This is a genomic window from Actinopolyspora alba (assembly GCF_900112765.1).
In the GTDB taxonomy this organism is placed as follows: Bacteria; Actinomycetota; Actinomycetes; order Mycobacteriales; family Pseudonocardiaceae; genus Actinopolyspora; species Actinopolyspora alba.
The window spans coordinates 1-56,896 of sequence record NZ_FOMZ01000015.1 but is presented as its reverse complement, the minus strand read 5'-3'; the positions used below and the strand labels follow the sequence as shown (position 1 = coordinate 56,896).

Sequence of the window (56,896 nt, the reverse complement as noted above, 5' to 3'; positions counted from 1 at the left end):
ACGATCCCGCAAGCAGCCGCGCGGGAGATCACCGAGGAAACGGGGCTGAACTGCGTACTGTCCCGTCACCTGCGCAGGATCCGTTACGAGGTTCCCCACGGACGGGACGGCCGTGCCTCCAAGTCCGTGGACTACTTCGCCGCGCGTGCGCTTCCCGGGGAATTCGTCGCCAACGAGGAGGTCGACGAACTGCGCTGGGTTCCCGCCGCACGGGCTCACGAGTGGTTGACCTACGCGGACGACCACGACGTGGTGGACTCGTTCCTGAGCCTGCCCACCACGATGAGCACCGTACTGCTGGTACGGCACGCCGAGGCGGGCAAGCGCACGGAATTCCACGGTGACGACAACCTGCGACCGCTCAGCGAAGCAGGATGGCGGCAACGGAATCAGCTGCACAACCTGCTGTCGCTGTTCGGCCCCGAACGCGTCCACTCCGCGCCGAGACTGCGCTGCGAGCAGACGGTGGATTCCGTCGCCGAGAGTCTACGGACGAACATCGAATCCGAGCCCGCGCTTTCCGAGGAGGCATATCGAGCCGATCCGGAAGCCGGGAGGCGACGACTGCTGCGCATCGCCGCCGAGCCGGGGACCGCGGTGGTGTGCAGCCAGGGCGGTGTCATTCCGGATCTGGTGGGCTCACTGGCTCGCTCGGACGGGCTGTCACTCGGTGAGATCAACAGCCGCAAGGCCAGTGTCTGGGTTCTCTCCTTCCTCACCACGACGCATTCCGGTGACGGGGATTCCGGTGACGGGTCGCGTCCGGCACCGCTGTTGGCAGCCGCCGACTACTTCTCCGCCCCGACGCCGGAAAACGCGTGAAAGGTACGGTCGGCGGCGTCACTTCCTGCTGTTACGTCCGGAAGTGGACTTCTTGGTCGACGTCGTGGAGGTCTTGGCCTGTTGAGTCCTGCCGGTGCCGGACTTGGAGCTCGTCGTCCTGGCGGTACCAGCCGACTTCGTGGTCCCCGACTTGGCGGTACCGGTGGACTTCGCCGAGCCGGTCCCGGTCGAAGATTTCGTAGTGCCCGCCTTGGCCGTGCCCGCCTTGGCCGTGCCCGCCTTGGTGGTGCCCGCCTTGGTGGTGCTCGCCTTGGTGGTGCTCGCCTTCGCCGCCGTCCCGCTCTTGGCGGTGCCGGTCTTGGCGGCGCCCGACTTGGCCGCCGTTCCACTCTTGGCCGCCGTTCCCGTCTTCGCGGTGCTGGCCTTCGCGGTACTCGCCCTGGTGGCGGTGGCAGCGCTCGTCCGACTCGTCGCCGTCTTCGCGCGGGTTCCACCCGTGGCACCACTCTTGGTCGCCGTCGAACGAGCGGTGGTGGACTTGGAGCTCGTCGTCCTGGCGGTACCAGCCGACTTCGTGGTCCCCGACTTGGCGGTGCTCGCCTTCGTCGCCGTTCCCGTCTTGGCGGCGGCTCCGGTCTTGCTCGCCGTTCCGGTCTTCGTGGCCGTTCCGGTCTTGGCGGTGCCGGCCTTGGCAGTACCCGTCTTCGCCGTGGAGGTACGGCTGCTCGTCCCACTCGTGGTGGCAGCGGCGGTGCGGGATCCCGTCCTACCGGCACGGGTCGTAGTTCCGGTACGGGTGGCACCGGAAGTGCTCGTGGCGGTGGTACGACTCGCCGTACCGGTCTTGGCCGCCGCCGCACGGGGAAGTTTTCGTTGGCCGCCCACTACTTCCTTGAACTGTGTACCGGCCCGGAAAGCGGGCACGTTGGTCTTGCGGACCTTCACCGCCTCACCGGTACGCGGATTGCGGGCGGTGCGGGCGGCACGAGCTCGTTTCTCGAAAACGCCGAAACCGGTGATATTCACCTTCTCGCCTTTGTTGACGTTGCGGACGATGAGATCCACGACGTTGTCCACTGCCTGACTCGCGGTTTGTTTGTCACCGAGGCGTTCGGCCAATGCCTCGATTAGTTGCGCCTTGTTCACGTCAGTCCCTCCCAGGACAACTACGGCCCGTCCGGGCCGACTCAGGGGCCACGGTAAATCTCCGCGGGAGTGGATGCCATTCGCCACGCCCGCTTTTCGCGTGGTGGCGCGCCATTGGCAGCCGGAGAAAAACCGATGTCGTCCCGGCAGGCTTTGTAGCCCGGTTTTCCGTGGGGAGCCGACGGACGGAAACCCACAACCCGCTACCGGTCGCGGTGAACCGACATCGAGCGTGCGTCCGGACCACGTAGCGGTGAGTCCCAGGAGGGGCACGATGCGGGGGAATGCGTCGGATCGGCGCCCCGCGGACCCGGGGCGCATCGAGCACCGATTCCCGGATGTGCCTCGTGGCCTCGCGGTGCGTCCGAACCGCGAGGCCACTGACGAGTCCGCCCGTCGCCCGGAGCCGAACGGCCGAGTTACGACGGAACTCGAACGGACAACCTCAAACGGTGGGAGCGGGCTGCGTGGTCGGCAGAAAGCCCGGCCTGGTTCGTTCGAAAGCGTCGATGCTGTCCTCTGAACGCATCGTCAGGCCGATGTCGTCGAAGCCCTCCAGCAGTCGCCAGCGCGTGTACTCGTCGACCTCGAAACCGATGGTGAGTTCCTTGGCGCTGACGGTGCGGGCCTCGAGATCCACCGTGACCTCGGTTCCGGGCTCGGACTCGAGCAACTTCCAGAGCAGCTCCACATCGGACTGCTCGCACCGCGCGGCGAGAAGTCCCTGCTTCCCCGCGTTGCCTCGGAAGATGTCGGCGAACCGGGAGGATATGACGACCCGGAAACCGTAGTCCTTCAGCGCCCAGACGGCGTGCTCCCTGGAGGAACCGGTCCCGAAATCGGGGCCGGCCACCAGCACGCTCCCCCGATTGAACGGTTCGACGTTGAGGATGAAGTCCTCGTCGGCACGCCAGGCCGCGAACAGGGCGTCCTCGAAACCTGTTCGCGCCACACGCTTGAGGTAGACGGCGGGGATGATCTGGTCGGTGTCTACGTTGGACCGCCGAAGTGGCACTCCGATGCCGGTGTGCGTGGTGAACGGCTCCATGAGGTACTCCGTATCTCGGGTTGGTTGGGTGGCTGCCCGCCTGGTCCGGACTCCCGCGAACGCGCCGGGCCGAGCGCACCGGTGTCGCGACGCGGCTCGGTTACAGGTCCTCCGGGGAGGAGAGCGTGCCGCGCACCGCCGTCGCCGCCGCGACGACGGGCGAGACGAGATGGGTGCGCCCGCCCTTGCCCTGCCTGCCTTCGAAGTTGCGGTTGGAGGTCGAGGCCGAGCGCTCCCCAGGGGTGAGCTGATCGGGGTTCATTCCCAGGCACATCGAGCACCCCGCCTGGCGCCATTCGGCACCCGCCGCCTCGAACACCTCGTGCAGCCCTTCCTCCTCGGCCTGCTCGCGGACTCGCATGGACCCGGGAACGACCAACATCCGCACGTCGTCGGCGACCCTGCGATCGCGTAGTATCCCCGCGGCGCTGCGCAGATCCTCGATCCGCCCGTTGGTGCAGGAGCCGAGGAACACGGTGTCCACCGCGACGTCGCGGAGCGGAGTACCGGCGCGCAGCCCCATGTACTCCAGCGCCTTCTCGGTGGCGGCCCTGCTCTCCTCGTCGGCGATCGACTCCGGATCGGGAACCCGCTCCCCGAGCGGCAGCCCCTGCCCTGGATTGGTTCCCCACGTCACGAACGGCGTGAGCGAGTCCGCGTCGATCGTCACCTCGGCGTCGTAGACCGCGTCGGAGTCCGTGCGCAACGATTTCCAGTGCTCCACGGCGGCGTCCCAGTCCGCTCCGGAGGGCGCGTGCGAACGTCCCTTGAGGTACTCGAAGGTGGTCTCGTCGGGGGCGATCATGCCGGCCCTCGCACCGGCTTCGATGGACATGTTGCACATGGTCATGCGTGCTTCCATCGTCATGGACTCCACGGCCGAGCCGCGGTACTCCAGCACGTAGCCCTGACCACCACCGGTTCCGATCTTGGAGATCACGGCGAGGATGACGTCCTTGCTCGTGACTCCCGGACGCAGCGTCCCCTCGATGTTGACGGCCATGGTGCGGAAGGGGCGCAGCGGCAGTGTCTGCGTGGCCAGTACGTGCTCGACCTCGGAAGTACCGATGCCGAACGCGAGCGCGCCGAAGGCGCCGTGAGTAGAGGTGTGGCTGTCGCCGCACACCACGGTGGTTCCGGGCTGGGTCAGCCCCAACTGCGGTCCGACCACGTGGACGATCCCCTGCTCGGCGTCGCCCATCGGATGGAGCCGCACCCCGAAGTCGGCGCAGTTCTTGCGCAGTGTCTCGACCTGCGTGCGCGACACCGGATCGGCGATCGGCAACTCCACGCCCTCGGTGGGCACGTTGTGGTCCTCCGTCGCCAGCGTCAGATCCGGACGGCGTACGGCACGGTCGGCCAGCCGCAGACCCTCGAAAGCCTGCGGGCTGGTCACCTCATGCACGAGATGGAGGTCGATGTAGAGCAGATCCGGTTCATCGCCCTCACCGCGACGTACCAGATGCTCGTTCCAAACCTTCTCGGCGAGCGTGCTACCCATCGCTCCTCCCCATCGAAGCCGTGGGATCCGAGTGGTACGGCTCCCACGTTGTGGACTTCCCAGATAACGAGACGTTAGTATCGCCCCGTGGGAGAGCATAGCGGTATCGGAGTTCTGGACAAAGCGGTGGCCGTGCTACAGGCCGCCGCCGAGGATCCGTGCGGGTTGGCGGAGCTGTGCGAGCGTACGGGATTGCCCAGGGCAACGGCACACAGACTCGCGGTCGGTTTGGAAACGCACCGGATGCTGCGACGCGGCTCGGACGGACGCTGGCGTTCCGGTCCGGCGCTGGGAGAGCTGGCGGGTGGCGCGGTGGATCCCCTGCTGGAGGCGGCGGCCGCGGTGCTGCCCAAACTTCGCGACATCACCGGCGAGAGCGTGCAGCTCTACCGCCGCGACGGGATGCAACGTACCTGCGTGGCCACGGCGGAACCGCCGAGCGGACTGCGTGACACGGTCCCGGTCAACACCGCGCTGCCGATGACGGCCGGATCCGGCGCCAAGGTGTTGGCCGCGTGGTCCGATCCCGCCACCCAGCGAGCCGTGCTGGCGGAGGCCGTCTTCGGGGAACGCACTCTCATGGAGGTTCGCCGCCGGGGATGGGCGCAGAGCGTCGCCGAGCGGGAATCCGGAGTCGCCAGCGTCTCGGCCCCGGTGCGGGACTCGGCGGGCACCGTGGTGGCCGCCATCTCGGTATCCGGACCGATCGATCGGATGGGACGCCGCCCCGGAAGTCGTTGGGCCGCCGATCTGCTCGCGGCTGCCGACGGGCTGCAGAACAGGCTCTGACACCGGGCGAATACGTGGGCGACGGCGGTGCGGTCCCGCTGAGTCGGGGAAGCCGTACCGCCCGGCGCCCTTCCGCACCGAAGGCGAGACGATTCGGCGCTCATCGGAGCTGACAGAACCGCGTGAACACGAATAAAGCCGGTGTGCGAGCACACCGGCTTCGTAACTCTCGTGTAGTCCCGATGGGATTCGAACCCACGTTACCGCCTTGAGAGGGCGGCGTCCTAGACCACTAGACGACGGGACCGCGTAAGCTATCGAACGCTTTCGAGCGGACCATAACCCACGAACGTGCCGATTGATAACCCGACGAGACACCAAACACGGCCTCCGAGGGGCGCACAACGCTGTCGAAACCAGCGTCAGCCACAACCGGGCACCACCGGAAAGCGGGAACTCTCCGGTTATCGTAGTCCCGATGGGATTCGAACCCACGTTACCGCCTTGAGAGGGCGGCGTCCTAGGCCACTAGACGACGGGACCGCACGAGAAGCATCGAACGCTTCTTCAGCTGGGGTACCAGGATTCGAACCTAGACTAACTGAACCAGAATCAGTCGTGCTGCCGATTACACCATACCCCACCGGCACCGATGAACATCGTATCATTCGGCGGTTTTCGCTTTTCCGCTTCGATGACCTCTGTTCATCGCGTTGGTGAATATACTAGACCATGCCCGTGAACGGCTTCGCACCACCCCCCTGTTCGAGGCGATTCAGCAGGTGAGCGGGCCTTCCGCCGAAGACATCGGGCCGTTGCCCCGATCCCGCCCCGGCGGGGACCGAACAGTCGACGGAAACTCCCCCACCACGTTCGTGGGAGTTCCCGCTGGAGCCCCACGCGAGGAGGACGACCCGCGGCGAAGCACCACGGGATTCCAGCCGGGGAACGGCCTGTCGAAGCGAACGAGCCCGCTCCGAACGGTTCCGTTCCCCGAACGGACAGCATCGATCAGGCCGAACCGGCCATGCTCGCTTGGCAGGCGGGCAGTTCGTCGTCCGCGCCGCCGAAGGGAAGATCACACACCAGAACTTCGGGCAACTCGTACAGACTCGTGATCACCGACACCCCGTCGGCGGGAACCCCAGCACTCGTCGAACCGCCGCTGTCCCGGTCCAGCCAGATGCCGTGCATGCCCGCGCAAGCGGCCCCGTTGGCGTCGATCTCCAGGTTGTTGCCGACATGGGCCACTTCCGCGGGCGAGAGCCCCAGCGCGTCGCAGGCGGCCGCGAAGATTCCGGAGGACGGCTTGGCCACACCGCACTCGCCCGATATCACCGTCGCGTCGAAGGTCGCGGCCAACCCGGTGACGGCGAGCTTGTGTCGCTGATAGCCGCCGGGGGCGTTGGTTATGGCCGCGACGCGCAATCCACTGGCGCGCAACCACTCCAGGCAGCCGGTGGCGTCCTCGAAGAGTTCCCAGGAATCGCGCAGCGCCACCATTCGCCGGTGCTCCCTGGCCAGTACCTCGTCCTCGCTGAGCCGCTCACCGAAGGCGGCGAAGAAGTCACGGGTGCGGCTGCGACACATCGTCTCGAAATCGATCTCACCCGCCATCATGCGCGCGTTGTACTCGTCGGTTATCCGCCGCCACACCGGCCATGCCGCATCGTTGCCGGTCAATGAGGCGAAAGCCCGTCGAGCCGATCCCCGACTGTCCAGCAGCGTGTCGTCGATATCCAGGCAGACCGCTCTGATGCCGCGAGGCCGTTCCGAGTCGGATACTTCAAGTGCGGATTTCACTCCGTGAGGCTAGGACTCCACCCGGAGTGGCCGACTCGTCCAACATGGTGATACTTACATCACTGACACGGTTTAGCTCGCCGCGTGCAACAGCACATGAACACACGGCCGTGCCGGTCGCCCGACTCCCGTCGCGGCGACCGGCACGGCCGTGGTGCTCACTCCTCGGGTGCGTTCCGCAGCGCCGTGCGCAACCGATCGAGGCAGGGCTGCCTGTCGAGCAGTTCCATCGACTCGAACAACGGCGGTGAGACCGTACGCCCCGTGATGGCCACACGGACCGGTGTGAACGCCTTGCGGGGCTTGATGCCCAGTCCCTCGACGATCGCCTGTTTCAGGGCGTTCTCGATGTCGGCGGCGCGCCACTCGGGCAACGGTTCGAGAACTTCGAGGGCGGCCGAAAGCACCGGCCGCGCGTCACTGCCCAGCGCCTTGGTCGCGGCCGCTGGTTCGGGTTCGAAGGCCTCACCCGCGAACAGGAAGCCCATCATCCCGACCGCGTCCGACAGCACGGTCAATCGCTCCTGCACCAGCGGAGCGGCCGCTCGCACCGTCTCCAGCTGCCGCTCGCTCGGATCGGCGGGCAGTACATCACCGGCGACCAGGTACGGCACTACCCTGTCGACGAAATCGTCGAGCTCCAACGCACGCAGGTGTGCGGCGTTGATGGCGTCGGCCTTCTTCTGGTCGAACCGCGCCGGATTGGCACTGACCCGGCGAATGTCGAACGCACTGACCATCTCGTCGAGGTCGAACACGTCGCGGTCGTCGGAGATGGACCAGCCGAGCAGCGCCAGATAGTTGAGCAGCCCCTCGGGGAGGAAGCCACGCTCGCGGTGGTGGAAGACATCGGACTGCGGGTCCCGTTTGGAGAGCTTCTTGTTTCCCTCCCCCATCACGAACGGCAGGTGTCCGAACTCGGGCGTGAAGTCCGTCGTGCCGATTCGCCGCAGCGCCTCGTAGAGCGCGATCTGGCGCGGCGTGGAGGACAGCAGGTCCTCACCGCGCAGCACGTGAGTGATCCCCATGAGGGCGTCGTCGACGGGATTCGTCAGCGGGTACAGCGCGTCCCCGTTGCCACGCACCAGGACGGGGTCGGGCACGCTGCCCGCCGGGAAGGTGACTTCGCCGCGGATCAGGTCGGTGAATCCGATGTCACGGTCCGGCATCCGCAACCGCAGGACCGGACTGCGCCCCTCGGCGCGCAGCTCCGACTTGCGCTGCTCGGTCAGCTCGCGGTCGGCGTTGTCGTACCCCAGTTTGGGGTCCCGGCCGGCATCTCGGTGGCGCTGTTCGACTTCCTGCGGCGTGGAGAAGGACTCGTAGAGTTCACCGGCCTCCAGCAGTCTGGCGGCCACGTCCGCGTAGATCTCACGCCGTTGGCTCTGCCGGTAGGGACCGTACTCACCTCCCACGTCCGGCCCTTCGTCCCAGTCGAGGCGCAACCAGCGAAGAGCCTCCAGCAGTGCCTGGTAGGACTCCTCGCTGTCCCTGCTCGCGTCGGTGTCCTCGATGCGGAACAGCAACGATCCGTTGTTGTGCCGGGCGAACGCCCAGTTGAACAGCGCGGTGCGGATCAGTCCGACGTGTGGCGTGCCGGTGGGTGAGGGGCAGAACCTGGCTCGTACCGGACGGTCGGACTCGGCGGTGGTGACATCTGACGTGCTCATGACTGACTCAGCTTATCCCGCGCGCCGCCCCTCTTGACCGGCGCGTCCCCCAGGCGCATGCTGGCATTATTCAACGCTTGTTGAATTCTTCTGCGGCATTGCTCCTCGGTTCGCGAGGTGCCCGTTCCGAGTTCCGGAGCGGGAAACCGTTCGGCGCGGCTCGCGCCGAGTGGCCACCCACGCGAGCGACAGGGCGGCCGAGCCGAAGAGTTCCTACTTGGGAGGGATCGCGATGAAGCGGACCACCTGCTGCGTCGTCGGTGGAGGCCCCGCGGGGATGGTGCTGGGGCTGTTGCTCGCCCGCTCCGGAGTACACGTGACGGTGCTGGAAAAGCACGCGGACTTCCTGCGGGACTTCCGCGGTGACACGGTGCACCCCACGACGTTGGCGTTGCTGGACGAGCTCGGCCTCGCCGAGCGGTTCGCCGAACTGCCGCAGCGAAGGGTCAGCACGGTGATGTTGCCGATCGGGCCGGACGGCGAGTTCTACACGCTGGGTGATTTCGGTCGGCTACCGATCAAGTACAACTACATCGCCATGGTCCCGCAGTGGGACCTGCTCAATCTGCTGGCGGCGGAAGCGGCGAAGGAGCCGAACTTCGAGCTGCGCATGAACACCGAGGTGACCGGACTGGTGCGGGAACACGGCCGGGTGACGGGGGTCGACTACCGCACCGCCGACGGGGAGCACGGCCGGCTCCGGGCCAGCATCACGGTGGCCTGTGACGGCAGGGACTCCCTGGTCCGGCGTGAACTGGCCGACCAGCTCCGGATCCGGGACTTTCCGACTCCGATGGACGTGCAGTGGTTCCGGATTCCACGGCGGGAGGAGGACCCCGCCGGAGCGGTGGGCAACATCGGGAACGGCGCGTTCACCGTACTGCTGGACCGGGGGGACTACTTCCAGGTCGCCTCGGTCATAGCCAAGGGCTCCGACGCCGCCGAACGCGCCAACGACATCGGGAAGTTCAACGAATCGCTGCGGGCACGACTCGGCTGGCTCGACGACGGACGGGAACTCGTCCGGAGCTGGGAGGAGGTGAAGCTGCTGCACGTCACCCTGGACCGGCTGCGCCGCTGGCACGTTCCGGGACTGCTGTGCATCGGGGACGCGGCACACGCGATGTCACCGGTCGGCGGGATCGGTATCAACCTGGCGGTGCAGGACGCGGTGGCGGCCGCTCGTCACCTCGCGAAACCGCTGCGGCGGGGCGGACCGCGACGCAGGCACGTCGCGGCGATCCAACACACCCGCCAGCCCACGACCGCGCTCATCCAGGGACTGCAACGCACCATCCACGCCAACGTGGTCGAGCCCGCGCTGCGAGGGGAGATCGACTTCGGTCGACGCGCCAGACTGCCCTGGGCGCTCAAGCTGCTGCCGAGGCTTCCCTGGCTGCGCGCCGTTCCGCCGTACATCCTCGCCTACGGTGCCCGGCGGGAGCGCCCGCCGAAGGAGGCACTCCGCTGATTCCCGGAGAAGCTCGTTTCACCCGCGGTTCGGTCGGCTCACGGGTGAAACGAGCGCACTGCCGGTGGCGCCGTCGACCGGCCCGAAACGCGCGGATCGTGCCGCGGCTCGACAGCGGGGGTCAGGCCTGCTGCACCGGGTTGGTGAGTGTGCCGAGGCCGTCGATGGAAACCGAGACCTTCTGGCCGGCCCGCATCGGCCCCACCCCGGACGGCGTTCCGGTCAGGATCACGTCACCGGGCAACAGGGTCATGACCCGGGAGACGAACGAGATCAGCCCGGCCACATCGTGCGTCAACAGCGAGGTGCGGGACTCCTGGCACAACTCGCGGTCGAGCTCGGTGCGCAACCCCAGGTCGGAGGGGTCAACGGTGGTGTCGATCCACGGCCCCAGCGGGCAGAAGGTGTCGTAGCCCTTCGCCCTGGTCCACTGCCCGTCGGCCCGTTGCTGGTCCCTGGCCGTGACGTCGTTGGCGATCGTGTATCCGAGCACCACGTCGGTTCCCCTGGCCTCGGGCACGTCCTTGCAGGGCTGGCCGATCACCGCGGCCAGCTCGCCCTCGTAGTCGACCCGTTCGGAGTTCGGCGGCATCTTGATCGGGGCGCTCGGGCCGATCACGGATGTCGAAGGCTTCATGAACAGCACCGGATTCTCCGGCACCTCTCCACCCATCTCCCGCGCGTGCTCGGCGTAGTTCTTACCCACGCAGATCACCTTGGTCGGCAGGATGGGCGCCAACAGCCGCACATCGGCCATCGGCCACTTACGACCGGTGAACGTCGGCTCCCCGAACGGATGCTGGTCGATCTCGACGGCGAGCACCTTCTCACCGGGGGATTTGGGGTCCGGCTCCAATGCCACGAACGAGACCCCTTCGGGCTGAGCAACACGTGCCAGGCGCAAACGAAACCTCCGTCATCAACTGTCCGCCGAACAGCTTACGTGCGGGGGGACTACGCCCCAGTTCCTGGTCACCTCGTGTTGGGGGTACCGACCTCCGCCGCCTCACGCCGGTGGATCGCCTTGTGGGCGAACGCGTCGCACAGCGCGTACCAGCTCGCTTCCACGATGTTGCCGTGCACGCCCACGGTGCTCCACTCGCGGTGTTCGTCCCGCGACTCGACGAGCACCCTGGTGACGGCATCGGTGCCGGAGGCGTCGGTGAGAATCCGCACCTTGTAGTCCACCAGCTCGACCTCGTCCAACCACGGCAGTCGAGGCACCAGTGCCTTGCGCAGCGCGGCGTCCAGCGCGTTGACGGGACCGTTTCCCTCGGCGGTGGCGATGACGCGTTCCCGCAGCACGTGCAACTTGACCGTCGCCTCCGAGACCACCTGGCCGTCGGGACGGTGGTCGAGCGAGACCCGGTAGGACTCCAGTTCGAAGGGAGCGCCGAACGACACGTCTTCCGAGGCGTCGACGTCCGCTTCCGCCGCGGTGCCGTCGGCCAGCTCCATCTCACGACGCAGCAGCAGCTCCAGCGAGGCGTCGGCCCCTTCGAAGGACCACCCTCGTGCTTCCAGTTCCTTGACCCGCCGCACCGCGCCGGTGATGGCGTCCGGAGCCGCGCTCAGGTCCAGTCCCAGTTCGGCTGCCTTGAGCTCCAGGCTGGCGCGCCCGGACATCTCGGTGACGAGCACGCGCATTCCGTTGCCGACGCGCTCGGGGTCGATGTGGTTGTACAGTTCGGGGTCCACTTTGATCGCGCTGGCGTGCAGCCCGGCCTTGTGGGCGAAGGTGGAGCCTCCCACGTACGCCTGGTGGGTGTCCGGCGCGATGTTGGCGATCTCGGCGAGCGCGTGCGAGACCCGGCTGAGCTCGGACAGGTTGCCCTCGGGCAGCACGGGCAGTCCCAGTTTCGTCTCCAGATTGCCGATGACGGGGAACAGGTCGGCGTTGCCGGCCCGCTCTCCGTAACCGTTGGCGGTGCACTGCACGTGCGTAACCCCCGCCTGCACCGCGGCGAGCGTGTTGGCGACGGCGCAGCCGGTGTCGTCCTGGCAGTGGATGCCCAACCGGAAACCGGTACGACGGCCGATCTCCTCCACCGTTTCGGCCAGCGCTGTCGGCAGCTGTCCACCGTTGGTGTCGCACAGGCACACCAGATCGGCCCCCGCGTGCACGGCCGCGTCGAGCATCCGCAGGGCGGTGTCCGGATCGTGGGCGTACCCGTCGAAGAAGTGCTCGGCGTCCAGGAACACGCGTCTGTCGTGCTCGGTCAGGTACCGGACCGTGTCGGCGATCATGGCACCGTTCTCGGCCACGTCGGTACGCAACGCGCGTTCGATGTGCCTGCTGTCGGACTTGGCGACCAACGTGACCGCGGGAGCGCCCGATTCGAGCAGCGCGGCCACCTGGTCGTCCTGCTGTACGGGAACACCGGGGCGGCGTGTGGAGCCGAACGCGGTGAGCACGGCGTGCCGAAGGTCGAGCTCGCCGGCGGTGGCCCGGCGAAAGAACTCGGTGTCCTTCGGCAACGCACCGGGCCAACCGCCTTCGATGAAGCCCACGCCGAGACTGTCCAGGATGCGGGCGACCGCGAGCTTGTCGGCCACCGAGTAGGAGATGCCTTCGCGCTGCGCGCCGTCGCGAAGCGTCGTGTCGTAGACGTGAAACGTGTCCGCCTGTGGGGTCCCTGCCGGGCTGGTACGGGTCACTGTCCCTCCAGAAGGGCGGTGATGATCGGGCCGGTCGGGGCTGGAACGGCCCGTTGTGGCTGTCGTGGACACAAAAAAGACCCCCCGCGAATGCGAGAGGTCTGCGCGCCGGGTCCGCGGAGTCGAGTCACCCGGCGCGCTTGCCAATAATGCCCGTCGTGTACTGGAGCATGCCGCAATGCTCGCACATCGCGGACACGCTCCAAGCAGTGGGCCTTTCTTCCCACGATACGGACAACCGGGGTGTCCGTGCCACGCCCCGTCAGCGACGCGGCCGATCCGGCCGGACGCGGCGGGGAATCACACCTGCTGCACGACTTCCCGCGCCGAAACCAGCGCGGCGAGCCGATCACCGATGGCGTGCGTGGCCCCCGGTGCGGAGTGATCGCGCGTGGCCAGATCGAAGGCGACCGAGGCCTGCACCCTCCTCGCCGCCTCGGCGTAACCGACGTGGTCGAGCAGCAGCGCGACGGACAGCACCGCCGCCGTGGGGTCCGCGATGGCCTGACCGGCGATGTCGGGCGCACTGCCGTGCACCGGTTCGAACATGCTCGGATTGCGCCGCGTGGCGTCGATGTTCCCGCTGGCGGCCCTGCCGATACCGCCGGTCACCGCACCGGCCAGATCGGTGATGATGTCACCGAAGAGGTTGTCGGTGACGATCACGTCGAACCGGGCGGGATCCTGTACCAGATGGATCGTGGTGGCGTCGACGTGCTCGTAGTTCACCGTGACGTCCGAGTACTGCAACGACAGCTCCTCGACCACTCGGGACCACAGTGATCCGGCGTGGCTGAGCACGTTGGTCTTGTGCACCAGGGTCAGATGCTTGCGCGGACGCGCGGCGGCCCTCGCGAACGCGTCGCGGACCACACGCTCCACGCCGAAGGCGGTGTTGAGACTCACCTCGGTCGCCACTTCCTGTGGCGTGTCCTTGCGGAGCAGCCCCCCGTTGCCCGCGTAGGGGCCTTCGGTGCCTTCCCGGACGACGACCATGTCGACCTCACCGGGATCGGCGATCGGACTCTGCACTCCCGGATAAAGCCGCGCCGGACGCAGATTCACGTGGTGGTCGAGTTCGAAACGCAGCCGCAACAGCAATCCGCGTTCCAGAATCCCGCTCGGCACCGACGGATCACCCACCGCACCGAGCAGAATCCCGTCGTGCTCGCGCAACTCACCCAACACGGACTCCGGAAGTAGCTCCCCGGTGTTGTGCCAGCGAGCGGCGCCCAGATCGTAGCGAGTGATCTCGGTTTCGGGGACCACTTCCCCGAGCACCTTCAGCGCCTCGGCCACCACTTCCGGCCCGATCCCGTCACCTGGGATCACAGCGAGCCGCATGCACACCTCCCGAGTCCTACCCCCAATTTGGGGCTGAAACGTTGTGCCGCAGGCTACCGTGCTTCGATGTCGCTCAGGCACGCCGGACCCCAATACTGGACGTCACCTCCCGAACAGTGGGACACCCGATCGGGGGAATGTCACCCGCACAGGGGGTGTTCGGAGGTCGAAAACGTGCCGCTGAACAGCGGGTACACCCTTCGGACACCGTGCCGAGAACTCGTTCCGGGCGGCTGTCCGCGCTCCGCGCGGACAGCTTCAGCACCCCGGAGAACGAGAAACGGGGGCCGCCGCGTGCAGCGGCGACCCCCGAAGGATCCGGCGGAAGTACCCACCGGTCACACGAGGTGATCCGGTACGGGCCCCGGGTGATACGCGGTCCGAGCGGGACCGCTGAATCGGCTCACTCGAAACTGACGGTACGCACGGTCTTGGCTCCGACGGCGGCACCGATCGGCTCGAGCACACCAGCGTCGACCGGACGGTCCACGCGCAGCAGCATGATCGCGTCCGAACCGTCCGAGGTCTGGCTGATCTGCGCGGCCTCGATGTTCGTCCCGACCTCGCCGAGCAGCGTCCCGACCTTGCCCATGACACCGGGGCGGTCCGGGTACTCCAGCAGCAGGACGCTGCCCTCGGCACGCAGGTCGAAGTGCCTGCCGTTGACCTCGACGAGCTTCTCCACCTGGTTCGGACCGTCCAGAGCACCCGAGACGACGCCCGTACGGCCGTCGGACAGCACGGCGCGCACCGAGACCACGCTGCGGTGGCTCGCGCTCTCCGGAGCGGTCTTGACGTCGATGTCCACCCCGAGGTCCTCGGCGAGTTGCGGGGCGTTGACGAAGGTGACCTGACTCTCCACCGCACCGGAGAAGACACCGCGCAGCGCGGCCAGCGGCAGCACGGAGACGTCCTCGTCGGCGAGCTCGCCCCTGGCCTCGACCGTGACGGAGGTCGGCGTGCTGCCGAGCACAGCGGCCAGCAACGATCCCAGCTTCTGGGTCAGCGGCAGGTAGGGACGGACCTCCTCGCCGACGGCACCGCCCTGCACGTTGACCGCGTCGGGAACGAAGTCACCACGCAGCGCCTGCAGCGTGGAATGGGCCACGTCAGTACCGGCACGGTCCTGGGCCTCGGCGGTGGAAGCACCCAGGTGCGGGGTCGCGACCACGTTGGACAGCTCGAACAGCGGGCTGGAGGTCGTGGGCTCGGTGCTGTAGACGTCGATACCCGCACCACCGAGGTGTCCGCTGCGCAGGGACTCGGCGAGCGCGTCCTCGTCGATGAGCCCACCGCGCGAGGCGTTGACGATGATCGCGCCCTGCTTGGTCTTCTTGAGTTCCTCCGCACCGATGAGGCCGAGCGTCTCGGCGGTCTTCGGCAGGTGGATCGACATGGCGTCGGCGCGCTGCAGCAGCTCCTCGAGGCTGACCAGCTCGATGCCGAGCTGGGCGGCACGCGCGGCCGAGACGTAGGGATCGTAGGCGATCAGCTTGGCGCCGAAGGCCTCCAGCCGCTGCGCGACGAGCTGGCCGATCTTGCCGAGACCGATGACACCGACGGTCTTGTCGTTGATCTCCACGCCGCTGAGCGCACTGCGCTTCCACTCACCGGCACGCAGGCTGGCATCGGCCACGGCCACGTTGCGGGAGACCGCCAGCAGCAGCGCGATCGCGTGCTCGGCGGCCGAGACGATGTTGGAGGTGGGGGCGTTGACGACCATGATGCCGCGTTCGGTGGCGGCGGGAACCTCGACGTTGTCCAGTCCCACCCCCGCACGGGCGACGACCTTCAGCCGCGTGCTGGCCGAGTAGACCTCGGCATCGACTTTCGTCGCCGAACGGACCAGCAGCGCGTCGGCGTCGGCAACGGCTTCGAGCAGTGCCGGGCGGTCGGTGCCGTCGACGTGACGGATCTCGACCTCGTCTCCGAATGCTTCCAGCACCGAAGGGGCCAGCTTCTCGGCGATCAGGACGACAGGACGGCTTGCGTTGGTCACGGGCGCGCTCCAGTAACAGAGATCAGGGTCGAAGCAAGGCACGCCATTGTGCCGGGCTGGTGCAGCAGTTTAACGCTGATATGAGAATCCGTTCACACAAGTGTTGGACGTATCACCGTAACGCTACGGCATCCCAACACGACCGTGTAGCGGAAACAAGACCGAAACAGCCGCACACGGGCTCCGTGGACGGTTCGGGAGTTCACCCGCCTCGCGGCGGAGCGAGCCGGCGGCTCACGGTTCGTCGAACTCGCCGTCCTTGGCGCCCGCCACGAAGGCGTCCCACTCCTCCGGGGTGAACACCAGCACGGGCCCCTCCGGATCGGCTCCGTTGCGCATGCCGATGTAACCGTCCACGAAGGCGATCTCCACGCCCGGTTCGTCATCGTCGTCGGTACTGGTGATCCACTCGGCGTTGGTGAAGTCGAGCTCGTCCCTGATGTGGGCTTTGTCGTCGACCGGTTGCGTTTCCTCACTCACGGTGTGGATATTAGCGCGCCGCGCGAGTCCCCCGTGACGCCCGGGATCCCTCCGAAAAAACCGTGGGGCGGCCCCGAGTCACTTCGGGGCCGCCCCACGAGGCGGCGAATCGCCCGAACGGCCCCTCGGCGGGGTCTCCGGTCGGGTTTGTCGAGCTACTCGCTCGGCGGAACCTCCCGCAGGCTCTGGACCTCCCGCAGGCTCTGGCCGCGAGGGGCCGGCATCGGGTGGGTGGTCAGCCCTTGGTCCAGGACATCAGGGAGCGAAGCCGCTTGCCGACCTCTTCGATCTGGTGCTCGTTGCCCGCTGCCTGCAGCTTGTTGAACTCGGGCCTGCCCGCTTCGTCCTCGGCCACCCACTCCTTCGCGAAGGAGCCGTCCCGGATCTCGGCGAGGACCTGCCGCATCGAGTCCTTGACGTGCTCGTCGATGACCCGGGGACCGCGGGTGAGGTCACCGTACTCGGCGGTGTCACTGCAGGAGTACCGCTGCCCGGCGATACCGCCCTCCCACATCAGGTCCACGATCAGCTTCAGCTCGTGCAGCACCTCGAAGTAGGCGATCTCCGGCTGGTAACCGGCCTCGACCAGAACCTCGAAACCGGACTGCACCAGCGCGCTCGTTCCACCGCAGAGCACGGCCTGCTCACCGAAGAGGTCGGTCTCGGTCTCCTCGGTGAAGGTGGTCCTGATGACCCCGGCGCGCGCGCCGCCGATACCGGCGGCGTAGGCGAGTGCCAGCTGCTGCGCCCCGCCGCTGGGGTCCTGCTCCACCGCGATCAGGCACGGCACTCCCTTGCCGTCCACGAACTGACGGCGCACCAGGTGGCCGGGTCCCTTGGGGGCGACCATGGCGACATCCACGTCGGAGGGCGGCTGGATCAGCCCGTAGCGGATGTTGAACCCGTGTCCGAAGAACAGCGCGTCTCCGCTGTTGAGATTGGGCGCGATGTCGTCGGCGTAGATCCGACGCTGCTTGGTGTCCGGCGCGAGGATCATGATCAGATCCGCCTCGGCGGCCGCCTCCGAGGGAGTGACCACCCGCAGCCCCTCCTCGGCGACCTTCTCGCGCGACTTGGAGTTCTCCGGCAGGCCGATCCGGACGTCGACACCGCTGTCCCGCAGGCTGAGCGCGTGCGCGTGCCCCTGGCTGCCGTAGCCGATGATGGCGACCTTGCGCGACTGCACCCGGCCGAGGTCGGCATCCGCCTCGTAGAAGATCTCAGTTGCCATTACCGTTAGTGTTCCTTTCTGTAGCGAATCCGCGCCGTACGCGGGTCAACGCACCGCGGTTGCCGTGATGGAGCGCGCTCCCCTACCGATGGCGACCATGCCGGACTGGACCATCTCGCGGACGCCGTAGGGCTCGAGCATGCGCAGCAGGGCGTCGAGTTTGTCGGTGTCCCCGGTGGCCTCGATGGTCAGCGCCTCCGGGGAGGCGTCGACGACCTTGGCCCGGAACAACTGCACGGTCTCCAGGACCTGACTGCGCACCGAGGCATCGGCCCGCACCTTGACCAGCAGCAGTTCGCGCTGCACCGAGGACTCGGGCTCCAACTCGACGATCTTGATGACGTTGATCAGCTTGTTGAGCTGCTTGGTGACCTGTTCCAGCGGTTGCTCCTCCACCGAGACCACGATGGTCATCCGGGAGATCTCCGGGTGCTCGGTGGGGCCGACGGCCAGGGATTCGATGTTGAAGCTGCGCCGGGAGAACAGTCCGGAGACTCGGGAGAGCACACCGGGGACGTTTTCCACCAGCACGCTGAGTGTGTGTCGACTCATCGGTGTGTTCACCCCTCGTCGTCGAACAGTGGGCGGATTCCGCGAGCGGCCATGATCTCGTCGTTGCCGGTGCCGGACGCGACCATCGGCCAGACCTGGGCGTCCTTGCCCACAACGAAGTCGATGACCACGGGTCGGTCGTCGACGGCCATGGCCCGCTCGATGACGCTGTCCACGTCGGAGGCGGCCTCACACCGCATTCCCACACCGCCGAGCGCCTCGGCCAGCATCGCGAAATCGGGAATCCGGTGGTTGTGGGTGCCGAGGTCACTGTGTGAGTAGCGCTCGGCGTAGAACAGGTTCTGCCACTGCCGAACCATACCGAGATTGCCGTTGTTGATGACGGCGACCTTGATCGGCAACTGTTCGATGGCGCAGGTGGCCAGTTCCTGGTTGGTCATCTGGAAACAGCCGTCGCCGTCGATGGCCCACACCTGCCGACCGGGGCTACCGGCCTTCGCGCCCATGGCAGCGGGCACCGCGTAGCCCATCGTTCCCAGACCGCCGGAGTTGAGCCAGCTGCGGGGCCGCTGGTAGCCGATGAACTGGGCGGCCCACATCTGGTGCTGTCCCACCCCCGCGGTGTAGACGGCCTCGGGACCCGCCAGAGCACCGATGCGTTCGATCACGTACTCCGGCGACAGCGTGCCGTCCTCCGGCCAGTCGTAGCCCAGCGGGAAGCGGTCCCGCCAGTCGCCGAGCTGGCTCCACCACTGCGCGAGGTCCGGGGCGCCGTGCTCCGCTTCGGCGGTGTCCACGGCGTCGATGAGTTCGGAGATGACCTCCTTGCAGTCCCCGACGATGGGCACGTCGGCGACCCGGTTCTTGGAGATCTCCGCCGGATCGATGTCGGCGTGCACGACCTTGGCCTCCGGAGCGAAATCCGACAGCCGACCGGTCACCCTGTCGTCGAACCGGGTTCCCAGCGCGAGCAGCAGGTCGGAACGCTGCATCGCGGCGACCGCCGAGACGGTGCCGTGCATGCCGGGCATGCCGAGGTGCAACGGGTGCGTGTCCGGGAAGACCCCGCGCGCCATCAGTGTGGTCACCACCGGAATGCCGGTGCGCTCGGCGAGCTTGGTCAACTCCTCGGCGGCGTCGGCCTTGACCACACCGCCCCCCACGTACAGCACCGGCCGCTGCGCCGAGGCCATCAGCCGGGCCGCTTCCCTGACCTGCTTGCCGTGCGGTTTACCGACCGGGCGGTAACCGGGCAGCCGCTGTTCGGGGGGCCAGGCGAAGGAGGTGGCGAGTTGTTGCACGTCCTTGGGGACGTCGACCACGACGGGGCCGGGACGGCCGCTGGAGGCGATGTAGAACGCCTCCGCGATGGTCCGCGGGATCTCGTCGGGATCGGTGACCAGGAAGTTGTGCTTGGTGACCGGCAGCGTGATGCCGCAGATGTCGGCTTCCTGGAACGCGTCGGTACCGATCTGTCCGGTGGACTGCTGCCCGGTGATCGCCACCAGCGGCACCGAGTCCATGTGCGCGTCGGCCAGCGCGGTGACCAGGTTGGTCGCCCCGGGCCCGGAGGTCGCCATGCAGACCCCGGTCTTGCCGGTGGCCTGGGCGTATCCGGTAGCGGCGTGTCCGGCCGCCTGCTCGTGCCGAACCAGTACGTGACGAACCTTCGTCGAGTCCAGCAGCGGATCGTAAGTGGGCAGGATCGTACCGCCCGGGATACCGAACACCACTTCGCAACCCACCGCTTCCAGCGAGCGGACGAGGGACTGCGCACCGGTGGCTCTTACCGGCGCCCCGTTGGGCGGAGCTGGTTTCGGACGCTGCCCCGGTGATGCCTCCGGGGCCGGATTCTGCCTGGTGTTGGCGCTGGTCATCGATTCTGCCTCGTGGTCGATGAATGGGGCCGGGCACGAAAAAACCCCCGCCGGCACAGGGCCGAACGAGGGTTGGCGCGTCGACGTTTCGTACTCCTCAGGCGTCGACGCGCCCGGGAAGTACGAGAATGTCGTTACTGCGCTGCATGGCTCGAACATTAGACCCGGCACGACAGCCAAGTCAAACCTACGGGAAGAAGTTCCCGCATGGTGGACACCAACGGGTGACAGGGCGCACGAAGCGGGCAGTCCCGGCGCACGGACGGAAGGACTCCCCCGGTAGCACCCACTCCCCGGAAAGGCGAACTGCGCAGCTGAGACCATCGAACGGTGAACGACTCCCAGGAAAACGACCGACCTTCCGAGCCGGAGGCACGGGAGGAACCGCCCCGGCCGGAAACCACCGGGACGGAGGAGCAGCGAGCGGACTCCGCGAACGAGTCCGGGACCGAGTCCGACTCCGGACACGAGGCCACCTCCGAGACGGGGGACACCGGCGAGACCACGGCAGGGGCACCGGACGCCACGACCGAGCGGGAACCGGAACACCCCCCGGAGGGCGACTCCGAGCAGGCGGAGCCTCCCGAACTGCCCTCCCGCCTGGTTTTCCGGATCACGCGGGTGGGCCTGCTGGTGATCCTCGTGGTCGCGTTCTGCATCAGCCCGATCGCGGCGTCGTTGCCCCCGCTGTCCGTGCTGTACCTGATACCGCTGGGCCTGATCGTCTGGTTGGTCCGGACGCGCACCGTCGTCGACGAGTCCGGCATCACGGCGCGGACCCTCACCGGAAGGACCCGGATGGACTGGTCCGACATCAGGGCGCTGCGACTCGACGAACGGCACTGGGTGCGCGCGGTGACCACTTCGGACCGCGAGGTTCGGCTGCCCGCGATCCGGGTCCGGGACGTCCCCCGGTTGGCCGTGATGAGCCGCGGCCGGATACAGGACCCGAGCCGCCCCAAGGACGCCGACGCGGATTGACGCCGTGCGGCTCTCTCACTGTGTGGACACCACCAGGGCACTCACGAGCACGAGCGACACCGGAGTAGTGTCGTGCTCACCGCGAACTCCCGGCGCCCACAAGGCGTGACCGCGTCCGCCCGCGCGGCGGTATTCCCACGAAGTGAGAGCTTTCCATCATGCCCGAGTTGCGTTCCCGAACGACGACACACGGTCGAAACGCCGCAGGCGCCCGCTCGCTGTGGCGTGCCACCGGAATGACCGACAACGACTTCGGCAAACCGATCGTGGCGATCGCCAACTCCTTCACCCAGTTCGTACCGGGCCACGTCCACCTCCGCGACCTGGGCGAGGTGATCGCCGGAGCGGTTCGCGAGGCGGGCGGTGTCCCCCGGGAGTTCCACACCATCGCGATCGACGACGGCATCGCCATGGGACACAGCGGAATGCTGTACTCACTGCCTTCCCGCGAGATCATCGCGGACTCGGTGGAGTACATGGTCAACGGGCACCAGGCGGACGCGCTCGTCTGCCTGTCGAACTGCGACAAGATCACCCCGGGGATGCTCAACGCCGCCATGCGGCTGAACATCCCCACGGTCTTCGTCTCGGGCGGGCCGATGGAGGCGGGCAAGGCGGTCGTGGTCGACGGTGTCGCCCACGCTCCGACCGACCTGATCACCACGATCGCCGCGTCGGCGAACTCGCGGGTGGACGAGGAAGGACTGAGCGAGGTGGAGCGCTCGGCCTGCCCCACCTGCGGTTCCTGCTCGGGCATGTTCACGGCCAACTCGATGAACTGCCTGACCGAGGCGCTGGGGCTGGCGCTGCCCGGCAACGGTTCGACGCTGGCCACCCACCGGTTCAGGCGCGACCTGTTCGAGCGCGCGGGCCGCACGGTGGTCGAGATCGCCGAGCGGTGGTACCGGCACGACGACGAATCCGTGCTGCCGCGTTCGATCGCGAACGAGCGGGCGTTCGAGAACGCGTTGGCACTGGACATGGCCATGGGCGGCTCGACCAACACGGTGCTGCACACCCTCGCCGCCGCACGCGAGGGCGAGATCGACTTCACGCTCTCCGACATCGAGCGGATCAGCCGCGACGTCCCCTGCCTGGCCAAGGTCAGCCCGAACTCCAACTACCACATGGAGGACGTGCACCGGGCGGGCGGCATCACGGCGATCCTGGGTGAGCTCGACCGCGGCGGGCTGTTCAACCGGGAGGTCCGTTCGGTGCACAGCCCGAGCCTGCAGTCCTGGTTGTCCGAGTGGGACGTGCGCGGCGAGAGCCCCGCCGAGCACGCCTCGGAGCTCTTCCACGCCGCTCCCGGCGGAGTCCGCACCACGGAGGCGTTCTCCACGGACAACCGCTGGTCCGCGCTGGACACCGACGCGGTGGAGGGGTGCATCCGCGACGTCGCGCACGCCTATACCGCCGACGGCGGGCTGGCCGTGCTGCGGGGCAATCTGGCCGAGGACGGTGCGGTGGTCAAAACGGCCGGTGTCGACGAGGAACTCTGGGTCTTCCAGGGGACAGCCCGGGTTCTGGAGAGCCAGGAGCAGGCCGTCTCGGCGATCCTGAACAGGGAGATCGAAGCGGGCGACGTGCTGGTGATCCGCTACGAGGGCCCGTCGGGTGGCCCCGGTATGCAGGAAATGCTGCACCCGACCGCTTTTCTCAAGGGCGCCCGGATGGACCGCGAGTGCGCACTGATCACGGACGGGAGGTTCTCCGGGGGGACCTCGGGCCTGTCCATCGGGCACATCTCCCCGGAAGCGGGCAACGGCGGCACGATCGGGCTGGTCCAGGACGGTGACGAGATCCGCATCGACGTGGGCGAGCGGAAACTCGAACTGCTGGTGGACGAGCGCACCCTGGCCGAGCGCCGGGCCAAGATGGAAAGCTCCGAACACCCCTGGCAACCGGTGGACCGACAGCGCCGGGTCAGTACGGCGCTGCGTGCCTACGCGAGCCTGGCCACCTCCGCCTCCTACGGAGCCGTTCGGAGCGTCGGCGGCTGAACCGGACGTGGGCGGCGGGGTTCCGGCCCCGCCGACCAGGGTTCACCGGAACACGAAGAACACCACCGCGGCGGCCGCCACCGCCAGCAGCAGTCCCACGAAACCACTGGCGACCGGACGTCGGAACCAGAAGCGTCCGTTGTCCGCCGCCACTCGTCCAGGCCCCGCGAACAGCAGCGCCAGGGCCACGACACCGAGCAACGCCGGATACTCGACACCGCCGTTTTCCAGGAAGAACCCGCTGGAACGCTGGACGACCACCACGTTGAGCATCACACCGAGCAACCCCGCCGCGGCCAGCGGTGTGAACAGCCCGAGCAGCAGCAGGATCCCCGCGCCGAACTCCACCCCACCCGTGACGGTGGCGAGCAGTTGCGGTTCTCGGAAGCCCATGCCGGCCAGCATGTCCGCGGTTCCCTCCGGACCCCGCCCACCGAGCACGCCGAAGAGTTTCCGCGCGCCGCGGCTGATGAACACGACCCCCAGCGCCAATCGCAACACCAGCAGCGCGAAGTCCGCACCGCCGTTCCAGCGACGCCGGTTCACCGAGTCGGCGAACTCGTCGTAGAGGTCGAGGTCGCGCTGCGAGGCGGGGTCTCCCACGTCGGTGTAGGCATCGTCGTCGTAGTAGTCGAGTTCGACGGATCCGGTACCGGTGGAACTGCCGTACGTGCGTGTCGAGACCTGTTCCCGCTCCGGAACGGTCCAGCCACCCTGCGGTTCCCGGACATCACGGTGATACTGATCATCGGGATACCCGCCCGCGGAATCGGGGCGGTCATCGTGGATTCGCACGGCGAAAGGCTAGGACATTCTCCACGAAATGTGCGAGCTTTTCGGAAAAATCGACGGCGGGAGCGCAGGGAGTGCTCGCGGCACTCACTCCGGGTTAACCGGTGACGCGATATGGTCTGCGACCGTGGCAGTCCGAACCGGCGACCGACACCAGCGCTTCCGTGCGCCGCGCCGATACGCGGCGGTCGGGACGGCGTTGGTCGCAGCCGTCCTGACCGGTGGTTGTGCGGAGTTCCCCGACCAGCACCCGAAGCAGTGGCGGGAACAGCCCTCGTTGCGGCCGCAGGCCGGTCCACAACCGCGCGCCGAAGGACCTCAACAACCTCCCGGAGCGGAGGACACCGAGAGCTCGCCCTCCGAACAGGCCGAGCCGGACGGCTGCGACGACCCCGACCCCGCCGTCGTGGCTACCTGTCTCGGGGCGGTGGGAGACGTGGCCGTACTGCCCGGTGGCCGGGGTGCTCTCGTCGGTGAGCGCAAGACGGGCAGGATCATGCTGGTCGAACGGGACTCCGACCCTCGGCAGCTGGCCAGTGTCGACGTCGACGCCACCGGCGATGGCGGACTCACCGGCCTGACTCTCTCGCCGAGCTATGCCGAGGACGGCCTCGCCTACGCCTATGTCACCACCCCCACCGACAACCGGGTGATCCGCATCGCGCCGGATGATCCTCCGGAACCCATCCTGACCGGTATTCCGCGCGGCCCCAGCGGCAACGCGGGCGCCATCACGACGAGCGGCTCGGACGCGCTGCTCGTCGCCACGGGCAACGCGGGGTCCCCGGACAAGACGGACGAACGCTCCGTGCTGACCGGCAAGGTGCTGCGGATCGACACTTTCGGCGATCCCGCCCAGGACAACCCCGATCCGGGTTCACCGGTGATCGCGGAAGGGCTGAGTTCGCCCGGCGGCGTGTGCAGCCCACCGAACAGTTCCACTTTCTGGGTGACGGATCGGCGTGCCGAGCGGGACGTGCTGCTGCGCGGCTCACCCGACGAGGAACTGAGCGGCCCCAAGTGGTCCTGGCGGACGAGCCCCGGCGTGGCGGGCTGCGCCGCCGGCGGTGGGCTGATCGTGGTGGCACTGACCGACGCCTCGGCCGTCTACACCATGCGTCCCGGGCCGGAGGGAACGTTCACCGGCGAACCGGAACGAGCACTGGAGGACACCTACGGTCGGCTGCGCGCGGCCAGCAGCGGACCGAACGGGCTGCTGTGGCTCGGCACCGCGAACAAGGCGGGCGGTGATCCCGTCTCCAGCGACGACAGGGTGATCCGCATCGAACCGCCCAACGGGGGGACAGCGGGCAAGGAGTGACCGTCTCCCCGCGCCACCGCACGTGGCTCGGGGAGACGGTCACGCCGGTGTGCGCGTCACACCGGCCCGGTCCTCACTGCTGGCCGCAGGCGGCCAGCACCAGTTCGCGGACCCGCTTGGCGTCCGCCTGTCCCTGGGTGGCCTTCATGACGGCCCCCACGATCGCGCCCGCGGCCTGCACCTTGCCGCCGCGGATCTTCTCCGCCGCGTCGGGCTGGGCCGCCAAGGCCTCGTCCACCGCGGCCTGCAACGAGGAGTCGTCGGAGACGACCTCGATGCCGTCGGCGGCGATCACCTCGTCCGGCTCGCCCCGGTCCTCGAGCACCCCGTCGATCACCTGACGGGCCAGTTTGTGCGTGAGCTTGCCCTCACCGACCAGCTCGATCACCCGGGCCACCTGGGCTGGTGTGACCGAGAGCTCCGCGAGCTCCACGCCGCGCTCGTTGGCGCGCTGGCTCAGGTAGGCGACCCACCACGAGCGCGCCTCCGAGGGCGAGGCACCGGCGTCCACGGTGGCCGCGACGAGGTCCAGCGCCGAGGCGTTGACCAGATCGCGCAGCTCCTCGTCAGACAGGCCCCACTGCTCCTGGACCCGCCTGCGCCGTTCCCAGGGCATCTCGGGAAGCGTGCCGCGCAGCTGCTCCACCCACTCCCGCGAGGGGGCGATCGGAACGAGATCGGGTTCGGGGAAGTAGCGGTAGTCCTCGGCCTCCTCCTTGCGCCTCCCCGATGAGGTCTCACCGGTGGACTCGTCGAAGTGCCTGGTCTCCTGAACGATCTCGGAACCGTTCTCCAGCAGGGACGCCTGCCTGCGCATCTCGAAACGCACCGCCCGCTCGATGCTGCGGAACGAGTTGACGTTCTTCGTCTCGGTGCGGGTGCCGAACCCGCTCTCCCCCTTCGGGGTCAACGAGACGTTGGCGTCGCAACGCAACGAGCCCTGATCCATTCGAACGTCCGAAACGCCCATCGAACGCAGCAGATCCCGCAGCGCGGTCACGTAGGCACGAGCGATCTCGGGAGCACGTTCCCCGGCACCGGTGATCGGCTTGGTGACGATCTCGATGAGCGGCACACCCGCACGGTTGTAGTCCAGCAGCGAGTGCTCGGCACCGTGGATCCTGCCGGAGGCACCGCCGACGTGCGACGACTTGCCGGTGTCCTCCTCCATGTGGGCCCGTTCGATGCCCACGCGGAAGGTCTCACCGTCGTCGAGCACGACGTCGAGACCACCGTCGAACACGATCGGCTCGTCGTACTGCGAGGTCTGGAAGTTCTTGGGCATGTCCGGATAGAAGTAGTTCTTCCGCGCGAACCTGCACCACTCCGCCACCTGGCAGTCCAGGGCCAGACCGATCCTGATGGCCGATTCCACGGCCGAGCCGTTGACGACCGGCAGCGCGCCCGGCATGCCCAGGCACACCGGGCAGACCCGCGTGTTCGGCTCGGCGCCGAACTCGTTGGCGCAACCGCAGAACATCTTGGTGGCCGTGGAGAGCTCGACGTGCACCTCGAGCCCGAGCACCGGGTCGAAACGTCGCAGAACCTCGTCGTAGTCCATGATCTCGGCGACAGCTGTCATTCCCGTTCCGCCTTACGTACCTCGCGAACGGCCAACGCCACTCCGGTGATCAACCCGAGAACGGTGACGATCGCGTCCGCCATCACCAGTCGATCGTTGTCCTCGCGCGCCTGGCGGATCTTGCCACGCAGACCGATGCCGCGGGACAGCTCCGCGCCGACGGCGAGCAGGGCTCGCAACTTGGGATTCATCAGGCGACCTCCAACCGTGGAACACGGTCGAGCAGGGAAACTTCCGAAGCCGCGTCGCGTGCCGCCTCGTAGGCGGCACCCACGCGGTAGAGCCGGTCATCGGCCATGGCGGGCGCCATGATCTGCAGACCGACGGGCATACCGTCCTCGGCGGAGAGCCCCGACGGCACGCTCATGGCGGCGTTGCCGGCGAGATTGCTCGGAATGGTGCACAGGTCCGCGCGGTACATGGCCATCGGGTCGTCGACACGTTCCCCGATGCGGAAGGCGGTGGTGGGGGTCGTGGGTGAGACCAACACGTCCACCTGCCCGAAAGCCGCCTCGAAATCCCTGGTGATCAGGGTGCGAACCTTCTGCGCCTGGCCGTAGTAGGCGTCGTAGTAGCCGGACGAGAGCGCGTAGGTGCCGAGCATGATACGACGCTTGACCTCGGGACCGAAGCCCTGCTCCCGAGTCAGCGACATGACCTCCTCGGTGCTGCGGGTGCCGTCGTCGCCGACCCGCAGCCCGTAGCGCATCGCGTCGAACCGCGCGAGGTTCGAGGAGCACTCGCTGGGCGCGATCAGGTAGTAGGCCCCGAGGGCGTACTCGAAGTGCGGGCAGGAGACCTCGACGACCTCGGCACCGAGCGAGGTGAGCGTGTCCACGGCGGTGCGGAACGAGTCCCGCACACCCTGCTGGTAGCCCTCGCCGCCGAACTCGCGGACGACTCCCACGCGCACCCCGCGCAGATCTCCGTCCGCTCCTTCCCGTGCGGCCGCGGTCACCTTCGGAACCGGCGCGTTCACCGAGGTGGAGTCCATCGGATCGTGCCCGGCGATGACCTCGTGCAGCATCGCGGCGTCCAGCACCGTACGCCCGCACGGTCCCGCCTGGTCCAGCGAGGAGGAGAACGCGACCAGGCCGTAGCGGGACACCCCGCCGTAGGTGGGCTTGACGCCCACGGTCCCGGTGACCGCGGCGGGCTGCCGGATGGAGCCCCCCGTGTCGGTGCCGATCGCCAGCGGCGCCTCGAACGCCGCCAGCGCGGCCGAGGAGCCTCCCCCGGAACCACCGGGGATCCGGTCGGTGTCCCACGGGTTGCGGGTCGGGCCGAACGCGGAGTTCTCGGTCGACGACCCCATGGCGAACTCGTCCATGTTGGTCTTGCCGAGGACGACCACACCCGCGTCGCGGAGCCTGGCCGCCACGGTCGAGTCGTACGGCGGTGTCCAGCCCTCCAGCATCCTGGAGCCGCAGGTGGTCGGCATGTCGGTGGTGGTGAGCACGTCCTTCAGCGCCAGCGGCACACCGGCCAGCGGAGAGGCCGGGGTGCCGTTGGCACGCTGCTCGTCGGCCCGCCGGGCGGCGTCCAGCGCCGCTTCGCGGTCGACGTGCAGAAAGGCGTGCACCGCCGGTTCGATCGCCTCGATACGGTCCAGGTGCGCGCGGGTGACCTCGACGGCGGACACCTCGCCCGCGGCGATCTTGGCGGCCAGTTCGGAGGCGGCGAGACCGGTGAGTTCGGTCGAACCAGGCCCGTCCGGGACTGATGTGGTCGAGGACATCACGCCTCCTCGTTGAGAATCCTGGGTACTCGGAACCTGTTTTCCTCGGTGGCGGGCGCCCCGGCGAGTGCTTCCCCGCGGGAGAGCCCGTCGCGCACCTCGTCCGTTCGGAAAACGTTGGTGACCGGTACCGCGTGGGACGTGGGCGGTATTTCGTCGGCGGCCACTTCGCCGACCCTGGCTACCGAATCGAGGATCACGTCCAACTGGCCTGCGAACGTGTCGAGCTCATCCTCGGATACGGCCAGCCGGGCGAGGCCGGCGAGGTGAGCCACCTCGTCACGGGAAATCGTGGACAATGCGCGGGCCCCCTGATCGTGTCCGGTTCGTTCGGGTATCCGGTCGTTTCCGGCTACCACGCGTGTTCGAGTCGAATGCCTGCACGCCACCCGCGCGGCACGGACCGATCAGGGGCGCGGGAACGGTGCCGACCGTCCCGCTCCCGCTGATCACTGAACCGATTCGCTCGGGTCGCCGAACAGGCTTCGAAAGGTGACAACGAGTCTATGGGCAGCGACCACCACCACCAACGGGTGGTCACACCCGGGCATCGGGATCGTTTCGGGCCGGTGTGCATCCAGCGGTGTCGTCCCGGGGGAGCGTCGTGTCTGCCACAATTTGGCCGGTCCGCTCCACACGAGGGCCCCGAGCCGCTCGTGCGAACCGGTCCGGCGCGGACGGCGAGGTGCCGCGCACGATGCTGGAGGCGTGAGAACCGGTGTCCTTCCTCATCCGGGTCCAGGTTCCGGACCGTCCCGGCGCACTCGGGTCGGTGGCGAGCGCGCTGGGCGAGATCGAGGCCGACATCCTCAGCGTGGATGTCGTCGAGCGGAGCAGCGAGGCCGCCATCGACGACCTCATCGTGGAGCTTCCCTCCGGAAGGCTGCCGGACGTGCTGATCACGGCCGCGGAGTCGGTGGAAGGCGTTCGCGTGGACGCGGTGCGGCCCTATGCGGGCATACTGGACACCCACCGCGAGCTGGAGCTGGTCGAGGAGATCGCCGCGGAACCGGCGCGGGGACTCCAGCTGTTCGCCGAGGGCGTACCCCGGATCATTCGCTCGGGATGGGCGATGATCTTCGGTAACCGCGCGGGCGGGGCGGAGCACCTGGCGGCCAGCACCTCGGCACCGGAGGACGAGTACCTGCGGTTACCGTGGATGCCGTTACCCAGGGCCACCGTGCTGGACGGGGACGAGTCCTGGGTACCGGGCACCTGGCGGGAACTGGGTACCGAGCTGGCCGCCACGCCGATAGGCAAACCCGACCTGGTGCTGCTGGCGGGCAGGCCGGGCGGGCCGATGTTTCGCACCTCCGAGGTCGCCCGGCTGGCGCACCTGGCGGGCATCGTCTCGGTGGTGCTGGACGGCTGAGCACGACCGCACCGCCCGGAAGGAGGCCACGAACGGTCGTGCGGATGCACCGGTGACCCGGGTATCACGCACGGCCGGGGACGCGGGAGCCCGGAGGCCTCACCGGGCCGGATCAAGGACGTAGGCGAGCAACCTGACGGCCGGGAACGGCTCCCAGTCGTGCTCGGGAAGGCGGTGGAACCCCTTCCGCTCGTACAACCGGTGCGCGACCGTCATGGACCGGTCGCTGTACAACACGACCCGCTCCCAGGACTCCGCGGCCGCCAGCTCGATCACCCGGTCGACCAGAGCGGCACCCACACCGCTGCCCGCCGCTTCCGGTGCCACGGCCAACATCCGGAACTCCAGTTCGCCGGGCCGCGCGAGCTCGGTGTACTCGCTGCCGTGGCGGGCCACTGTGACCGTGCCGCACACCTTGTCGCCGTGCACCGCCACGAGCAGTTCCGCCTTGGCGGCGCGGTCGGCGGCGTCGCGGAGCGACGTGAGGTAGTGCGTGTTCTCGGCGGGGATGTGCCCGCCCTCCAGGTAGGCACGCGCCGTCAGCTCACCGACGGTGTCGAACTCGGCGGGCAGCGCCCGTCTGATGGTCACGCTCTCCATGCGGTCGATACTAGTGGCGATCACGACGGTCGAGCGGCGGAGACCGCATCACTCGTCACTCCGGCTGTAGTGCCATCTCGGCCGCGGCCTCCGGACCCTGCTCCAGCAGCACCCGAAATCCCTCCTCGTCCAGCACTGGGACACCGAGTTGGACCGCCTTGTCGTACTTGGAGCCGGGGGCATCGCCCACCACCACGAAAGCGGTCTTCTTCGACACGGAACCGGCGGCGCGCCCGCCCCGGTTCATGATCCACTCCTTGGTCTCGTCCCGCGAGTAGGTGGGCAACGACCCCGTCACCACGATCGACAACCCTTCCAGGTTGCGCGGCACGGAGGTGTCACGCTCGTCGGCCATCCGAACCCCGGCGGCACGCCACTTGTCGACCACTTCGCGGTGCCAGTCGACGGTGAACCACTCCCGCACGGCGCCGGCGATGGTCTCCCCCACGCCGTCCACGACCGCGAGGTCCTCCTCCGCCGCCGCGTCGATCGCGTCGACGGACCCGAACTCGCGCGCCAGTGCCTGCGCGGCGGTCGGGCCGACGAACCGGATGGACAGTGCGACCAGCACCCGCCAGAGCGGCTGCTGCTTGGCGTTCTCCAGACTGGTGAGCAGTTTCGCCCCGTTGGCCGTCAGACTCCCGTCCTTGGCCCGGAACTGCTCGGTACGCAGCAGTTTGTCCTCGTCGAGCAGGAAAACGTCCCCCTCGTCGACGACGACCCCGGCCTCGAGCAGCGCGGCGGCCGACTCGTAGCCGAGCACCTCGATGTCGAACGCTCCCCGCCCCGCCAGGTGGAACAACCGCTCGCGAAGCTGTGCCGGGCAGGAACGCGCGTTGGGGCAGCGGATGTCGACGTCGGTCTCCTTCTGCCGGTACAGCGTCCACCCGCACTCCGGACAGGTCTCCGGCATCACGAACGGGGACTCGTCGCCGTCCCGGGCATCGACCACCGGCCCCAGCACCTCCGGGATGACGTCACCGGCCTTGCGGATCACCACCCGGTCGCCGACCAGCACGCCCTTGCGACGCACCTCGTCGGCGTTGTGCAGCGTGGCCATCGACACGGTGGAGCCGGCCACCTTGACCGGCTTCATCTCCGCGAACGGGGTGACCCGCCCAGTACGGCCGACGTTGACCCGGATGGCGACCAGCTCGGTGGTGGCCTGCTCCGGCGGGTACTTGTACGCGATGGACCAGCGGGGGGCGCGGGAGGTGGTGCCGAGCCTGCGCTGCAGGGCCACGTCGTCGATCTTGATGACGATGCCGTCGATCTCGTGGTCCGCCTCGTGCCGGTGCTCTCCCCAGTAACGAACGTGCTCGGTCAGTTGATCCAGCGAGGAAAGCACCACGGTGTGCGGGGACACCGGCAGGCCCCAGGTGCGCAGCGCCTCGTAGGCCGCCGACTGGGTGGGTGGCTCGAACCCGTCCCGCCTGCCGAGGCCGTGGCAGATCAGCCGGAGCGGGCGCTGCTTGCTGATCCGCGGATCCTTCTGCCGCAGCGAACCGGCGGCACCGTTGCGCGGATTCGCGAAGGCGGTTTTGCCCGCGTCCACCAGCGAGGCGTTGAGTTCGGCGAACTCGTCGAGCCGGAAGTACACCTCGCCCCTGATCTCGACCAGTTCCGGGACCGGGTAGTCCGCGCTGCCGGTCAGCCGGTCCGGCACGTCCCGCATGGTGCGCACGTTGAGCGTCACGTCCTCGCCGGTCCTGCCGTCACCTCGGGTCAGCGCCCGTTCCAGCCTGCCGTCGCGGTAGAGCAGGTTGACGGCCAGCCCGTCGATCTTGGGTTCGCAGAGGAAGGCGGGGTGGCTACCGGTCTCCCGTTCGACGCGGTTCACCCAGGTCGTGAGTTCGGAGATGTCGAAGGCATTGTCCAGACTCAGCATCCGCTCCAGGTGGTCGACGGCGGTGAACTCCGTCGAGAAGCTGCCGCCGACCTCCTGGGTCGGGGAGTCCGGGGTGCGCAGCGCCGGGTGCTCGTCCTCCAGCCGCTGCAACTCGACGAACAGCTCGTCGAACTCCCCGTCGGTGATCACCGGAGCGTCGAGCACGTAGTACCGGAACTGGTGAAAACGCACCTGCTCCACCAGCTCGTCGTACCGCTGCCTGGTCTCACGCGGGACGTCCTCCAGCCCCTCGGCTCGTTCGTCGGCCGCGGGCTCGGCACCGAACTTTTCGACCCCGGACTTTTCGACCCCGGACTTTTCGACCTCGGCCTCTTCGGCCCGGGAGTCCGAAGGTTCCGCCTCTCGCGAAACGGCGGCGTCCGGTGCGGCGTGCTCGTGCGTGCGTTCCCTGGTCACGTCCCGAGACTAACCAGCACCGCCGACGACGGCGCGTTCGACCGGTGCCGCGTCCGCCTACTGCTCGGTGTCCGGTTCGGCGGAATCGGTCTCCCCGGTGTCGAAGGCACGAACCCGCTCACGGAACGCGACCAGATCGACCGCGTTGGCGGGAAGCAGGTCGGCCGTCTCGACCCTGCCGATGCGATCGGCCGCCAACTTCTCCCCCAACGCGGCGTGCAACGGCAGGAAGGTCAACGCCTCCCGCTCCTCATCGGCCAGCTCGGAGAAGTCGGGGTGGTAGACCGCGACGTCGATCAGGTTCCTGGTGTTGTCGAACTGCGCCGCGACACGCACCTCGTCCAGCTGGTAGCGCTTGCCGCGGAGGTTGACGGTGACTTCCCTCGGATCAGGGACCGGAGGCACCGCGTCGTGGTACTCCCAGAGTGAATCGGCGGCGGGCGCGGCCGCCTTCCAGGCATCGGTGTAGACCCGCAGTTCGGGATCCGCCTGCCCGGTGATCACCAAGGCGTAGATGGCCTCACGGCCGCGCTCGATCGAGAAGTTCAGTCTCGGATGCAGCAGCCCGACCGCCTCCGCGAGCTGGTGGTCCACGCGTTGCGGCACACCGTCACCCAGCGCGGAGCCCACCCGCGGCAGTAGTTCCTCCCAGCGGCGCCAGAACAGCTCCGCGCGGCGGGCGGCCTCGGCGGACTCGTCCCCCACCCGCGACGTCGCTTCCGCGGCCCGCCGCTCGAGCCCGAACAGCCGACGCAACAACCCCATCACGCTCTCCATCCCGCCGAACCGTGGAACAGCGAACCGATCTGGTTGGAGGCGGGACCGAGAACCACGTCCCCGCCCGTCCCCACCACCGGGCAGGTCAGGAACTGTCCGACGAACCACTCCGGATCGGGCACGCATCCCGTGACACGCGCCGACAGCGCCAGCATGAGCGGCACCCGCTCCGCCTCGTGCCAGGGTAGTCCGGCGCGTAACGACTCCAGATCGTCCGGGCGGGTTCCGGAACGGTACTCGGGCAGCACGGGTTCGAAGAAGGTGCGCACCTCGCCGCCCACGGCGTGGGCGAATCCACCGGAACCACCGACGTCCCAGTACACCGAGACCAGTTCGCCGCCGGAACTGGCCTCGGCGAGCACGGCGTGCCGGACACCCTCGAAACGACTCTCCTCGGCGACGAGTGTCCACTCGCCCACGCGGCGGAGACCGATCAGTGACTGCTTGTCCGCACAGGCGAAGGACTCCTCGCAGAACTCCTCGAAGTTCCAGTGCCTGCCCCGGGCCGGATCGGCGCCGAAGGCTCGTGCCACCCGGAACACATCGGTTCCCCGAACCAGGGTCAGGCACGCCGCGTCCCGTACGGCGCTGTCGTGGATCCAACCGTGCCGATCGACTTCCGCGTTCCCGCTACCCACAGCTGACTTCCTATCACCATCGGGCGGTTGCGCGCGGGCTTTCGCACGAATCGGCCCCGTACGGGGGGGTGGAACCGAACGCGTGACCCAGGTCAGCTGTTGCCACTGGTCCACTCGCTCCACGGAACCTGCCAGTCGCCGAAACCGTCCCAGGAGGCCAGTTCCCCGCCCTTGGAGTTGGTCACCTCGACGACATCGCCCTTCTTGAGCAGGTCGTAGACCCACTTCGCGTCTGCGGTGCTCATGTTGATGCAGCCGTGGCTGACATTGCGCTCGCCCTGGTCCCCGACCGACCAGGGGGCGGCGTGCAGGAACTCACCGCCGTTGGAGATCCGTACGGCCCACTCGACCTCGGTGCGGTAGCCGCCCTCGTCCAGCCCCAGGCCGTAGGTGGTCGAATCCATCATGTAGGTGTCGTGCTTGCGCATCACCACGTGCGTGCCGTTGTGCGAGGGGTAGGAGGGACGCCCCAGCGATACCGGAATCGTGCGTTTGAGCTCGCCGTTGACCGTGACCTTCATCCGGTGGGAGGCCGCGTCGGCACGCAGGATCACCTCATCACCGATCTTCACGGTGGCGTGGCGGTCGGACTCGCCGTAGACACCGTTGCCGAGGTTCTTGCCGTAGACGTTGACGTCGACGGTGATCTCGGTGCCCGGTTCCCAGTACTCCTTGGGACGCCAGTGCACCTCGCGGTCGTCGAACCAGTAGAACTCGCCGTCGACCTTCGGGTCGGTACTGATGTCGAGGGCCTTCTCGGCGCGTTCCTTCACGGGAGCGGGCGCGTCCTCGCTGAAGTAGAACGCCAGGGGCTGACCGACCCCCACAGTCTGCCCGTCGAGCGGGTTCATGGACACGTAGGTGAGATTCTCGGGGGTCAGCGTGGTGAACCGGGAGCGTTCGGTCAGTTTCTCACCGTTAGCACCGGTGGCCTTCGCCACCACCTCATAGGTCTTGCCGTAGCCGAGCGGCTCCTGGACCGACCAACCGCGACCGTTGTCCTCGAGCGAGCTCTCGACCTTCTCACCGGCTGCGTTGGTCATCACGACCTCGGTGAACGTGGCATTCTTCGCCCGGGCCCCTATATCCCCCACCGGGGAGGCGGACGAGGCTCCCGACTTCGGGGTGAACTCGATCGCGGGCGGGCCGGTGCTGCTCGGCTCCGAACCCGAGGTCGGGGTGCGGCCCTCGCCGCCTGCTCCCGTGCCGCAGCCCGCGACCAGTAACGCGACCAAGCAGAGCAGGGTCGTCCGAAGTCTTTGCCGTGGGGAAACCATGGATCCCCAGGAAGAGCGACTCAACAGTTCCATCCGTGGCGTTCCGTTCCGCTCGATTCGCCATTCCCCACAGTCGTGTCCCCCGTGAGTTCGAGGCTCACCCAGCGCCGCCCCGTACCGGACGGCGAAACGTGAGTCCGCACAACTGCTGTCCAGGATGACGCCTTCTCACCCGAAAGGGTTGTCATCGCGTCTCAGCCGTAGTACTTCCGTAACCTCGGGCGAACATCGAGCGGAGCACGCCCCGAAGATCGGGAGACCGAGAAGATCCCCCGAACGACGAAGCGGAGAGCGAGAAGCGCCGCACCGCCACGAACCCGCCCCGACGAGCCGCACCGCCGTCGACGAACGGACGATCCCGCCGAGCCGCACCCCGGCCCGACGAAGAACCGACGAAGCCGCAGTTCACACCGCCCGCGACACGCGATCGACCCCCCTCGACTCACACCCCCGGCAACCGTGCTAAAGTTTGTGTTGTCGCCAACGCGAGAGGGAATTCGAGCGAGGCGGAAAATTTCACACGGCAACGCGCCAATAGCTCAAGCGGCAGAGCAACTGACTCTTAATCAGTGGGTTCGGGGTTCGAGTCCCTGTTGGCGCACATTTTCCCAGGTAACGGACGGTTTTGGAGAAATCCGAAGCCGTCCGAATTTTTTGCGGTACACATTTTGTACACATCACACGGAATCGTCCCCCGTTTCATCGGCCGGTGCCAGTGCTCGTGAACGGGCCGCGTCCATCCGATCCGCTACTTCGTCCAGCCGATCCGGGAACAGGTGTCCGTAGGTGTCCAGCGTCATGGTGGCGGTCTTGTGGCCGAGCATCTGTTGGACCACCTTCACGTCCGCCCCGGCAGCGATCGCCAGCGACGCCGCAGTGTGCCGCAAGCTGTGCAGACTCAGCCCGTCCAGGTGATCGAGCTTGGCTTCCCGAACCGCGGGGGCGAACACCCGCGAGCGAAAGTTCGCGTACCGCAACGGCTGCCCTCGGCGGCTGGTGAAAACGAACGTCTCGGAGCGCTGCCCGGAAACCACCGGGCGCAGCTCGTCGGCCAGGAACGCGGGAAGTGGAACGGTGCGCCGCTCGTGGGTCTTCGGGTCGGTGAGGTACGTCTCCGCCGAATCCTTGGCGAAAGCTTCGACCACGTGCACCCGACGTGCGTCCACGTCCACCCGGCCCGCTCGCACCGCCGAGGCTTCGCCCCAACGCAGGCCGGTGAAACCGAGCAGGTAGATCAACAGCCGGTATGTTCCGGCGGCCTCGGCCAGACGGTCCAGCTGTTCGTAATCAAGGTAGACGTGCTCCGAGCTCGCCACCCGCGGCAACGAGACACCCTTGGCCGGATTGACCGCGATCCGGCCCGTCTCAACAGCGCGGGCCAACACCATGTGCAGCACGCGGTGAATCCCGCGCACGGCCGAAGGGCTGAGCGCGTCGCCACGCGCCCCGCCCCCGTCCCGGCCGAGTTCGCCGATCCACTGCTCGATGTCGTCTCGCCGTAGCTGGTTGACCCGGACGCTCCCCCAACGTGGTTTCACGTACAGCTCAAGGTGCTCGCGGTAGCGTCCGACGCTGGACCGCTCCAAGTGGTGCTGTGCCGCGAACCACTCGTCGGCCACTTCCGAAAGACGCACTCGGGCAGCCGAGGGGTCGCGGTACGAACCGTCCGCGAGCTGTTGCGTCAATGCCGCTTGGCGTTCCTCGGCGTCGGGCTTGCGCCGGAACGTCTGAGTCTTCTGCTTGCCGAACTGGTCGTACCACCGCACCCGCCATCGTCCCGGTGCAGCCTTGCGGGACGTCTTCGCCTGCGCGAGCGCTTGCTTGTAGTCGCTGTGACTCGATCGGTCCTCGATCCATACCCGCGCCATCAGTCGCCCTCGTCGCCGATCAGGTCTTCTACTTCGGCGTTCAGGCGGTTCAGGGCGCGGCGGAGCATAGCCGCGTTTCCGCTTGAGTTGCCGTATTCGACGGCCTGTCGGATCGCGTCTTCTAGGGCCATCCGAGTTTCATTACCGAGGATCAGATGAATCCGGTCCAGCACGTCACGCGCCGCTCTGGTCGCCGTGTGCTGATCGCGGGCGACCTCGCCCGTTGGCCGGGAGTGCGACTTGAAGTCGCCGTACGCGGCCGTCAGCGCTTCGCCGTGTGTGCGCTGTATCGCTTCGCCGTGTATGCGCTGTATCGCTTCTTCGAGTGCGTGGATTCCGTCTGCCCAGTTCCAGGCGGGCCGCTGTTCAACTTCGACTTCCGAGGTCAGTTCAACTCGTGATCCGTCCACGGGCAGCAGTAGTCGGTTTGGTGTGACGTTCAACGCAAGTGCGAGTGCGACCAGATCGTCGACGTCGACGCGGCGTACGCCTTGCTCGATCTTGTGAATACCCGTGCCGAGAATCGGCCGACCGACAGCTTCGAGCCGTCGCGACAGCTCGGCAAGGCTGAGCCCCTGTGCCGATCGGAGCGCTTCGATGTTCCGTCGCACGCGGTCACTCGTCGGCCCGCGCTGTAGTTCTTTCCCCATGTTGGATATGAAATCAGCTCGTTTGACAATACACAACAACCGGTGCAAGCTAATCCCAGCCATCCCCACATTGGTTTTATTCATATCCAGAATAGGGAAAACATGCGAGACGATCAGCCGTTGGCCACCAGACAGGAAGTCGCCGACCACGTCGGCGTGCCGGTAGGAACGCTCGCCGCGTGGGCGTACCGCGGCACCGGACCCCGATATATCCGCGTGGGCAGACACGCCCGTTACCGCTGGTCAGATGTTGAGAAGTGGCTTGATCAGCACACCGAGGGGGCAGCGTGATGGCCCTCAGCCGGTCCCGAGACAGAAGAAAGCGGTGCCGCCCCGGCCAAGGAAACGGCACCGCCTACGAGCAGGAAGGCCACCTAGCTATGACCTCGCCAGAGTCGAGTGTCCCCGACAGCGGCGGTATCGAGCAAGCCGAGTTGATGGAGTACGGCGAGCGGGCCGTGGACGGTGTGGTTGTCGGTTCGGCGGTGTATGGCACCGCGGATTGCCGGTGCACCGGCAGTGTGTACGTGGGTGATCGCGTGTTGTCCGGGCTTACTCCGGGCCAGCTTCGCGAGCTTGCCGCGCAGGCTGCCACCTCGGCCGATGCCGCGGGCGCACCCTCGGAGGTGGGCCGGTGAGTACGACCGAAGTCGAGACGATGACCGCTCGGGCCGTGGCGTTCGCTCCGGCTCCGGGCCGGTCCCGGTGGAGCTTGGCGGCTCGGTGCCCGTTCTGCGGCTACACCCACCTGCACAGCGTCCACCGGTGGGCAGGGGCGCCCGTGGTCAAGGCCGCTCGGTGCTGCCCCTGGCGTGCCTACCGGGTGCGGGTGACCACGGTGGATCTCACGGGAGGTGCCTCCGATGCCTGAGATCGCCGTTCCGGTGGGGCTGTTGCTGGCGCTGGCCCGTGATGCCGAGCTCGGCCGCACGTTGCGCCAGTGGCAGGCAGCCGCGTGGGCCGCGGAATCGGCGGAGTCGATCGCGGCGGCCGAGGACTGGCACCGGGTGGCGGCGGCCCCCACGTTCGCCGAGTTGGAGCGACGGCGGGCCGAGCCGGGGCCGCTGGCCGGGCTCCGAGAGTCGCCGGAGCGGATGCGCCGGTGGGCCGAGACCGGCCACTCGGGGGAGGTGGCAGCGTGAGCCTGCCGTATGCCGGTAACGCGCCGGACTCGATCGACGCCGACCAGGTGGACCCGGAAACCGGGCGGGTAGAAACCGACTCCCCGGCGCGTCGGGTGCGGTCGCAGCCGGTGTCCCAGATCGAGCCGAAACGGCGTCAATTCCTGTGGCAGGACCGGTTGCCCCTCGGCGAAGTGACCCTGTGGGTCGGCCATGCCGGTATCGGCAAGTCCCAGGCCGCGGTGTGGCTGGCCTCCCAGGTCTCGCAAGGCACGCTGCCCGGTGAGCTGTACGGCCACCCCTCGCCCGTGCTCTACCTCGGAAGCGAGGACTCATGGGCCTACACTCTGGCCCCGCGGTTCGCCGCGGCCGAAGCCGATCTCACTCGGGTGCACCGGCTGTACGCCGAGACGGACACCGGCGACGGTGTGACCGCCGAGTCGACGGTCAGTCTCGCGGTTGACCTCGACGCGCTCCGCGACGAGATCGCAGCCACCGGGGCGCGGTTGGTGGTGTTGGACGCGCTGTTGTCCACCTTCGGCAGCGCCAAGCTCACCGAGCAAGGCACGGTGCGCCGGTACTTGGAACCGCTGGCGCAGCTCGCTCAAGAGCTGAATATCGCTGTGATCGGTGTGGCCCACTTCCGTAAGGCCAGCGATCCGAACCCGTTGCACATGATCGCCGGTTCTGCCGAGTTCGGCCAGGTGGTGCGTTCGGCGATCGGGTTCGCCGCGGATCGGGAGGCCGAGGACGGGTCGTGCGTGCTGTCGCTGGTGAAGACCAACATCGCACCGGCCGGACTGCCCAGCATCCGCTACCGGATCGACTCGGCCACCGTGGACACCGCCGACGGACCCACCGACGTGGGCCGGTTCGTCCCCCTCGGCGACACCGACCAGGACGTGGGCGAGCTACTCAACCAAGAGTCCGCATCTACGGAGGATCGGGCAGAGCGTAACGACGCGGTCGCATGGCTGCGTGCACACCTCGCCGAGAGCGGAGGGGAAGCCGTCGCCGGTGACTTGTTCAAAGCCGCGGAGCGTGACGGCTTCGCGAAACGGACTATTCAACGCGCCCGATCCAAGGCAGGCGTCACTACCCGCAAGGGCGACAAGGGATGGCTATGGACCTACTCGCCCACCGACGAGCGCTGACGACAGATGCAAGGTGACACCTTGGCTCAAGATGCCACCCCCTCGAAGCCGTACCCAGGGAAGACGTCAAGACGCCACACGACGCCTCGCGGGTGGCACCTTGGCGCCTTGGCACCTTGGACGGCTACCCCGAAGCGTCCTAGCTCGCACCCTCCGGGGCTATCCCGCCGAAGGGCGCAGCCCCGCAACCGAGACGAATGGAGGAACACCGACCATGACGAATCCGAGTCCCGCTCCGGTGGCACCTGACCGTGAGATCACCGAAGCCGACGTGCTCGCGCTGCTGCGAACGATCAATGAGGAATTGCGGGAGTTTCACGCCACGCTGCGTACGTGCACCGACCGCTTCGGGGGCAGTGATGACCACGAGTGAACTGCAAGCGCTGGCCTGCCCGGACTGTCCCGCTTCGATCACGAGTCAACGCAGCACCGGGGCCGAGGGGCCGATCCTGGTGGTGGGAGTCGAGCACGCGGGCACGTGCCCGTGGGCCGCGGCGTACGTGCCCGCCGAAGGGTATGTGCTCGCAGTTGCGGGTGGACTGTTGCTGCACACGATCGACTAAACTAGGGGGCAGCGTGCGCGCCGGTGCGACCACCCGCACGCCCTCCGGCCCCCTCGGCCCGTTGGCAGGGGACCTCCGCACAACCCACGGTCAGGGCAGCCCTTCGGCATGCCGGACGCCCCGTGACGGCGCCCCGTGTGAGTCAACGGCGGATGTACATATACGCACGTCATGCCCCGGAGGGCCGTTACCATGCGCGAGGCGCAGCAGATCATCTCCGAGATGGAAACCAAACAGTCCGAACTAGAGGGACTGTCGAAACTGTCCAAGCTCACCCGCACCCAAGAGACCCGTTTCAATCAGGGTGTCGAGGACATCGAGAACTTGGACGAAGAGTTGCGGGCCGTGCGCCGGGCCGAGGCCGAACAGCGGCTACAGTCCGCGCTCAGCGACCCGCACACGAAGTTCGTCAACGGGGCGTCGGGCGCCCCTGACTACGACCCGACCACCGGTCAGATGGTGCGCACCGCCGAGGGCGACCCGATCGGGACCGTCCGGCGTGGCCGCACCGGTGATCCGGCCACCGATGGGGCGCGGTCGCTGATTGACGGGCTGCACCGGTCAGGGCAGTTGGCCGACCATGCCGCGGAGAAAGTCGAGGGGCTGGTCACCACCGGAGCCGACACCGAACGCTCGCTTGCCGCCCGGTGGGCCGAAGCCACCGGCAATGAGCACTACCGCACCGCCTTCGGCAAGCTGCTGGCCGATCCCGAGCACGGGCACCGCGAGTTCACCGCACCGGAGCTGGACGCCTACCGGTCGGTGCGCAGTGTGCAGCGGGCCATGAGCCTGACCGACTCCGCGGGTGGGTACATGGTGCCGCTGACGCTGGACCCCGCCATACAGTTGTCTTCGGACGGGTCTACCAACCCGCTGCGGCGGATGGCCCGTGTCGTGCAGACCACCACCGACTCGTGGAACGGCGTCACCTCCGAGGGGGTCACCGCTGAGTGGTTGGCCGAGGGTGCCGAGTCCGCCGACGCGTCGCCGAGCCTGGGACAGGTGACGGTTCCGGTGCACAAAGGATCGGCGTTCGTGCCGTTTAGCTTCGAGTGGGGCATGGATGCCACCGACGCCACGAGCGAGCTACAGCGACTATTGGTCGACGCGGCCGACCAGTTGCAGGCCGAGGCCTACACTCTCGGTTCCGGCTCCGGCCAGCCCACCGGATTCGTGACCGCGCTGGCCGGGTCCAGCTCGGAAGTCACCGCGGCCACCGACGACACGTTCGCCGCGGCCGACGTGTACGCGCTGCAAAACGCGGTGCCCCCTCGGTTCCAGCCGCGGGCGCAGTGGGCCGCCGCGCTGGGCATCATCAACAGCATGGCCCAGATGGAAACCGGTAACGGGGCCAAGCAGTTCCCCGAGCTGGGCTCCGGAGCGTTGCTGCGTAAGCAGCTCAACGAGGTTTCGCACATGGACGGCTCGATCGACTCGGCCACGGCCAACCACGTGCTCGCCTACGGTGATTTCGGGTCCGGCATGGTCATTGCCGATCGGATCGGCACCACTGTTGAGCTCGTGCCGCACCTCATGGGCACCAACGGGCGGCCCACCGGCCAGCGCGGCATGTGGATGGCCTTCCGCACCGGCTCGGCCGTGGTCGTGCCGAACGCGCTGCGACTGCTCAACGTCTAAGACATAGGCAGGTACGCCCTGCCCTAGTGACCTGGTGTGAAACCGTGCTGAGCTCGCAGGTTGGGTCTCGTGTCCAGCACGGCAAGGACAGCCTAGGTACCGCTGCTGTACCTGCACCAGACAAGCGCAGCTCGCACGCGTTGACCACACCAGCAACGCGTGTGAGCTCCGCGCTCGACCCGCCGATCGCCCTGGGCAGGCCCCCGGCAGGGGTGCGGGGGCACCCTCGGCGCGTTGACCAGGGACACGGTGACCCCACTTCGACCCGTCGCCGTTTCCCCGTCCGGGCCGCTCAACCCTGTTTTTTGGAGGGACACCGTGCGTCCACCCGACCACCTCGCGGGATCGGGCCACACACTGTGGACCACGATCACCCGCGACTACGAACTGTCCACCGCCGAACAAACGATCCTGGCCGAAGCCTGTTCCACCGCCGACGAGCTGGACCGGCTCCGCGACGCACTCTCGGACGCGTCCACGATCGTGACCGGCTCCACCCAACAGCCGGTGGTCAACCGACTGTTCGACGAGCTCCGCAAACACCGCGACACACTGGCCCGACTGCTCGCGCACTTGCAGGTGACCGACGATGCGAACACGTAACCACCACGAGCCGCCCCCGGAACACCTAGAGCGGTTCGACCCGACCGAATGGACAGGCGAACTGGCCGAGGCGTTCGCCGCGTGGAAACAACAGCGGGCCACCTACGCCGAGCAGCACCGCGGCTTGGGCGACTTCGTGACCCGACTGCGATTCGAGATGCACGAACGCCGCCGCCATCGCGTGCCCCCACCACCCCCGGCATGAATCAGGGAACGCCCCGGCCCATCACACCAACCGGGGCGCAATTCTCGCTCTATGGCCCACTCAGCGATCCGTGAGAGCCACTGTCACAGCCGCCGCAGCCCCTCCAACACGCGGGCCAGGGTGCCCGAGTCACGCGACCAACCGGACACGACCGGCCCGCTGCCGGTGGCGTGCCGATCACCGCCCGGCCGGGGCGTCGACTGCGGCCCCGTCACCGCGAGATCACCGGACAACACGGGCACGTGTCCCGGCAGCCGGCAGGGGCGGAAACCATGCCGGCCAAGATAGGGCCGGCCCCTCCGCACGGTCACGACTCCGGGTCCACGATCGTGGGCGGCCCGTCCTCGTCCGCATCCGTGTCGGTGGGAGCGTCGCGGTACTCGCGCAGCGCGGCCGAGAGCTCGTCCAACGCCTCGGCCAGCCCCTGCCGATCGGCCGCCGGAAGCCGCTTACCGCCGAGCTTATAGGCGGCCTCGTCCAACATCCACTGACAACGCCGCAGCAACGTCGCCAACTGCGTATGCGGCTGACTCACCGGGAACCACCCCCGCCCGGCAACTGGCACAGCAACCTGGTCAGCGTGTCCCGCAGGGTGCGCGCCTGCTCGGCACTCCACCGGGTGCGGTTGTAGACAGTGGGCGTGATGATCGTCAGCCGGTCGCGCTCGATCGACAGCTGTAGTGATTCGGTGCCGTCGTGCTCGACAGTGTTACACCGCACCAACACGGGCTCTCGCATAGCGTCACCTCCAGTAATCGAAGCGACGCTATGCGTGGTTAACGGATTGTGGGTTGACCGCGTGTCAACGAATACCGAAGCGGTTCCGGAGGCTGTCCAGTTCCCAAGTGCGGCGACGGGCCCGACCAGACAACGTGGACACGAGTTCACGGGTCACCGGGTCTTGTCGAATGCGGGCCGGTGCGGTGCGGTCGGCGCTGTCAACCAGTCGCACGGCTTCGGCGTCCCGCTTGCCGCCTTCCTGGGACAAGGCGCGGGCCGAGTCCACGTGCAGCATGGCCACTCGATCGGCGCTGGCCAGTGCGCGTTGGTCGATCGTGGGAAACGCCTGGTCGTAGACCGCCGCACCGTCGCCGAGTTCGACTCCCACCGAGATCGTCCACACGCCGAGGTTGGCCGGGCCGAAGTGCTGTCCCATCGCGTTGCGCTCGCCGGTGTGCTGGCCGTATTCGACCGCGGTCGCCAGGTGCGAGCGAGCTACGTCGCGTTGCCCGGCCCGTGCCGCGTTCAGGGCCGAGGTCAGGTGCAACAGCCCGGCACCCTCGGCCGCGCTGGTGTCGGCTGCCGTGGGATCGGCGTAGCGCTCCGCGTAATCCACCGTCTCGGACAGCACAGTTCCGGCGCGGCGGAAGGCTCCTACCCGTTGGAATGCCTGAGCTCGGCGCTGTCCGGCGAAAGCGATCAACGCGGGATCATCGGCCAGGCGCGCCGCATCGTAGCCACGTTGAGCGGCTTGCAGCGCCAAGTCCGGGTGCCCGAGATTCTTCGTCACGCCGAAGGCCACGATGCACGCCTTGACCAACAGCGACAGCGCCCGATACTGCTCGGCGCCCCCAGTGACCGCGTGAACGTGCAGCTCGGTAAGCAGACTACCGAGCCCGGCCCCGGCGAGATCGTAACGAGCGTGGTCCAGATAGTCCCGGTGCGCTTGGTGGACCGGCTCGGCCAGCTCGTCCAACGACCGCACCGGCATGTCCGGAGCGTCGTCCAACGAGCAATCCGCCAAGGCAAACTGCACTTCCGGCACCGCCCGCATTCCACCCGCGGTGTGCTCGTGAGCGGGCACGTACGGTTCGCCGGTGAGATCGACCACCGAACAGCCGAGCGCATTCGCGAGCCGATCGAGCAGACCCCGCGAATCGACACGCCTCCGCCCGTTTTCCAGCAAACTCAGGTAGCTTTTCGAGATTCCCGCCAGACCGGCCGCCGTGTCCAACCCGAGCCCCCGGCGACGGCGCACCATTCGCACCCGCTCGCCGATCTCGGCCGAGTTCCCAGCCGGAACACCTTCGTACGTCACGAGGACTCACCCCTCTTCGCCGAACCTCTTCACCGCCCCCACGGCGTCCCGCGGGGGCAACCTCGGCGAAGAGGCACCAACCACACTACCGATCAGACGATCAGGCAACGAGACGTCGGAAAGCGGCACCGGTTGTGCGGTACACATTCGGTACACATTGCGCCGAGAACACCCGCGAAACGATGAGATCGAGCGCTACTGTTTTCGCAGCTCAAAATAGGCGGGATCGACCTCCGTGCAGGTCACGCCCCCGCTCCGATCAAACAGTGGGTTCGGGGTTCGAGTCCCTGTTGGCGCACCGAAGCCCCGAGTCATTCGGCTCGGGACTTTTTCTTTTCCAAGGCATTCCCGACCGGAACCCAACCAGAACGAAGCGGATCGCACGCGGGACGGATTGTCGAGCACTTCCGCCGCCGAACGATTCCTGCCCCTCCGGTGGGAGACAGCTCCCGGCTCGGCGACAACCACGAATTCCTCGGATTCCGTGCCGCACGTCACCCCAACGGAATGCCTATCGCCCGACATCCGGGACTCGAAAGTCCGAGCGCACGTAGAATGCACGGGGACCGAGCAATCACGGCGACCGAGGCCGGGAGTGTGATCCATGACAATGGCCCCCACCGGCGAGAGCCCGCGCTCCGGTGACGGGCACGACCACGAGGAACGTCTCACCGAGTCGCACGCGAGCTGGCGTGACCTCGCGAGTTGGTATCCCTGGTTCACCCCGGTGCTGGGACTGTTACTCGTGGTGGCCGGGATCAACGTGTTCGGCGAGCTCGCGGAACAGGTCTACGAGCACGGCGCGATCCTCGGATTGGATCGTCGACTGCTGGAGATGGTCGCCGAACTGCGCACTCCCACCGTGGTCGCGGCGTTCAACGTCATCACTCACCTGGGCGAGGGAGTGGTGGTGTTCTCCGCGGCGGTCATCGGCGCCGTCTGGTTGGGAACCACCACCCGGAGTTGGGGGCGCCCGATGCTGCTGGTGCTGACCTCCGGTGGAACGGCGTTGACGGTTTTCCTGCTCAAACTCACCATCGCGCGCCCCAGACCGGTCCCGGCCCCCAACGCGCTCACCGAGGACAGCTTCGCCTTTCCCTCCGGGCACTCCGCCCATTCCGCGGCGGTCTACCTGATGCTGGCGATTCTGCTGCTGGGAGTGCTGCGCGGACGCTGGTCACGCGTGGGTGTCGTGGGACTGGGCGTACTGCTGGTGCTGATCACCGGGTTCTCGCGGCTGGTGCTGGGTGTGCACTCCCCCTCCGACGTCGTGGCGGGCTGGATTCTGGGAGCGACTTTCACGATCGGGCTCGTCAGCGTCCATACCCTGTCATCGCGACTGGCTCCGCTGCGTTCCAGGCTGGTGGAGCGCGCGAAACGAACCGATCGGGAGCGGGAGGCCGATCCCCGCGAGGAGGATCGGCGCCACGAAACGTGAGCCGAAACCGATTCCGGCCGGGAGCGAACGGGGAACCGACCACCACGGCGTGGGCGTCAATCCCGCTTCGGTGGCCAGGGCACGAACCCGCTGGTTCGCCGGACGTAGTCCGCGTAGTCCGGCCGACGTTCGACGATGTCGCGCTCCAGCAACGGTTTGCCGCTGCCCCGGGCCAACAACCAGGTCATCAGCACGGGGGACAGCAACGTGAGAACGCCGACCTGGTGGTGGCAGGCGATCAGGTACAGCCCCCACCACACGCAGGCATCACCGAAGTAGTTCGGGTGGCGCGTGTAGCGCCACAGCCCCGTGCGAAGCACCGCCCCCGAGTTCTCCGGCCGGTTCCGGAACCTGCGCAACTGCTCGTCGCCGACGGTCTCGAACGCGAACCCCACCAGCCAGACGAACACCCCAGCCCAGAGCACCGCCGCTGACAAGGGATATCGGGCGGAACCGCCGAACTGGGCGAGCTGTACCGGAAGGGCGACGAACCACATCACCAGGGCCTGGGTGAGATACACCCGGAAGTACATCCGCCCGGCCGGGAACCGGCGCGCCTTGGCGAGCATCTCCCGGTAGCGCGGATCCTCCGGCTTGGTCCGGTTGCGCAGGTGCAGGTGCAGCGCCAACCGCACCCCCCACACGACGGTGAGCACCGTGGCGAGCCACCCCGCCACCCCGGGCTGCTCCGAGTCCCCGGACACCGGCCGGACCAGTGCCAGTGCGCACACCGCGATCAGCGCGAACCCGGCGCCCCAGGCGGTGTCGATGGTGTCGTAGCGATTCCGCACCCGCGCCATCAGGAACGTGACGGTGACCGTGGCCCACGCCACGCCCAGCCCGATCGCGAGCACACCGGCCACGGCACCCGGGGTCAACGCCGGACCTCGGGCAACGCGAGGGTGCCGTCGTCGATCGAACCGTCCTCGTGGGGACGCACCCCGAGAATCTGGTGCACTCCCATCCGGTTCTCCTCGAAGGCCAGCCCGCCGCCTGCCAGGTACAGCCACCACACCCTGGCCTGTTCCGTACCCGCCAGCGCGATCACCTCGTCCCACCGGTCGAGCAGGGTCCGCAACCAGGCCCGAACCGTGTAAACGTAGTGCTCGCGCATCGCCTGGACATCGCGAACCTCGAAACCGGCACGTTCCAGTTTCCACAGCGTCGCACCGATCGGAACCATGTTCATGTCGGGCGCGATGTAGGACTCGATGAAGGCACCACCGCCGGGTGCCGAATCACCGCGCGACATCTGCTGCAGCAGCAGCCTGCCGCCGGGCCGGAGCATGCGGTGCAGGGTGGCGACGAAATCCGGATAGTTGGCCGAACCCACGTGTTCGCCCATCTCCACCGAGGCCACCGCGTCGTACTCGCCGGAGTCGGGCACCGCCAGCTCGCGGTAGTCGCAACGCCGGACCTCGACCAGCTCCGCCAGCCCGAGTTCGTGCGCGCGCCGTCGAACGTGGTCGGCCTGCTGCGTCGAGAGGGTCACACCGGTGGCGGAGACACCGTAGTGCTGGGCCGCGTAGAGCAGCAGCGAACCCCAACCACAACCGACGTCGAGCAGGCGGGTGCCGCTGTCCAGACCGAGTTTGCGGCAGATCAGGTCGAGCTTGGCCTCCTGTGCGGCCGCCAACGTGCGCTCGGTGCCGTCGTCGGGCCAGTAGCCGCAGGAATAGGCCATCCTGGGATCGAGCAACAGCCCGTAGAACTCGTTGCCCAGGTCGTAGTGATGGGCGATGACCTGGGAATCGCGTCGTCTGCTGTGCAGCCTGCCGGTGGGCCGTGCCTCACTGCCGGGAGGGTCGGGACGGGGGCCGAGAGCTCCCAGCACGGCGAAGTCTCGGACCAGCCCCCACAAGTGCCCGGGGCCGAACCGTGGGACGGTCACACCCTCGCGTCGCGCGAGTGCCCGGCACCGCCGCAGTGCCTCGGTGAGATCCCCACGCACGTCCAGATCGCCGGTGACGAACGCTCGGGCCAGTCCCAGCTCCCCGGGGCGGTAGAGCAGGTGGCGCAACGCGCGCCGACTGCGGAGCAGCACGCGCGGGTTTCCGGGCGGTCCGTGACTGCTGCCGTCCCAGGCGCTGATCCCCAGCGGGGGCTCGACGCCGAGCACCCGCTCCACCAGGTCGGCGATACCGTCCGCCACGCCGCTCGCCCCGCCAGCCGTACGCCGCCGTTTCCGGATCCCTCCCGACAGGACGAGCGGCGTGGCACGAGCGCGCCGCTCCGAGCCGCGGACAGCGCTCCGGAACGACGCGGGAGAACCCCTGCGAACTCGTAACACCCGACCTCCCACACGATCGTCGTGATCAAGTGCCGCACGCGCGTACGAATCCGGCACGTCGTGCGGCGGTTTCGGGCGATTCGCAGCCGGGGGCGAAAGCGATTGCCCGAACATCCTGACTGTGCGGGCCGCCACACCGACCAACCCCGATGCCCGACGGTTCCGAACAACGGGTATGCGAGATCACGAGGCAGCCGACCGGGTGATCCGGGATGGGGAGAACCGCGGAGCCGTACTGCACAGCATCCGGCGATCCGCCGAGGCTGACGTGGCGGTACTGGTGCTGCACGGCGGCCGCTCTCGCAGCGAGGAGCCGATGCGCCCCTGGCGGCTGGCCTATCTGCGCATGTGGTGGCTCGCGCTGCGAGTGGCCCGGCAGCACGGCGGAGCACCGGCGGTGTGGTTGCTGCGGAACCGACTGCGCGGGTGGAACGAGCCGGATCGGGATCCGGTGGTCGACGCGCGCTGGGCGCTGCGAGAGATCCGGCGACGCTCGCCGCGGGCCCGGATCGTGTTGTTGGGGCACTCGATGGGAGGCCGCGCGGCCCTGCTGCTCGCGGGCGAGGACGGCGTGGGTGACGTCTGCGCGTTGGCGCCGTGGATCGAACCGTCGGATCCGGTGGAACAGCTCGCGGGCACCCGGACACTGCTCGCGCACGGCGATCATGACGGCATCACTTCGGCACCCGCTTCCGCCGAGTACGCACGGCGGGCGAATCGCGCCGGACACACCGCGCGGTACCGGCTGGTTCCGGGCAGCGGGCACGCGATGCTGCGTCGACACCGGGAATGGACCCGCCTGGCCCGCGAATTCGTGGCCGAGGTCGGGCCGGGCCGCGCCGCGGGCAGGACACCGTCCCACCTCGAAGGACACGCCGGAGGGCAGTGATGGAGAACGGATCCGGCCGACCGCGAGTGGCCGTCATCGGTTCCGGGGTTTCCGGACTGACGGCGGCGTACCTGCTGCAACGGCACTACGAGGTGACGCTGTTCGAAGCGGCGGACCGACTGGGCGGTAACGCGCACACGCACGACGTGCCCACCGGCGACGGGCGAAGGATAGCCGTGGACAGCGGCTTCATCGTGCACAACCGGAGCACCTATCCGCAGTTGTGCGGGCTGTTCGAGGAGCTGGGCGTGACGACACGGCCGACCGAGATGTCGATGAGCGTGCGCTGCGAAGGATGCGGGCTGGAGTACGCCGGGGCGAAACGACTGCGCGGGCTGTTCGCCCAGCCCCACAACCTGGGCAACCCGGCCTACCTGAACCTGCTCAGGCAGGTGATCCGGTTCCACCGGCGAGCCAACTCGTTGCTGGATACACCGGTGACGGACGAGTCGCTGCCCACGCTGGAAACCTTCCTGCGGCAGGGGAACTTCTCGGAGTACTTCGTCAACCACTTCGCACTACCGCTGGTCTCCGCGGTCTGGTCGGCCGACGGGATCAGCAGCGGCCAGTACCCGGCGCGTTACCTGTTCCGCTTCCTGCGCAACCACGGAATGCTGAGCGTGCGCGGATCACCGAGCTGGCGGTTCGTCCCCGGGGGATCCCGGGAGTACGTGGCACGCATCGCCGAACGGCTGCACGCGGTGCGCTCCGCAACCCCGATACGGACGGTCCGACGCTCCGCCGAAGGGGTGACGCTATGGGACGCGGCGGGAGAGCGGTACCGAGCACGGCACGCCGTGCTGGCCAGCCCCGCCGACACGGCCCTGGAGATGCTGGCCGATCCGGAACCGCTGGAGAAGGAACTGCTGGGGGCCTTCGGCTACAGCGAGAACGAGACCCTGCTGCACACCGATGCCACGGTGCTACCGCGCAGCCCGGCGGCCGTGGCCAGCTGGAACTACACGATGCCCTCCTGCGACCGGGCCGGGACCGGGGTGCGGATCAGCTACCACATGAACCGCCTGATGCGACTGGCCGAGCCGGACGACTACCTGGTCACGCTGAACTCCGGTGAACGGGTTCGTCCGGCCAGCGTGCTGGCGCGCATGACCTACCGGCATCCGATCTACACACCCGAGGCGGTGGCCGCGCAGCGGCGGTTGGACGAGATCGGCGACGACCGCGTGCGGTTCGCGGGGGCGTACCAGGGTTGGGGCTTCCACGAGGACGGTTGCGCCTCGGGGGTGCGTGCCGCCGCCGCACTGGGGGCGGGCTGGTGAGCCGGATGAGCGATTCGACGACAACCGCCCTGTACGACGTGACGCTCGGCCACACCAGGCACACCGAACCGGGTGACGGGTTCCGGCACCGGCTCTACACCTGGCTGGTCGATCTGGACGACCTGCCACGGCTGCCGCTGCCGCTACGGCCGTTCGCACGGTTCGAGGCACGTGATCACCTCGGGTCTCCCCACCGCTCCATCCGGGCCAACCTGGACAACTGGCTGTCCCGCAACGGCGTGGACCTCGAAGGCGGCCGAGTACTCATGCTGGCCCACGCACGGGTGCTGGGCTACGTGTTCAACCCCGTCACGTTCTACTGGTGTCACCGTCCGGACGGGGAGCTGGCATGCGTGGTGGCCGAGGTCCACAACACCTACGGAGAGCGACACTGCTATCTGCTGCGGCCGGATCCACACGGGCACGCCACGGTCACCAAGCGGTTCTACGTCTCGCCCTTCCTGCCACAGCGGGGAAACTACGAGATGCGGTTGGGTTATCCGGGTGAACGGGTGGACGTGAGCGTCCGGCTGCGCGACGAGGCCGGAAAACCGCTGTTGACGGCGGAGATGCACGGTCGGCGCGTTCCGGCGGAACCACGACGGCTCACGCGGCTGCTGCTCGGCAACCCGCTGGTGCCGCAGCGTGTGGCGGCGATGATTCGCGCGCACGGGATCTCGCTGTGGCTGCGCGGACGCTCACCGAACCCCCGTACTCCCCATGTTCACCAGGAAGGTGTCAGATGACCACTGCCATGTCGTTACCCGCACCGGCGAGCGTGTCGGTGTGGGACGCGGTGGACGAAGCGCCGCGTTCCCCGGTACGGGCCGGGCTGGCCGAGCGGCTGTTCCGCCACGCCGTACGTGAGCTGCCGGTGCGGGTTGTGCTCGCGGGCGGCGAGCGCCTCGGCGCGGGCGGACCGGACGCTCCCCTGATGCGAGTGATCCGTCCCGAGGCGTTCTTCCACCGGCTCGGGGTGGACGCCAAGATCGGTTTCGGCGAGGCCTACATGACCGGCGACTGGGACAGCCCAGATCCGGCCGCGCTGCTGACCCCGTTCGCACGGCGACTTTCCACACTCGTGCCGCGCCCGCTGCAGTCCCTGCGCCGCTGGGTGGACGCTTCCAGGCCCACGGCGGAACGCAACACCACCGCCGGAGCGACACGCAACGTTCAACGGCACTACGACCTGTCCAACGAGGTTTTCGCCGCCTTCCTGGACGAGACCATGACCTACTCGGCGGGACTGTTCCGGCCGGGAGTAACGGACCTGGCGACCGCACAGCGGTGCAAACTCGACCGAGCACTCGACGCGGCCGGTGTGGTGGAAGGCACCAGGCTGCTGGAGATCGGCAGCGGCTGGGGATCGCTGGCGATCCGAGCGGCGCGGCGCGGCGCGCGAGTCACCACGCTGACCCTGTCGGAGCAGCAGCGTGCGCTCGCCGTGGAGCGCGTCGAGCGGGCGGGGTTGACCGATCGCGTCGACGTCGAGCTGCGCGACTACCGGCAGGCGTACGGCGAGTTCGACGCGGTGATCAGCCTGGAGATGATCGAAGCCGTCGGCGCTGAGTACTGGGACAGGTTCTTCACGACGCTCGACCGGCTGCTGGCGCCCGGTGGCCGGGCGGTTGTCCAGGCGATCACGATGCCGCACGAACGGATGTTGGCGACCCGGGACTCCTACACCTGGATCCACAAGTACATCTTCCCGGGCGGGCAGCTGCCCTCGATCCCGGCCATCGAGCGCATCGTGTCCGAGCACACCGGTATTCACCCGGTGGAACGACACGCTTTCGGGCAAAGCTACGCCGAAACCCTGCGGCAATGGCGCGCGGAGTTCACGCGGCGGCGCGAGCACATCGCCTGGCTCGGATTCAACGAGCGGTTCCGGCGCATGTGGGAGTTCTACCTGGCATACAGTGAAGCGGGATTCCGCGCACGATATCTGGACGTGTGGCAGCTCACCTTCGCCAAACCCACCACCGACGGTGCCCGGCACAGCGGGTAACGCGCAGAAAGGAGCGGCGCGATGGAGAACCCCGCGAGTCACCGATCGAAACGGTGGTTGCGCGATTCCGAGGAGCTCGAGGACGCCTCGGAGCACGGCCCGGACACCGAGGCGTTGCTCGCCGAGGTGGCGAAGGGGGACGAACAGGCATTCGAGCGGCTCTACGAGCTGATCGCCGGCTCGGTGTTCGGCCTGGTGCAGCGCATCGTGCGCGACACCGCCCAGTCCGAGGAGGTGGCGCAGGAAGTCCTGGTGGAGGTCTGGCGCAGCGCCACGCACTACAGCGCGGGCAAGGGCAGCGTGCTCACCTGGGTACTGACGTTGGCACACCGCCGCGCGGTGGACCGCGTTCGCTCGGCGCAGGCCGCCACCGACCGCGAGAGCCGTGCCGGCTCGCGGGAGCAGGGGCGCCCGTTCGACGAGGTGTCGGAGACCGTGGCCTCCCGCTGGGAGCAGCAGCAGGTACGCAAGTGTCTGTCCACACTGACCGAGATTCAACGTGAGTCGGTGATGCTGACCTACTACCGTGGCTACACCTACCGGGAAGCGGCCGGGTTGCTGAGCACACCGGCGTCCACGCTGAAAACGCGGCTGCGGGACGGGCTTATCCGACTCAGGGACTGCCTGGGGGTGGGCAAATGAACACCGACATGGCCACGTTGACCGGGGCCTACGTGCTGGACGCGCTGTCGGAGACCGAGCGGGTGGCCTTCGAGCGGCACATGGCCTCGTGCTCGGACTGTGCCGAGGAGGTGCGCCAGTTCCGTGAAACGGCCGCTTACCTGGGTAGAACCACCGCGGTCGAGCCTCCGGAGGAGTTCAAGCAGCGGGTGCTGTCGGAAGTCTCGCACACCCGGCAGGAGTCCCCCGCCACGGCGGAACGAGCGCGACGCCGTGGCGGCCGGGGGGTGAACCGTCGGGCCTCGTGGGGCACGCGACTGGCGACGGCGGCGGCGATCGTCGGTGTCGTGCTGGCCGCCGGTTTCGGTGCGCTGGCGTGGAACACCCAGCAGGAGTTGCAGCAGGCGCGGGCGGATCGTGACGCGGCGGTGGAGCGACTCGTACGAGCCCCGGACGCCAAGGTCGCCACCACCAGCACGGGTGGCATGGAAGCCGTCACGGTGATGTCCGAACGCATGGACAAAGTGATGTTCCTGGGCTCCGGTATGGAGCCCGCACCGCCGGAACGGGTTTACCAACTGTGGTTCCTCGGCGATTACGGCGCGGAGTCGGCCGGACTGCTGCGGCAGGAGCCCAGCGGCAACATGTCGGCGATGACGGCCGAGATCCCGCCGAACACCCGTGCCATCGGCATAACCGTAGAACCGGCGGGCGGCAGCGAACAGCCCTCGACCGATCCGCTGCTCGAGATGAGCATGCCGACCTGACCCACGCGGGACACCGACGGCCCGCCGGGGAGCACGCCGGAGATCCGGCACGTTCCCCGGCGGGCTGATCGGACCGGCTGGGCGTCAACTCGATCGAACGCCCCTGCGAGGTCCGGCCCCGACAACGTCGGTCGAGACCGCGACACGAGCGATCAGGTCAGCAGACCGCACCATTGGCAGCGGACCCGACCAGCTTGGCGTACTTGCCCAGCACACCACCGCGGTACTTCGGCTCCGGCGGCTGCCACCGCTGTTTACGACGCGACAGCTCCTCGTCCGAAACCAGCAGATCCAGTTTCCGGTCAGCCAGATCCAGTCGGATCGGGTCGCCATCGGCGACCAGGGCGATCGGACCACCATCGGTGGCCTCCGGTGCGACGTGGCCGATGCACAGTCCGGTCGTCCCTCCGGAGAACCGGCCGTCGGTGAGCAGCAGCACGTCCTTGCCCAGCCCCGCGCCCTTGATCGCACCGGTGACGGCGAGCATCTCGCGCATGCCCGGCCCACCCCGGGGCCCCTCGTAACGGATGACCACCACGTCCCCGGCACTCAGGGTGTTGTTCTCCACGGCGTCCATCGCGGCTTGCTCCCCATCGAACACCCTGGCCGTGCCCTCGAAGCGTGCGGTGTCGAATCCCGCGCTCTTCACGACGGCGCCTTCCGGAGCCAGCGATCCCCGCAGCACCGTCAGTCCACCGGTGGGATGTATCGGGTCGGAGAGCCGATGAATCACCGAGCCGTCCAGCTCCGGGGGTGCGAGCTCGGCGAGGTTCTCTGCCACGGTGCGACCGGTCACGGTCAGACAGTCGCCGTGGATGAGCCCCGCGTCCAGCAGTGCCTTCATCACGACGGGAACACCGCCGATACGATCCACCGCGGTCATCACGTATTCACCGAACGGCTTCACGTCGGCCAGATGGGGGGTGCGGTCCCCCACCCGGTTGAAGTCCTCGAGGGTCAGCTCGACACCCGCCTCGTTCGCTATGGCCAGCAGGTGCAGTACCGCGTTGGTGGAACCGCCGAACGCCATGACCACCGCGATCGCGTTCTCGAAGGCTTCCTTGGTCAACACGTCACGGGCGGTGATGCCTTTCTCCAGCATCCCCACCACGGCTTCACCGGCGGCCCTGGCGCCGGCGTCACGACGACGGTCCACCGATGGTGGGCTCGCCGAACCCGGCAACGACATCCCCAACGCCTCCGCGGCGCAAGCCATCGTGTTCGCGGTGTACATCCCACCGCACGCCCCTTCGCCGGGGCAGATCGCGCGTTCGATGCGGTCGACTTCCGAGCGTGGGATGAGTCCCCGCGAGCAGGCACCCACCGCTTCGAAGGCGTCGATGATCGTGACCTCGCGCCCGTCCACCTTTCCGGGCAGGATGGATCCCGCGTAGATGAACACCGACGCAAGATCCAGTCGAGCAGCGGCCATGAGCATTCCGGGCAGGCTCTTGTCGCAGCCCGCCAGCAGCAGCGAACCGTCGAGTCGTTCGGCCTGCATGACGGTCTCCACCGAGTCAGCGATCATCTCGCGGGACACCAACGAGTAATGCATCCCCTCGTGTCCCATCGAGATGCCGTCGGAAACGGAGATGGTCCCGAATTCCAGCGGGTAGCCGTTGGCCGCGTGCACTCCGTCCTTGGCACTCCCCGCCAGTCGCTGCAGCGACAGATTGCAGGGGGTTATCTCGTTCCAGGATGAGGCCACACCGATCTGCGGTTTGGCGAAGTCGCCGTCCTGCATACCGACAGCGCGCAACATGCCGCGAGCGGCCGCGCGCTCCATACCGTCGGTAACCTCGTGGCTGCGCGGTTTGGGAGGCATCGCCCGGGAAGACTGTCCGGGGCCTGCGCCGTGGTCGGCCCCTGATTCCGTCGAACTGCTGTTTTCACTCACGGTACGAGGATAGAACGAAGAATTCCGGGGCCCGGAACAGTGGGGACGAGCCGTGTGGGGGAGCAACCCGGGGTGGGTGCTGCCTGCCCTCGGGCGATCGGCCCCTGGGGTTCTCGTGACATCAGCGGCGCGGGTGGTGGGTGCTGGTGGGCGTTTGGCCGGGGGCAGAGAGTAGTCCGGCCCCACCCTGGTGGGGGTGGGGCCGGTCTTGGGGGGTTGGGTCGGCG

Annotated in this window: 55 protein-coding genes, 4 tRNA genes and 2 pseudogenes (1 of these 61 cut by a window edge); 26 read left to right on the top strand and 35 right to left on the bottom strand. The window is 68.0% G+C overall.

From position 1 onward, the window contains the following. Window positions 1–822, top strand: the 3' portion of a protein-coding gene (locus BM150_RS24970) for an NUDIX hydrolase (RefSeq protein ID WP_175496946.1). Its footprint begins 120 nt before the window's first position; the window shows 822 of its 942 coding nt (coding positions 121–942); its start codon lies beyond the left edge, outside the window; it ends in the stop codon at window positions 820–822. A gap of 81 nt (window positions 823–903) precedes the next feature. Next, window positions 904–1,068, top strand: a pseudogene (locus tag BM150_RS25320) (hypothetical protein); the annotation flags it as partial. Window positions 1,069–1,677: 609 nt separating this feature from the next. Here BM150_RS25320 and BM150_RS25315 read toward each other — a convergent pair. The 3 genes and pseudogenes from BM150_RS25315 to leuC form a co-directional block, all read right to left on the bottom strand. Beyond that, window positions 1,678–2,250 (bottom strand): annotated as a pseudogene (locus BM150_RS25315) (HU family DNA-binding protein); the annotation flags it as partial. A 124-nt stretch (window positions 2,251–2,374) separates the two neighbouring features. Further along, a complete protein-coding gene (gene leuD, locus BM150_RS20175) occupies window positions 2,375–2,977 on the bottom strand; it encodes a 3-isopropylmalate dehydratase small subunit (protein WP_092928966.1) in 603 nt (200 codons plus the stop codon). Window positions 2,978–3,077: 100 nt separating this feature from the next. After that, entirely contained in the window at window positions 3,078–4,478 is a 1,401-nt protein-coding gene (gene leuC, locus BM150_RS20170; protein WP_092928964.1) for a 3-isopropylmalate dehydratase large subunit, read from the bottom strand. 87 nt (window positions 4,479–4,565) lie between these two features. On the opposite strand from leuC, the gene BM150_RS20165 reads away from it, so the two are divergent. Further along, window positions 4,566–5,267, top strand: coding sequence for an IclR family transcriptional regulator (locus BM150_RS20165; protein WP_165400580.1), 702 nt, complete (start codon window positions 4,566–4,568; stop codon window positions 5,265–5,267). Window positions 5,268–5,441: 174 nt separating this feature from the next. Here BM150_RS20165 and BM150_RS20160 read toward each other — a convergent pair. The 5 genes from BM150_RS20160 to gltX all read right to left on the bottom strand — a co-directional run bounded on the left by BM150_RS20160 (window position 5,442) and on the right by gltX (window position 8,680). Next, window positions 5,442–5,514 (bottom strand) — tRNA-Glu (locus tag BM150_RS20160). A gap of 163 nt (window positions 5,515–5,677) precedes the next feature. Further along, window positions 5,678–5,750: transfer RNA gene (locus BM150_RS20155), tRNA-Glu, on the bottom strand. A 28-nt stretch (window positions 5,751–5,778) separates the two neighbouring features. Beyond that, window positions 5,779–5,850 (bottom strand) — tRNA-Gln (locus BM150_RS20150). A 368-nt stretch (window positions 5,851–6,218) separates the two neighbouring features. Beyond that, window positions 6,219–7,010 (bottom strand): HAD family hydrolase, encoded by a 792-nt coding sequence (locus BM150_RS20145; protein ID WP_175496939.1) that lies wholly within the window; start codon window positions 7,008–7,010, stop codon window positions 6,219–6,221. 158 nt (window positions 7,011–7,168) lie between these two features. Next, complete coding sequence (gltX, locus tag BM150_RS20140) at window positions 7,169–8,680, bottom strand: glutamate--tRNA ligase (protein ID WP_092928962.1); 1,512 nt, start codon at window positions 8,678–8,680, stop codon at window positions 7,169–7,171. Between the two features lie 232 nt (window positions 8,681–8,912). Here gltX and BM150_RS20135 point away from each other — a divergent pair, with 232 nt between their 5' ends. Next, window positions 8,913–10,151: an FAD-dependent oxidoreductase gene (locus BM150_RS20135; RefSeq protein WP_092929082.1), complete on the top strand. Its 1,239-nt coding sequence runs from the start codon at window positions 8,913–8,915 to the stop codon at window positions 10,149–10,151. Window positions 10,152–10,272: 121 nt separating this feature from the next. On the opposite strand, the gene BM150_RS20130 is transcribed toward BM150_RS20135, so the two are convergent. From BM150_RS20130 to BM150_RS20095, 8 genes are all read right to left on the bottom strand, one after another. Next, window positions 10,273–11,055, bottom strand: a complete 783-nt coding sequence (locus tag BM150_RS20130) for a fumarylacetoacetate hydrolase family protein (protein WP_092928960.1) — start codon at window positions 11,053–11,055, stop codon at window positions 10,273–10,275. Window positions 11,056–11,123: 68 nt separating this feature from the next. Then, complete coding sequence (gene cimA / locus BM150_RS20125) at window positions 11,124–12,809, bottom strand: citramalate synthase (RefSeq protein WP_092928958.1); 1,686 nt, start codon at window positions 12,807–12,809, stop codon at window positions 11,124–11,126. 300 nt (window positions 12,810–13,109) lie between these two features. Next, window positions 13,110–14,153 carry a 3-isopropylmalate dehydrogenase gene (locus BM150_RS20120; RefSeq protein ID WP_092928956.1) on the bottom strand — a complete coding sequence of 348 codons (1,044 nt, stop codon included), beginning with the start codon at window positions 14,151–14,153 and terminating at the stop codon, window positions 13,110–13,112. A gap of 403 nt (window positions 14,154–14,556) precedes the next feature. After that, window positions 14,557–16,152 (bottom strand): phosphoglycerate dehydrogenase, encoded by a 1,596-nt coding sequence (serA, locus tag BM150_RS20115; RefSeq protein WP_092928954.1) that lies wholly within the window; start codon window positions 16,150–16,152, stop codon window positions 14,557–14,559. Between the two features lie 234 nt (window positions 16,153–16,386). Next, a complete protein-coding gene (locus BM150_RS20110) occupies window positions 16,387–16,632 on the bottom strand; it encodes a DUF397 domain-containing protein (RefSeq protein ID WP_092632193.1) in 246 nt (81 codons plus the stop codon). A 235-nt stretch (window positions 16,633–16,867) separates the two neighbouring features. Next, window positions 16,868–17,863, bottom strand: coding sequence for a ketol-acid reductoisomerase (ilvC, locus tag BM150_RS20105; protein WP_092928952.1), 996 nt, complete (start codon window positions 17,861–17,863; stop codon window positions 16,868–16,870). A 45-nt stretch (window positions 17,864–17,908) separates the two neighbouring features. Continuing rightward, complete coding sequence (gene ilvN, locus BM150_RS20100; protein ID WP_092632302.1) at window positions 17,909–18,415, bottom strand: acetolactate synthase small subunit; 507 nt, start codon at window positions 18,413–18,415, stop codon at window positions 17,909–17,911. An 8-nt stretch (window positions 18,416–18,423) separates the two neighbouring features. After that, window positions 18,424–20,253: an acetolactate synthase large subunit gene (locus BM150_RS20095; RefSeq protein WP_092928950.1), complete on the bottom strand. Its 1,830-nt coding sequence runs from the start codon at window positions 20,251–20,253 to the stop codon at window positions 18,424–18,426. A 330-nt stretch (window positions 20,254–20,583) separates the two neighbouring features. On the opposite strand from BM150_RS20095, the gene BM150_RS20090 reads away from it, so the two are divergent. Both BM150_RS20090 and ilvD (BM150_RS20085) read left to right on the top strand, forming a co-directional pair. Beyond that, window positions 20,584–21,234, top strand: a complete 651-nt coding sequence (locus tag BM150_RS20090; protein WP_092928948.1) for a PH domain-containing protein — start codon at window positions 20,584–20,586, stop codon at window positions 21,232–21,234. A gap of 158 nt (window positions 21,235–21,392) precedes the next feature. Further along, the gene (gene ilvD / locus BM150_RS20085; RefSeq protein ID WP_092928946.1) at window positions 21,393–23,237 is read left to right on the top strand and encodes a dihydroxy-acid dehydratase; all 1,845 of its coding nucleotides are present in this window, start codon (window positions 21,393–21,395) and stop codon (window positions 23,235–23,237) included. Between the two features lie 42 nt (window positions 23,238–23,279). Here ilvD (BM150_RS20085) and BM150_RS20080 read toward each other — a convergent pair whose 3' ends face one another. After that, a complete protein-coding gene (locus tag BM150_RS20080; protein ID WP_092928944.1) occupies window positions 23,280–24,032 on the bottom strand; it encodes a DoxX family protein in 753 nt (250 codons plus the stop codon). Window positions 24,033–24,156: 124 nt separating this feature from the next. Between BM150_RS20080 and BM150_RS20075 the strand changes: the two genes are divergently transcribed. After that, window positions 24,157–25,350 (top strand): PQQ-dependent sugar dehydrogenase, encoded by a 1,194-nt coding sequence (locus BM150_RS20075; RefSeq protein ID WP_245755633.1) that lies wholly within the window; start codon window positions 24,157–24,159, stop codon window positions 25,348–25,350. Between the two features lie 73 nt (window positions 25,351–25,423). Here the strand turns inward: BM150_RS20075 and gatB are convergent, their stop codons facing one another. The 4 genes from gatB to gatC are packed head-to-tail and all read right to left on the bottom strand — an operon-like array spanning window position 25,424 to window position 28,969. Further along, window positions 25,424–26,932, bottom strand: coding sequence for an Asp-tRNA(Asn)/Glu-tRNA(Gln) amidotransferase subunit GatB (gene gatB, locus BM150_RS20070; RefSeq protein ID WP_092928940.1), 1,509 nt, complete (start codon window positions 26,930–26,932; stop codon window positions 25,424–25,426). Then, the gene (locus tag BM150_RS20065) at window positions 26,929–27,123 is read right to left on the bottom strand and encodes a hypothetical protein (protein ID WP_092928938.1); all 195 of its coding nucleotides are present in this window, start codon (window positions 27,121–27,123) and stop codon (window positions 26,929–26,931) included. The genes gatB and BM150_RS20065 overlap by 4 nt, the downstream gene beginning before the upstream one ends. Next, window positions 27,123–28,670, bottom strand: coding sequence for an Asp-tRNA(Asn)/Glu-tRNA(Gln) amidotransferase subunit GatA (gene gatA, locus BM150_RS20060; RefSeq protein ID WP_092928936.1), 1,548 nt, complete (start codon window positions 28,668–28,670; stop codon window positions 27,123–27,125). Before gatA ends, BM150_RS20065 begins: the two co-directional genes overlap by 1 nt. Next, window positions 28,670–28,969 carry an Asp-tRNA(Asn)/Glu-tRNA(Gln) amidotransferase subunit GatC gene (gene gatC, locus BM150_RS20055; RefSeq protein WP_092929080.1) on the bottom strand — a complete coding sequence of 100 codons (300 nt, stop codon included), beginning with the start codon at window positions 28,967–28,969 and terminating at the stop codon, window positions 28,670–28,672. The genes gatA and gatC overlap by 1 nt, the downstream gene beginning before the upstream one ends. 419 nt (window positions 28,970–29,388) lie before the next feature. Here gatC and BM150_RS20050 point away from each other — a divergent pair, with 419 nt between their 5' ends. Next, window positions 29,389–30,042 (top strand): ACT domain-containing protein, encoded by a 654-nt coding sequence (locus BM150_RS20050; protein WP_092928934.1) that lies wholly within the window; start codon window positions 29,389–29,391, stop codon window positions 30,040–30,042. A 99-nt stretch (window positions 30,043–30,141) separates the two neighbouring features. Here BM150_RS20050 and BM150_RS20045 read toward each other — a convergent pair whose 3' ends face one another. The 5 genes from BM150_RS20045 to BM150_RS20025 all read right to left on the bottom strand — a co-directional run bounded on the left by BM150_RS20045 (window position 30,142) and on the right by BM150_RS20025 (window position 35,597). Further along, a complete protein-coding gene (locus BM150_RS20045) occupies window positions 30,142–30,642 on the bottom strand; it encodes a GNAT family N-acetyltransferase (protein WP_092929078.1) in 501 nt (166 codons plus the stop codon). 55 nt (window positions 30,643–30,697) lie between these two features. After that, window positions 30,698–32,776 (bottom strand): NAD-dependent DNA ligase LigA, encoded by a 2,079-nt coding sequence (gene ligA / locus BM150_RS20040; RefSeq protein ID WP_217641792.1) that lies wholly within the window; start codon window positions 32,774–32,776, stop codon window positions 30,698–30,700. Window positions 32,777–33,004: 228 nt separating this feature from the next. After that, complete coding sequence (locus BM150_RS20035) at window positions 33,005–33,712, bottom strand: hypothetical protein (RefSeq protein WP_092928930.1); 708 nt, start codon at window positions 33,710–33,712, stop codon at window positions 33,005–33,007. After that, window positions 33,712–34,362, bottom strand: a complete 651-nt coding sequence (locus tag BM150_RS20030; protein ID WP_092928928.1) for a DUF6461 domain-containing protein — start codon at window positions 34,360–34,362, stop codon at window positions 33,712–33,714. The genes BM150_RS20035 and BM150_RS20030 overlap by 1 nt, the downstream gene beginning before the upstream one ends. A 92-nt stretch (window positions 34,363–34,454) precedes the next feature. Continuing rightward, the gene (locus BM150_RS20025) at window positions 34,455–35,597 is read right to left on the bottom strand and encodes a L,D-transpeptidase (protein WP_245755632.1); all 1,143 of its coding nucleotides are present in this window, start codon (window positions 35,595–35,597) and stop codon (window positions 34,455–34,457) included. Between the two features lie 570 nt (window positions 35,598–36,167). Between BM150_RS20025 and BM150_RS20020 the strand changes: the two genes are divergently transcribed. Continuing rightward, a tRNA-Lys gene (locus BM150_RS20020) sits at window positions 36,168–36,240 on the top strand. A gap of 76 nt (window positions 36,241–36,316) precedes the next feature. On the opposite strand, the gene BM150_RS20015 is transcribed toward BM150_RS20020, so the two are convergent. Together BM150_RS20015 and BM150_RS24260 are read right to left on the bottom strand one after the other, a co-directional pair. Further along, complete coding sequence (locus BM150_RS20015) at window positions 36,317–37,507, bottom strand: tyrosine-type recombinase/integrase (RefSeq protein WP_092928926.1); 1,191 nt, start codon at window positions 37,505–37,507, stop codon at window positions 36,317–36,319. Beyond that, a complete protein-coding gene (locus BM150_RS24260) occupies window positions 37,507–38,241 on the bottom strand; it encodes a helix-turn-helix domain-containing protein (protein ID WP_175496938.1) in 735 nt (244 codons plus the stop codon). Before BM150_RS24260 ends, BM150_RS20015 begins: the two co-directional genes overlap by 1 nt. 18 nt (window positions 38,242–38,259) lie before the next feature. Here BM150_RS24260 and BM150_RS20005 point away from each other — a divergent pair, with 18 nt between their 5' ends. From BM150_RS20005 to BM150_RS23855, 10 genes are all read left to right on the top strand, one after another. After that, window positions 38,260–38,448, top strand: coding sequence for a helix-turn-helix transcriptional regulator (locus tag BM150_RS20005; protein ID WP_092928924.1), 189 nt, complete (start codon window positions 38,260–38,262; stop codon window positions 38,446–38,448). A gap of 89 nt (window positions 38,449–38,537) precedes the next feature. Further along, window positions 38,538–38,795: a hypothetical protein gene (locus BM150_RS20000; RefSeq protein WP_092928922.1), complete on the top strand. Its 258-nt coding sequence runs from the start codon at window positions 38,538–38,540 to the stop codon at window positions 38,793–38,795. Continuing rightward, window positions 38,792–39,028 (top strand): hypothetical protein, encoded by a 237-nt coding sequence (locus tag BM150_RS19995; RefSeq protein ID WP_092928920.1) that lies wholly within the window; start codon window positions 38,792–38,794, stop codon window positions 39,026–39,028. Before BM150_RS20000 ends, BM150_RS19995 begins: the two co-directional genes overlap by 4 nt. Further along, on the top strand, window positions 39,021–39,299 hold the full coding sequence (locus BM150_RS24255) for a hypothetical protein (protein WP_175496937.1): 279 nt from the start codon (window positions 39,021–39,023) through the stop codon (window positions 39,297–39,299). The genes BM150_RS19995 and BM150_RS24255 overlap by 8 nt, the downstream gene beginning before the upstream one ends. Further along, window positions 39,296–40,432 (top strand): AAA family ATPase, encoded by a 1,137-nt coding sequence (locus BM150_RS19990; RefSeq protein ID WP_175496936.1) that lies wholly within the window; start codon window positions 39,296–39,298, stop codon window positions 40,430–40,432. Before BM150_RS24255 ends, BM150_RS19990 begins: the two co-directional genes overlap by 4 nt. A gap of 214 nt (window positions 40,433–40,646) precedes the next feature. After that, on the top strand, window positions 40,647–40,805 hold the full coding sequence (locus tag BM150_RS24250; RefSeq protein ID WP_175496935.1) for a hypothetical protein: 159 nt from the start codon (window positions 40,647–40,649) through the stop codon (window positions 40,803–40,805). Next, window positions 40,792–40,995: a hypothetical protein gene (locus BM150_RS19985; protein ID WP_092928917.1), complete on the top strand. Its 204-nt coding sequence runs from the start codon at window positions 40,792–40,794 to the stop codon at window positions 40,993–40,995. Before BM150_RS24250 ends, BM150_RS19985 begins: the two co-directional genes overlap by 14 nt. 192 nt (window positions 40,996–41,187) lie before the next feature. Then, window positions 41,188–42,633 (top strand): phage major capsid protein, encoded by a 1,446-nt coding sequence (locus BM150_RS19980; RefSeq protein ID WP_175496934.1) that lies wholly within the window; start codon window positions 41,188–41,190, stop codon window positions 42,631–42,633. A 318-nt stretch (window positions 42,634–42,951) separates the two neighbouring features. Continuing rightward, window positions 42,952–43,236, top strand: a complete 285-nt coding sequence (locus BM150_RS19975; protein ID WP_052427702.1) for a Rho GTPase-activating protein — start codon at window positions 42,952–42,954, stop codon at window positions 43,234–43,236. After that, complete coding sequence (locus tag BM150_RS23855) at window positions 43,223–43,441, top strand: hypothetical protein (protein ID WP_139219596.1); 219 nt, start codon at window positions 43,223–43,225, stop codon at window positions 43,439–43,441. The genes BM150_RS19975 and BM150_RS23855 overlap by 14 nt, the downstream gene beginning before the upstream one ends. Before the next feature lie 83 nt (window positions 43,442–43,524). Here BM150_RS23855 and BM150_RS24245 read toward each other — a convergent pair whose 3' ends face one another. The 4 genes from BM150_RS24245 to BM150_RS19960 all read right to left on the bottom strand — a co-directional run bounded on the left by BM150_RS24245 (window position 43,525) and on the right by BM150_RS19960 (window position 45,479). After that, window positions 43,525–43,683: a hypothetical protein gene (locus BM150_RS24245; RefSeq protein WP_175496933.1), complete on the bottom strand. Its 159-nt coding sequence runs from the start codon at window positions 43,681–43,683 to the stop codon at window positions 43,525–43,527. Window positions 43,684–43,748: 65 nt separating this feature from the next. Next, the gene (locus BM150_RS19970; protein WP_139219595.1) at window positions 43,749–43,976 is read right to left on the bottom strand and encodes a hypothetical protein; all 228 of its coding nucleotides are present in this window, start codon (window positions 43,974–43,976) and stop codon (window positions 43,749–43,751) included. Next, a complete protein-coding gene (locus tag BM150_RS19965) occupies window positions 43,973–44,179 on the bottom strand; it encodes a hypothetical protein (protein WP_175496932.1) in 207 nt (68 codons plus the stop codon). The genes BM150_RS19970 and BM150_RS19965 overlap by 4 nt, the downstream gene beginning before the upstream one ends. Before the next feature lie 64 nt (window positions 44,180–44,243). Continuing rightward, window positions 44,244–45,479, bottom strand: coding sequence for a helix-turn-helix domain-containing protein (locus BM150_RS19960; protein WP_092928911.1), 1,236 nt, complete (start codon window positions 45,477–45,479; stop codon window positions 44,244–44,246). Between the two features lie 604 nt (window positions 45,480–46,083). Here BM150_RS19960 and BM150_RS19955 point away from each other — a divergent pair. Beyond that, on the top strand, window positions 46,084–46,917 hold the full coding sequence (locus BM150_RS19955; RefSeq protein WP_092928909.1) for a phosphatase PAP2 family protein: 834 nt from the start codon (window positions 46,084–46,086) through the stop codon (window positions 46,915–46,917). A gap of 56 nt (window positions 46,918–46,973) precedes the next feature. Here BM150_RS19955 and BM150_RS19950 read toward each other — a convergent pair whose 3' ends face one another. After that, window positions 46,974–47,717 carry a DUF1295 domain-containing protein gene (locus BM150_RS19950; protein ID WP_092929072.1) on the bottom strand — a complete coding sequence of 248 codons (744 nt, stop codon included), beginning with the start codon at window positions 47,715–47,717 and terminating at the stop codon, window positions 46,974–46,976. A 74-nt stretch (window positions 47,718–47,791) separates the two neighbouring features. Continuing rightward, complete coding sequence (locus BM150_RS19945; protein ID WP_245755630.1) at window positions 47,792–49,069, bottom strand: SAM-dependent methyltransferase; 1,278 nt, start codon at window positions 49,067–49,069, stop codon at window positions 47,792–47,794. Between the two features lie 313 nt (window positions 49,070–49,382). Here BM150_RS19945 and BM150_RS19940 point away from each other — a divergent pair, with 313 nt between their 5' ends. From BM150_RS19940 to BM150_RS19915, 6 genes are read left to right on the top strand one after another with little or no spacing between them, the layout of a single operon-like run. Beyond that, window positions 49,383–50,096, top strand: a complete 714-nt coding sequence (locus tag BM150_RS19940) for an alpha/beta hydrolase (protein WP_175496931.1) — start codon at window positions 49,383–49,385, stop codon at window positions 50,094–50,096. Continuing rightward, window positions 50,096–51,376, top strand: a complete 1,281-nt coding sequence (locus BM150_RS19935; protein WP_092928907.1) for an NAD(P)/FAD-dependent oxidoreductase — start codon at window positions 50,096–50,098, stop codon at window positions 51,374–51,376. Before BM150_RS19940 ends, BM150_RS19935 begins: the two co-directional genes overlap by 1 nt. A gap of 5 nt (window positions 51,377–51,381) precedes the next feature. Then, the gene (locus tag BM150_RS19930; protein ID WP_092928905.1) at window positions 51,382–52,122 is read left to right on the top strand and encodes a DUF1365 domain-containing protein; all 741 of its coding nucleotides are present in this window, start codon (window positions 51,382–51,384) and stop codon (window positions 52,120–52,122) included. Further along, entirely contained in the window at window positions 52,119–53,384 is a 1,266-nt protein-coding gene (locus tag BM150_RS19925; protein WP_175496930.1) for an SAM-dependent methyltransferase, read from the top strand. Before BM150_RS19930 ends, BM150_RS19925 begins: the two co-directional genes overlap by 4 nt. Before the next feature lie 21 nt (window positions 53,385–53,405). Further along, window positions 53,406–54,026, top strand: a complete 621-nt coding sequence (sigK, locus tag BM150_RS19920; protein ID WP_092928903.1) for an ECF RNA polymerase sigma factor SigK — start codon at window positions 53,406–53,408, stop codon at window positions 54,024–54,026. Beyond that, window positions 54,023–54,772 (top strand): anti-sigma factor, encoded by a 750-nt coding sequence (locus BM150_RS19915; protein ID WP_092928901.1) that lies wholly within the window; start codon window positions 54,023–54,025, stop codon window positions 54,770–54,772. Before sigK ends, BM150_RS19915 begins: the two co-directional genes overlap by 4 nt. 157 nt (window positions 54,773–54,929) lie before the next feature. On the opposite strand, the gene ilvD (BM150_RS19910) is transcribed toward BM150_RS19915, so the two are convergent. Beyond that, on the bottom strand, window positions 54,930–56,597 hold the full coding sequence (ilvD, locus tag BM150_RS19910) for a dihydroxy-acid dehydratase (protein WP_092928899.1): 1,668 nt from the start codon (window positions 56,595–56,597) through the stop codon (window positions 54,930–54,932). Window positions 56,598–56,896: the final 299 nt, after the last annotated feature.

Coding starts and splice junctions, on each gene's coding strand:
- leuD (WP_092928966.1), bottom strand. CDS start 2,977: ATGGAGCCGTTCACCACGCACACCGGCATCGGAGTGCCACTTCGGCGG.
- leuC (WP_092928964.1), bottom strand. CDS start 4,478: ATGGGTAGCACGCTCGCCGAGAAGGTTTGGAACGAGCATCTGGTACGT.
- gltX (WP_092928962.1), bottom strand. CDS start 8,680: ATGAGCACGTCAGATGTCACCACCGCCGAGTCCGACCGTCCGGTACGA.
- BM150_RS20135 (WP_092929082.1), top strand. CDS start 8,913: ATGAAGCGGACCACCTGCTGCGTCGTCGGTGGAGGCCCCGCGGGGATG.
- BM150_RS20120 (WP_092928956.1), bottom strand. CDS start 14,153: ATGCGGCTCGCTGTGATCCCAGGTGACGGGATCGGGCCGGAAGTGGTG.
- ilvC (WP_092928952.1), bottom strand. CDS start 17,863: ATGGCAACTGAGATCTTCTACGAGGCGGATGCCGACCTCGGCCGGGTG.
- ilvN (WP_092632302.1), bottom strand. CDS start 18,415: ATGAGTCGACACACACTCAGCGTGCTGGTGGAAAACGTCCCCGGTGTG.
- BM150_RS20095 (WP_092928950.1), bottom strand. CDS start 20,253: ATGACCAGCGCCAACACCAGGCAGAATCCGGCCCCGGAGGCATCACCG.
- ilvD (WP_092928946.1), top strand. CDS start 21,393: ATGCCCGAGTTGCGTTCCCGAACGACGACACACGGTCGAAACGCCGCA.
- gatB (WP_092928940.1), bottom strand. CDS start 26,932: ATGACAGCTGTCGCCGAGATCATGGACTACGACGAGGTTCTGCGACGT.
- BM150_RS20065 (WP_092928938.1), bottom strand. CDS start 27,123: ATGAATCCCAAGTTGCGAGCCCTGCTCGCCGTCGGCGCGGAGCTGTCC.
- gatA (WP_092928936.1), bottom strand. CDS start 28,670: ATGTCCTCGACCACATCAGTCCCGGACGGGCCTGGTTCGACCGAACTC.
- BM150_RS20045 (WP_092929078.1), bottom strand. CDS start 30,642: ATGGAGAGCGTGACCATCAGACGGGCGCTGCCCGCCGAGTTCGACACC.
- BM150_RS20035 (WP_092928930.1), bottom strand. CDS start 33,712: ATGGGGTTGTTGCGTCGGCTGTTCGGGCTCGAGCGGCGGGCCGCGGAA.
- BM150_RS20015 (WP_092928926.1), bottom strand. CDS start 37,507: ATGGCGCGGGTATGGATCGAGGACCGATCGAGTCACAGCGACTACAAG.
- BM150_RS24260 (WP_175496938.1), bottom strand. CDS start 38,241: ATGAATAAAACCAATGTGGGGATGGCTGGGATTAGCTTGCACCGGTTG.
- BM150_RS20005 (WP_092928924.1), top strand. CDS start 38,260: ATGCGAGACGATCAGCCGTTGGCCACCAGACAGGAAGTCGCCGACCAC.
- BM150_RS20000 (WP_092928922.1), top strand. CDS start 38,538: ATGACCTCGCCAGAGTCGAGTGTCCCCGACAGCGGCGGTATCGAGCAA.
- BM150_RS24255 (WP_175496937.1), top strand. CDS start 39,021: ATGCCTGAGATCGCCGTTCCGGTGGGGCTGTTGCTGGCGCTGGCCCGT.
- BM150_RS24250 (WP_175496935.1), top strand. CDS start 40,647: ATGACGAATCCGAGTCCCGCTCCGGTGGCACCTGACCGTGAGATCACC.
- BM150_RS19985 (WP_092928917.1), top strand. CDS start 40,792: ATGACCACGAGTGAACTGCAAGCGCTGGCCTGCCCGGACTGTCCCGCT.
- BM150_RS19980 (WP_175496934.1), top strand. CDS start 41,188: ATGCGCGAGGCGCAGCAGATCATCTCCGAGATGGAAACCAAACAGTCC.
- BM150_RS23855 (WP_139219596.1), top strand. CDS start 43,223: ATGCGAACACGTAACCACCACGAGCCGCCCCCGGAACACCTAGAGCGG.
- BM150_RS19965 (WP_175496932.1), bottom strand. CDS start 44,179: ATGCGAGAGCCCGTGTTGGTGCGGTGTAACACTGTCGAGCACGACGGC.
- BM150_RS19955 (WP_092928909.1), top strand. CDS start 46,084: ATGACAATGGCCCCCACCGGCGAGAGCCCGCGCTCCGGTGACGGGCAC.
- BM150_RS19950 (WP_092929072.1), bottom strand. CDS start 47,717: ATGGCGCGGGTGCGGAATCGCTACGACACCATCGACACCGCCTGGGGC.
- BM150_RS19940 (WP_175496931.1), top strand. CDS start 49,383: ATGCGAGATCACGAGGCAGCCGACCGGGTGATCCGGGATGGGGAGAAC.
- BM150_RS19935 (WP_092928907.1), top strand. CDS start 50,096: ATGGAGAACGGATCCGGCCGACCGCGAGTGGCCGTCATCGGTTCCGGG.
- BM150_RS19930 (WP_092928905.1), top strand. CDS start 51,382: ATGAGCGATTCGACGACAACCGCCCTGTACGACGTGACGCTCGGCCAC.
- BM150_RS19925 (WP_175496930.1), top strand. CDS start 52,119: ATGACCACTGCCATGTCGTTACCCGCACCGGCGAGCGTGTCGGTGTGG.
- sigK (WP_092928903.1), top strand. CDS start 53,406: ATGGAGAACCCCGCGAGTCACCGATCGAAACGGTGGTTGCGCGATTCC.
- BM150_RS19915 (WP_092928901.1), top strand. CDS start 54,023: ATGAACACCGACATGGCCACGTTGACCGGGGCCTACGTGCTGGACGCG.
- ilvD (WP_092928899.1), bottom strand. CDS start 56,597: ATGCCTCCCAAACCGCGCAGCCACGAGGTTACCGACGGTATGGAGCGC.